Raw genomic sequence first — 57671 nt, forward strand, 5'->3', positions numbered from 1 at the left:
TGCCGGCGCAGAACACCACCGGCAACTGGGTCAAGGTCGTGCAGCGCATCCCGATGCGCGTGACGATCTATGGTATCGACGGCAAGCCGCCGCTGCGCGGCGGCATGAGCGCGGTGGTCGACGTCGAGACGGGCCATGCACGCGGCCTGCCCGACTTCGTCACCAATCTCGTCGGCCTGTTCGGACAAAAGTCATGACCAGCGCGTCCGCGACAGCTGCCACGCCGGTGGTCGCCAATCGCGGCGCCATCACTGCCTGCGTGATCCTGGCCGTCATCATGCAGGCGCTGGACACCACCATCGCCAATGTCGCGCTGCCTTACATCCAGGGCAGCGTCTCGGCCAGCGCCGACCAGATCAACTGGGTTCTGACCTCCTACATCGTGGCGGCGGCGGTCATGACGCCGCCTTCGGGCTACCTCGCCAACCGCTTCGGCCGCAAGCGCATCCTCCTGACCTCGATCACCGGCTTCGTCGTTGCCTCGGTGCTGTGCGGCTTCGCGCAATCGCTGCCGCAAATCGTCGGCTTCCGCCTGCTGCAGGGCCTGTTCGGCGCGGCTCTGGTGCCGCTCTCGCAGAGCATCCTGCTCGATATCTACAGTGTGGAAGAGCGCGGCTCCGCCATGGCGCTGTTCGGCATTTCGGTGATGGTCGGGCCGGTGCTGGGACCGGTCATCGGCGGCTGGCTGACCGAAAATGTCAGCTGGCGCTGGGTGTTCTACATTAACGTGCCGATCGGCGCGCTGGCCTTCGCCGGCGTGTCGCTGTACGTCCTGGAAACCAAGCTGGACTTCAAGGCGAGGCTGGATTGGCTGGGTTTCGGCATGCTCAGCATCACCATCGCTGCCTTGCAGATGTTTCTCGATCGCGGCGAGCAGCTCAACTGGTTCTCGTCATCCGAGATCATCGTCGAGGCGGTGATCTGCGCATCGGCCTTCTACATCTTCCTCGTCCACACCTTCACCGCCCGCAACACCTTCGTCAATCCGAGACTGTTCCTGGACCGGAATTTCGCCGTCGGCATGATCTTCATCTTCATCATCGGCATCACCTACTTGGCCTCGCTGGCGCTGATGACGCCCTATCTGCAGACGCTGATGGGCTACCCCGTGGTGACGGCCGGCATCGTCATGGGGCCGCGCGGGCTTGGCACGATGGCCTGCATGTTCCTGGTCGGCCGGCTGATCGGCAAGGTCGATACGCGCTGGCTGCTGCTCATCGGCCTGCTGATCACCGCCTGGGCGATGTACGACATGACCGGCTGGACGCCCGACGTTTCGCAATGGACCATCATCTCCACCGGGTTCATCCAGGGGGCGGGGCTCGGCTTCCTGTTCGTGCCGCTGACCACCATAACCTTCGCCACGCTGGCGCCGGAGCGGCGCGCGGAAGGAACCGGCCTCTACAATCTGTCGCGCAACATCGGCTCCAGCGTCGGCATATCGGTGGTCACCGCGCTCCTGACGCAGAATGTGCAGATCAATCACGCCAACATCGCCACTTATGTGACGCCCTTCAACCAGGCGTTCAACGATCCGGCGATCTTCCAGGCGATGAACCCCTACACCGCCGCCGGCCGCGCCGCGCTCGACGGCGTGGTGACGCTGCAGGCTACCATCATCAGCTACATGAACGACTTCAAGCTGATGATGCTCCTGTCGCTGGCCGCCATCCCGCTAGTGCTCCTGCTGCGCAAACCGGGAACGCCGGCCAAGATCGACCATAGCGCGGTCATGGAGTGAGACCGCTGGGAACGGTTGACGTTTGACCGCCGACCCCGACAATCCACGGTAGGCAAAAAGAAACCGGGGTCCTGTGAGGGACGACAGGACCCCGGCCTCGCCGATACGGCTTCCCAAGAAACATGGCACCTCGTCACGAGGCGGGGATGGCGGACCGAGAAAGCCCCAACGGCCTGCCAACGCCCCCTTTCGCCGGAAGCCGTTACTTCGGCAACAGCACCTTGTTGACGACGTGAATGACGCCGTTCGACTGGTTGACGTCTGCGATCGTCACCTTCGCCTCGCCTCCGGACTCGTCCATGATGTAGAGCTTGCCTTTCTTGATCTCGGCCGTGAGCGTGTCGCCCGACACGGTCTTCATCTCGTATTTGCCGCCCATCGCCTTGGCCTTCTTCATCATCTCTGCGCCTGAAATCTTGCCAGCCACGACATGCGCGGTCAGCACCTTGGTGAGCTTGTCCTTGTTCTCGGGCTTGAGCAGCGTATCGACGGTGCCGGCCGGCAGTGCGGCGAAAGCCTCGTTGGTCGGGGCAAACACGGTGAACGGACCCGCGCTTTGCAACGTGTCGACCAGGCCGGCGGCCTTGACGGCGGCGACCAGCGTAGTGTGATCCTTCGACTTGACCGCGTTCTGCACGATGTTCTTGGTGGCGTACATCGGCGCGCCGCCGACATTCGGGTTCTTGGCGTGGGCTGGGGCGGCAATCGCCATGCCGGCGACAAGGGCTGATACGGCGATGGTCCTGAATGTGGGCAAGCGCATGTGGTCTTCCTCCGGGTGAGGGCTGATCGGAATTGATAGCCTTTTGGAAACGCACAAGCAGTCACGCCGCGCGGGTGCCTGCAGTTTCGCTGATCACGGGAACGTGAATGGAGGCCTGCCCAAAGAAAATATCTGGACGAACCAGGCTTCTTCGACGGGCCGCGCGATTGCGGACAGGCCGACCCGTCAGGCACTGGAAGTAAGTCCCGGACATTCAGATGCCGAAGGGAAATGTATCCGGTACCTTGCCGATGCTGTCGGTCGGCTTGCTGAGCGGCGTGACCGCGGACGTTCGATCGAACCAGACAAAGGCGTCGAACTGGCGGGAGACGGACGAGTCCATGTAATGGCTGAGCCGTTCAGTCTCAGGCCTGTAGATAACGCCGATATAGCGTTCCGGCCTCGGCGCCGCCAGGTCGGCGCCGAGCTCGCCATGGCGCTCAAAATCCAGCAGGAACGACGGTTTGCCGCTCTCGTGACACAGCCGCTCGAAGCTGCCCGGCAGCGACGGATTTACGTCCTTTACCTCCATCTCACGGTCCCAATCCGAGGCACAGGCGACAGTACCGGCATCCGTCCCGAAGCCGATCAGCGCCGCCTGGGCACCGAAGCGCTCCCGGCAGAGCTGGCCGATGTTCAACTCGTCACGGACAGTGCCCATGTCGGTATGCCGCGCGTCCCCGATATGCGAGTTATGCGCCCACACCACGGCCTTCGACTTCGGCCCATGCGCTTCGAGAAGTTGATCGAGCGTTTCGAACATGTGCCGATCGCGGAGGTTCCAGGTCTCGGCGCCACCATAATACATCACGCGGTAGTAGCGCTCGGCCGATGCGACCAGACGTGCACTCTGCTTGGCGTCGAGGAGATCGCCGTCGCCCTCCATCATGGATCGCTCGAACAGATCCATGCACTGTCGCACAACGGCCTCTTCGCAGGTTCTGTAGCCCGGCCGCAGCGCCGCGCGTCCGTAGGTGCTGGGCTCGTTCTGCCAGGGCATCAGACAGCCATAGCGCTCGCGCGCGACGGCGGCCGCTTCGGGATCGACCTTGTCCAGATAGGCAAGCACCGTGGCGATCGAGCCGCTCATATTGTAGAGATCGAGCCCATAGAAACCTGCTTTCCGCGCATGACCGGGCACATCCCGGTTGTATTCACGCAGCCAGCCGATGAATTCAGACACCTCGGCGTTGCGCCACATCCAGGTCGGGAAGCGCTGGAAGAGCGGCTGCGCATCCGACCGCCGCTCCCCTCCGCGAACATATCGATTGACCTGCGCCGCATCCGGCCAGTCCGCCTCGACGGCCACGATGGTGAAGCCGTGTCGCTGGAGGAGGCGTCGGGTGACAGCCGCACGGGCACGATAAAACTCCGAAGTGCCGTGGCTCGCCTCCCCGAGCAGGACGACGCGTCGGCTGCCGAACCGATCGAACATTGCGCCGAAGGCCGGATCGTCGATCTGCGGCAAATCTTCGGCCGCCCGCGCAATTTGCTGCGGCAATGGAGGAGCGCGCGCCTCGCGCACCGATGCGTTTTCGTCGTGTCCGCCGTGCTCGCCGATCAGCGGCACGAACATGACACCACCGAGGTCTTCCTCCTCGAATTTGTTTGCAGCAATCCGCGTGACGCGAACGAGCCGCTGGGAGTAGAGGTCTTCACCGACCGGGATGATCAGCCTGCCGCCGATCTCCAACTGCTCCTGCAAGCCGAGGGGGATGGACGTTCCGGCGGCCGCGACGACGATGGCGTCAAAGGGTGCCTTTTCCTGCCAGCCTTTTGTGCCGTCGCCGATCCTGACCTCGATATTTCGGTAACCGGCGGCATTGAGCCGCCGCTCCGCCTGCTGCGCGAGCGATCGATGCCGCTCGATGGTGAAGACGTGTTCAGCAAGTTCGGCCAGCACGGCAGCCGCGTAGCCCGAGCCGGTGCCGATTTCCAGCACGCGATCGGTCGCCTCGATCTCGGCGATCTCCGCCATTTTCGCCACGATGAAGGGTTGCGAGATCGTCTGTCCGCTGCCGATCGGCAGCGGGCTGTCCTCATAGGCGAATTCCTCGAAACCCTCGTCGACGAATTGCTCTCGCGCAACCCGGCGCACCGCATTCAGAACCCGCTTGTCATGCACTCCACGGCGCGCGATGTGCGCCTCCACCATCCGATGCCTGGCGTACTCGAAATCCAGCATGAGAGCCTCCAATCAGGCGATTGATCGGATCGACGTGATGTCATCTGAAGAGCGAAGGCGTTTCGGTGGCATTCGCTCTCCCGGCTCCGGCAGACCATCCGGTCTTCCTCGGCAGCCCACGTCGATCGCGCAGGCTTATTGGTTGGTTCGCCCGGTCTGCCGGGGATTGACGCCGCCTTGCGGCGTGGTGTCGTTATCGACATCTCCCTTGAAAGTGTTCTCGCCGTCCAGTTCCTCGTCCTCGTCGAGAAGATTGCCTCCCTTGATCGTGCCCCTGGAGGCGCCGATTCCGGGATTCTGCTTCAAATCCTTGTTGGTGGGCTTGGCCGTCTTTGGGTGAATGTTGCTGCTCATCGGAATGCCTCTCTGCAAGTAGCATGTGATGAGGTCGATCTACTGCACTGCCTTGAATTTGGATGGGCGCGCCGACCTGATCCTCTCCACGCGGGAGCTTAGGGAGCCTTTTGCGCGAACTCTTGAACGCAGGATAAGTTCCATGCGGAACAATCCGGCAGCGGCGAGGGCCGGCTGATTTGCCGGCAATGACGGAGACCAGGAATTGCCGACTCGGTGCCTGTTTTATCGCGTGCCGGACCACCGCATCGCTGAAACTAAAAGGCTGGGCCCTGTAGAACACAGGACCCAGCCGTCAAATCTGTTTGCTTGCCGAGACCGTCCAACTTTATGGCTCAGTCGCTGGGGCGGGCTCTCTTGCCAAAGAGGCGCCGGCTATTCCGCCGGTGACGGTTTCTTGCGGAACAGCGCCACCAGATTGTCCCACAGCTCGATCTTGGCGCCCTGGCGCTTCATGATCACGCCCTGCTGCAGGATCGACAGCGTGTTGTTCCAGGCCCAGTAGATGACGAGACCGGCCGGGAAGCCCGCCATCATGAAGGTGAAGATGACCGGCATCCAGGTGAAGATCGCGGCTTGCGTCGGGTCCGGCGGCGTCGGGTTCATGCGCATCTGCAGGAACATGGTGACGCCCATGATCAGCGGCCACACACCGATCATCAGCATATGCGGCAGCGTGACCGGAACCAGCCCGAACAGGTTGAAGATCGAGGTCGGATCGGGCGCGGCCAGATCCTGGATCCAGCCGAAGAACGGCGCGTGCCGCATCTCGATGGTGATGTAGAGCACCTTGTAGAGGGAGAAGAAGACCGGGATCTGCAGCGCCACCGGCCAGCAGCCGGCGAGCGGATTGATCTTCTCGGTCTTGTACAGCTCCATCATCGCCTGCTGCTGCTTCATCTTGTCGTCCGCGTATTTCTCGCGGATCTCGAGCATCTTGGGCTGCACCTTCTTCATGTTCGCCATCGACGCGTAGGACTTGTTGGCGAGCGGGAAGAAAATGGCCTTCACGATGACGGTGGTGGCCAGGATCGCCAGGCCGAAATTGCCGAGGAACTTGTAGAGCGTGTCGATCAGCCAGAACATCGGCTTGGTGATGAAGTGGAACCAGCCCCAGTCGATCAAAAGGTCGAACCGCTTGATATGGCGCTCTTCGGCATAGGCGTTGATCTTGCCGACTTCCTTGGCGCCGGCGAAGATTTCGGTCTCGACGGTCGCCGACTGGCCGGCCTCGACATTGATCGGGTCGGTCAGGAAGTCGGATTGGTAACGGTGGCGGCCATCCTCGAAATACGCATAGCGCGGCTGGAACGGCTGCTTTTCGGTCGGCACCAGCGTGACGGCCCAATATTTGTCGGTGATGCCGAGCCAGCCGTCGGTCGACTTGCCGGGCTGGTACTGCTTGTCCTTCTCGACCGAGGCGTATTTGTGTTCCTGCAGGCCTTCCGTGCCGGTGAAGCCGATGAGGCCTTCATGCAGCACATAGGTGCTGGCGACGGCCGGCTTGTCGTAGCGCGTGACACGGCCATAGTTGAACAGCGAAACCGCGCTCGAGCCGGAATTCTGCACCGTGTCCGACACGGTGAACATGTAGTTTGCGTCGACGGAGAAGGTGCGCTTGAAGGTCAGGCCCTTGTCATTGGTGTAGGTGAGCGTCACCGGCGTCGACGGGGTCAGCGTCGGATTGCCGTCCACGCTCCACACCGTCTCCGCACCCGGCACCGCGCCGGTCTTGTCGTTGCCGACAAAGCCGATCTCGGCGAAATAGCCGGTGGGCAGCGCCTGCGGGTTGAGCAGCTCGATCTCGGGCGAATTCTTGTCGACCGTCTCGGTGTAGTGCTTGAGCTTGAGGTCGTCGAGCCGCGCGCCGGTCAAATTGATCGAGCCCTCGAGGCTCGGCGTGTCGATCTTGACGCGCTTGGATGCCGCCAGCGCCTGATCGCGGCCGGCCACGGTGACCACGTCACCACCGGGCGCGTTGGGAATGGCGCCCGGGGTGGTCGCGCCTGGGGCCGGTGTCGACGCGCCCGGATTGGCCGCATCGGCCGCCTTCTTCTGTTCCTCGACGCGCTGCTGCTCGATCTTGGCGGCCTCGCGCTGCGCCTCGCTGCGCGGCAGCACGTAGAAGTACTGCCATACCGCCAGGATCAGCACCGACAGGGCGATGGTGATGAAGAAGTTCCGGTTGTTTTCCATCGAGAGCCCTTGGCCTATCGTGTTCCGCGAAGTCGGCGGGAGAGTTCGGCCTTCAACTGGCCGAAAGGGGCGCGCAGCGCATCATCGCGCCCGACGATGACATAATCATTGCCGGGCACCATGTCATCTGCGGCATGGACGCGGACGGCTTCTTTCAGCCGCCGCCTGACGCGGTTGCGCACAACGGCGTTGCCGACCTTCTTGGTGACGGTGTAGCCGACGCGCGGCACCCCGCCGTCGCCGCGGTCGAGGACCTCGACGAGGAAAAACCGTCCGCGTCGCTTTTCACCACGACGGACGGCCAGGAATTCCGCGCGTTTCAGAAGCCGCTCGGGATTTTGCCCCACTGGCTTGCCGGTTGCGGGCAACGATCTCGTCTCGCTTAGGCGCTGAGCCGCTTGCGGCCGCGGTTGCGGCGAGCTGCGACGACGCCACGGCCACCCTTGGTGGCCATGCGGGCACGGAAGCCGTGCCGGCGTTTGCGGACGAGTTTGGACGGTTGGTAGGTACGCTTCATTTGTTTCAATACCGCGGGGTGCGGCCCTTCTTGATTCTGTCACTTTGTAACAGGAGCTTTGCCGGGCCGGTTTTGGCGCGATCGAAACCGCGCCGGGACGAATGGCCCGAGCGTGAGCGGGCTTATAGAAAGAAGGGTTTTGGAAGTCAATCCGGCGTCGGCGCCCTAAAGACGCACCTGTTTTGGAGCATCTATTTTTCCGACCAATGGAGAAATTGGCAAAAAAGCCGTAATCGCCTAATCTTGGCTGATCAAGTGATTGTGAAGATCGAGTCGCATGAGCGAAGCCAGCCAAGCAGGGGAAGGGACCGGACCGGCGTCAGCCGCTGTCCGCACGGTACCGCTGTCGCGTGGTCTGTCGACGAAGCTGCTGCTGCTCACCATCGTTTTCGTGCTGCTGGCCGAAGTGCTGATCTTCCTGCCCTGGATCGCCAGCTACCGGCTGAGCTGGCTCAAGGAGAGGCTGAGCACGGCCGCAGCCGTGTCGATCGTGCTGGTGCAGGGTGAGTCGACCTCGCTGTCGCGTACGGCCCAGAATGACGTGCTGATGGCGATCGGCGCCAAGGCGATCGCGGTGCGCGACGGCGGCGTGTCGCGGCTTCTGGTGGTGGCCGACATGCCGCCGCAGGTCGACGAACACATCGATCTCGCCAGCGTCGGCATGGTCAAGGGCATGACCGGCGCGCTGGATACGCTTTTTTTCGGCGGCGACAGGATGCTGCGCGTCTTCGGGCCGGTCGGCGACAGCGACAAGGAGTTCGAGCTGATCATGCCGGACTACTCGCTCCGCAAGGCCATGCTCATCTATTCGCGCAACGTCGCTTTCGTCTCGCTATTGATCTCGCTGTTCACGGCCATGCTGGTCTATGCCGCGATCGACCTGATCATGATCGGGCCGATCCGTACCATGACGCGCTCGATGCTCTCCTTCTCGGAAGCTCCCGACGACCCTGGACGGATCATCCGCCCCGCTGCTCGTTCCGACGAGATCGGAGTGGCCGAGCGCGAACTGTCGCAGATGCAGGAGCGGCTGCAAAAGATGCTGGCCGAGCAGAAGCATCTGGCCGACCTCGGTCTCGCCGTGTCGAAGATCAACCACGACATGCGCAACATCCTGGCCTCCGCCCAGCTGATGTCGGACCGCCTTCGCCTGGTCAAGGATCCGACCGTGCAGGCGTTTGCGCCGAAGCTTCTGCGCGCGCTCGACCGCGCCGTCTCCTATTCGGAGGGCGTGCTTCATTACGGCCGCACGCAGGAGCCGCCGCCGTCGCGCCGCAGGGTGAGGCTGCGCCAACTGGTCGAGGACGTGCACGGCCTGCTCGACATCGAGCAGGGCATCGAGTTCATCAACGCGGTCGAGATGGCTTTCGAGGTGGATGCCGATTCCGACCAGCTCTTCCGGGTGCTCACCAATCTTTGCCGCAACTCGGTGCAGGCGATGGCGGCCGATACCGAAAGCGCCGTGGTGCGGCGGCTGGCGGTCTCGGCCGAGCGCATGGGCAGCGTAAGCCGCATCGCCGTCACCGACACCGGCCCCGGCCTGCCGCCGAAGGCGCGAGAAAACCTGTTCGCGGCCTTCCGCGGCTCGGCGCGCAGCGGCGGCACCGGGCTTGGCCTGGCGATCGCGCATGAACTGATCAGGGCGCATGGCGGCACGGTGGAATTGGTCGAATCGATCGGCGGGCGCACCACATTCGCCGTCACCATCCCCGACCAGCCGGTGCGGCTCGACCAGGCCCGTGGCAGCCTGCGCCGCCCGGCCTGACGGCTTCCGTGCCGTTTCCCGAGATCACCACCTTTCGGACCCGTCGCTCTCTCCAACGGTTCCCGATCCCCAGGATCAGGCCGGTCCACAGCGGCTCGAAGTGCCGGGATGGGGGTCGGCATCGCCGCATGACAGGCTTGCGACAAAACTTTTGCCGGATCGGCTTGCTTTTCGCAAATTCAGTCGTTAGGGAACTGCACACATTCGCGGCCGGTCTTTCGGACCGGATCGCGGGGCCGTCGAAAACATGGCCTGATGCGCGCCCGTAGCTCAGCTGGATAGAGCACCAGACTACGAATCTGGGGGTCAGGAGTTCGAATCTCTTCGGGCGCGCCAAATCTCCTAAGCCGCGGTTTATTGTTGCACGGTCGCAGCGGCTCAGCCAAGTGCCGGCAACACTACGCTGTCTCACCCCACCGAACGTGCCGCCGCCCGGCCGGCGCTGCGGCCCGAGAAGATACAGCTGCCCAGGAACGTGCCTTCGAGCGCCGCGTAGCCATGCACGCCGCCGCCGCCGAAGCCCGCCACTTCACCGACCGCGTAGAGGCCCGGCACCGGCTGGCCGCCGGCATCGAGCACGCGGCTGTCGAGATCGGTCTGCAGGCCGCCCAGCGTCTTGCGGGTCAGGATGTTGAGGCGCACCGCGATCAGCGGTCCGTTCGCCGGGTCGAGCATCTTGTGCGGCTTTGCCGTGCGGATCAGGCGGTCGCCGAGATAGGCGCGCGCGCCGCGCAGCGCGGTCACCTGCATGTCCTTGGAGAACGGGTTGTCGAGTTGCATGTCGCGGGCGCGGATCTCGCGCTCGACCGTTGCGACGTCAAGCAGCGGTTCGCCGCCGGCCAGCGCGTTCATGCGCGCGACCAGTTTCGAAAGATCGGCCTCGACGATGAAGTCCTCGCCCTTTTCCATGAACGCCTTGACCGGGCCGGGGATGCCCGACGTGGCGCGACCGAGCACCTGGCGCCAGCTTTTTCCCGTCAGGTCGGGGTTCTGCTCCGAGCCCGACAGCGCGAATTCCTTCTGGATGATCTTTTTCGTCAGGATGAACCAGGAATAGTCGAAGCCGGTGCTCATGATGTGGCTAAGCGTGCCCAGCGTGTCGAAGCCGGGATAGAGTGGCACCGGCAGGCGTTTTCCCCGGGCATCGAGCCAGAGCGAGGATGGGGCGGGCAGGATGCGGATCGCATGGTCTGTCCAGATCGGTGCCCAGTTCTTGATGCCCTCGACATAGTGCCACATGCGGTCGCGGTTGATGACCCTGCCGCCGGCCTGTTCCGATATGGCCAGCATGCGGCCGTCGACATGGTCCGGCACGCCGGTGATCATGCGCTGCGGCGCGTTGCCCAGCCGCTTGGGCCAGTTTTCCCGCACCAGTTGATGGTTGGCGCCAATGCCGCCGGAGGCGACGATCACCGCCTGCGCTTGCAATGCGAAATCGCCTGATACTTCGCGCGGGCTCTTGTGGCCGCGCTCGACAGCACTCGGTTGCAGGATGTCGCCCTGGACGCCGGTCACGGCTGCACCCGTCCGCGTCAAGGCATTGACCCGGTGACGAAACCTGAAGTCGATCAATCCACGCTTTTGCGCCTCGCGCACGCGCAGCACGAAAGGTTCGAGCACGCCGGGACCGGTGCCCCAGGTGATGTGGAAGCGCGGCACCGAATTGCCGTGGCCGATGGCGTTGCCGCCGCCGCGCTCGGCCCAGCCGACGACAGGAAAGAATTTCAGGCCGCGCTCGATCAGCCAGGAGCGTTTCTCGCCGGCGGCGAAGCCGACATAGGCCTCGGCCCATTTGCGTGGCCAGTGGTCTTCCGGCCGGTCGAAGGCCGCGGTGCCCATCCAGTCCTCGAGCGCCAGGTCATGGGAGTCGCGGATGCGCATGCGCCGCTGCTCCTGTGAATCGACGAGGAAAAGCCCGCCGAACGACCAGAACGCCTGGCCGCCCAGCGATTGCTCCGGCTCCTGGTCGACGATGATGATTTTCTTGCCTGCTTCCGCAAGCTCGGCGGCGGCAACCAGTCCGGCAAGGCCGGCGCCGACAATGATCACATCCGCGTCGTCAGCCATTTTTCCTCCCCAGAATTAGCCGGCTATCTAATGCGGGTTTCAGACGGTCTCCCAGCCGCCTGTGTCGCCGGCGCGGAAGATGGCGTCGATGACTTTCTGGTTGAGCACGGATTCTTCCAGCGTGAAGACGCGCTCCTTGCCGCCAAGAGCTGCCCGCGCGAAGGTCTCGACCTCGAGCCTGTATTGCTGCGTGCCGGGAAAGCGGAACACTTGCGCCTCGGTGTGGTTCTGGTTGTGCAGTTCGACGCGGTGATGGTCGTAGAGCCCGGCATTGAAGGGCGAGAACAGTTCGATGAAACCCTTCTCGCCGTGGAACACCATCACCTGCCGCGCCGCCATCTGCGTCGACAGGTAGAAGGACAGTTCGAAATCGCCGAAATCGGCGCGGATCGAGGAATAGATGTCGGTGCCGAATGTCTTGTCGCGTTCGATCGTTGCTTGTACGCGCAGCGGCTCCTTGCCGGTCGAGAAGCGCGTCGACACGGTCGGGTAGACGCCGATATCGGGCAGGGCGCCGCCGCCGAGATCGAGCTTGTTGCGCATGTTGTTGGGGTCGACATTGTAGTAGGAAAAGGCGCCCTGCACATGGCGCAGCCGGCCGATGGCGCCGCTGGCGATGAGATCACGCACCTTGATCCACTGCGGGTGGTAGATGACCATGAAGGCTTCGCAGACCAGCACCTTCTTCTGGTCGCGCAGCTTGATCAGCGGCGCGATGTCCTTGGCATCGAGTGCCAGCGGCTTTTCGACCAGCACATGCTTGCCCGCTTCGATGGCTTTTGCAGTCCATTCGACATGCTGCGAGGTCGGTAACGGGATGTAGACGCCATCGACCTCGTTGGAAGCGAGCAAATCCTCATAGGAGCCAAAGGCATGGCGCGCGCCAAAGCGGTCGCCCAATGCCTTGGCCTTCGACAGGTCGCGGCTGGCGATCGCCGACAGGACGCCATTCTCCGCTTCGACGATTGCCGGCAACAGCTGCTCGCGGCCGATCTTGGCCGTCGACAACACACCCCATCGGAACATCACGCTTCTCCATATCGATTACAGGCAAGGAGGTTTGCCTGAAATCGCTGGAAAAGCCAATGCAGGTCGCTCGGTTCCTCGCCCCGTGAAAGCGGGCAGGGAACCCAGGTACCTCAGCCGCGCGCTAGCCCCTTTTCCCGGTCAGCGTCATGTCGAAATCGACGACGTTGGAATAGAGCGGCGTGCCGACATCCATGCCGTAGCGCGAGCGCAGCACCTTGCCGGTAACACGGAATTTGATCGTCCCGCCCTTCAACCCGTCCAGCTCGGCGGTGAATTTTTCCGGAAACGTCTTGCCGCGCGCCGTCAGCCTGCCGGTGATAAGGGCCGACGTGTCGCCGGTGCGGGTCACGCTGGTCGAGCGGAACTGAATTTCGGGACTGTTGGCCGCGTCGAACACCGCGTCGGAGCGCAGGAACGCATCAATGCGGCCTTGGCCGGTGCCGACGCTTTCGGGATAGATGGTGAGGTCGACTTTCGAACGGCTGACATCATTGTTGTCGATGCGGATCATGCCCTTGAAACGGGCAAAGGCGCCGTTGAACCCGCCTCCGCCGGCCTTGCCGATGGTGAAGCGGATCGCGGAGCCAGTTTGGCTGATCGTATAGCTGCCGGCGGCATCGCCGAGCACGACCGCGGCATAAACAGGCATGGCAAGGCAGGCGGCGGCAGCCGCCAATCCGAGGATTCGCGCACGCATTGGGGTGTTCCTTGTTAGGAGGCAGCGCTCTCTGGCGTCCTCACCCCACAAACGAGACCAAGGCACGTTCTATTCCCCGGCTGACGAAGGCGTGATCATACGCGTGAGCACCCCGTCGCGAAGCAGGAAATGGTGGCGCAGGGCCGCCGCGACATGCAGGGCGACAAGCGCCGCGCCGGCATAGGCGAGATACCAGTGTGCCGACGTCCAAAAGCTTTCGGCGGCATCGGATTCGGCGAGCGGCAGGTTCGGCATGACGAACAGGTTGAACGGCATGCTGGGAATCTCCAGCGTCGAGACCGATACCAGCGCCCAGCCCGACAGGGGCAGGGCGACCTGGAAGGCATAGAGCGCCAGATGCGCCAGCGGCGCCGAGCGACGCTCCAGGGCGCCGACAGAAGGCGGCAAGGGTGGTGCCGCATTGCCGAACCGCCAGGCGATACGCAGGACGATGAGCCCAAGCAGCAGAAAGCCGAGGGATTTGTGCAGCTGGATCAATTCGAAGGCCGTGCGTTGGCTCGGGGTCCTGACCATGACGAAGCCGAGCATCAACTGGCCGATGAAGATAATCCCAATCAGCCAGTGAAGGACGATGGTTGCCCATCCATAGCGGGTCGCGGTGTTGGTGATTGAAGCCTGCATGCGAGGCGAACGTTGGCGCGGTCAGCTTTCTTCCCTTGCCGACGAGGAGGAGAGTTGCCTACCCACTCACCTTGAAGAAATCGACGAAAGCCCTCAGCGCCGGCCGCATCTGGCGGCGGCTCGGATAGTAGACGAAGAATCCGTCAAAGGGTGGGCACCAGTCCTCAAGCACGCGGATCAGCCGTCCGTCGGCAAGCGGCGCGCGGACATAGTCCTCGAAAACGAAGGCGAGCCCGGCGCCGTCGACCGCGGCCTGGGCAATCAGATGGTCCTCGTCGAGGATCAGCGGCCCTTGCACCGCCATCTCGACCTCCTCGCCGTCCTTTTCGAATTCCCAGCGGTAGAGGATGCCGCTGGAGAAGCGGAAGCGGATGCAGCGATGCTCGGCAAGATCGCGCGGGTGGCGCGGCCGGGGCATGGCCTCGAAATAGGATGGCGCGCCCACCACCGCACCGCGAATGTCCGGCCCGATGCGCACCGCGATCATGTCGCGCTGCAGGCTCTCGCCGAGCCTGACACCAGCATCGAAACCGCCTGCCACCACGTCGGTGAAGCGATCCTCGATGATGATCTCCAGCACGATGTCGGGATAGGCTGATGCAAAGGCGCTGAGCCGTGGTGTCAGCACCAGATGCGCTGATGTGCGCGGCACGCTGAGCCGCAAGTTCCCGGCGGGCCGGTCGCGCGCCTCGACGGCCGTCTCCAGCGCCAGGTCGATCTCGGAAAGCGCCGGGCGCAAACGCTCCAGCAATTGCGCGCCTTCCTCGGTCGGAGCGACACTGCGCGTGCTGCGCGCCAAAAGGCGCACGCCAAGCCGTGCCTCCAGGCTGGAAACCGCGTGGCTCACCGCGGAGGGAGCTATCGCCAGTTCCTTGGCCGCGCCGCGAAAACTGCCGCATTGGGCAACGGTTGCCAGCACCGCGAGCTGTGAGAGATGTGCTCGGTTCATTGATCTATTTCATGGAACGACCCGTACGAAGAAGAGCCGATTATCGAACGTGCTGCAAGGCGTTATTTCCTGGGCATCACAACAAGGAGACGCGTGATGAAAACCCGCAAGCTAGGAACTGAACTCGAAGTCTTCCCGGTCGGCCTCGGTTGCATGGGCATGAGCTTTGCCTATGGCGGCCAGCCGGAAGCCGAGGCGATCGCCACCTTGCACCGCGCCGTCGAGATCGGGGTCAACTTCTTCGACACGGCCGAGGTCTACGGCCCCTACGAGAACGAGATCCTGCTGGGCAAGGCGCTGAAATCGGTTCGCGATAAGGTGACGATCGCGACCAAATTCGGCTTCAAGATCCTGGAGGAAGGCACCGGCATGGATCGCATGGCCGGTGTCGACAGCCGTCCCGAGCACGTCAAGGCCGTCGCCGAGGCGTCGTTGAAGCGGCTCGGCACCGATGTCATCGACCTCTACTACCAGCACCGCGTCGACCCGGACGTGCCGATCGAGGATACGGTCGGCGCCATGGCCGAGCTGGTGCGCGAGGGCAAGGTGCGGGCGCTTGGCCTGTCGGAGGCAAGTGCGGCCACCATCCGCCGGGCACACGCAGTGCACCCGATATCAGCAGTGCAGAGCGAATACTCGCTGTGGAGCCGCGACCCGGAAGACGAGACATTCGCCGTCTGCCGCGAGTTGGGCATTGGCTTCGTGCCCTACAGCCCGCTCGGCCGCGGCCTGCTCACCGGCACCATCGCGAGGCCGGAGACCCTGAGCGACGACGATTGGCGCCGCACCTTGCCGCGCTTCCAGGCCGACGCCATGGAAGCCAATGCCAAGGTGATCGCCACGCTGGAAAGGATAGCGATGGAGAAGGGCGTCACCTCGGCGCAGCTGGCGCTGGCCTGGGTGCTGCACCAGGGCGACTTCATCGTGCCGATCCCGGGTGCGCGAAAAATCCGCCACTTGGAGCAGAATACGGCCGCGGCTGACATCGTGCTCAGCGCGGCAGAGGTCGCGGCGATCGGCGATGCGTTGTCGCCCGACAAGGTTATGGGCAAGCGCTATACGGAGGAGTTGCTCGCGCTGGTGAATGGGTGAAGGTGGAAAAGGGCGCGCCCTTTTATGCAGCGAATTAAAGGGCGTTGGCGCGAGGCACCCCCCTCTGTGACAGAGGGGGGTGCCTCGCGCCAACCTGAAACTCTGTTAGCTCACCACGGCACCACCGTAATCTCCGGCCAATACGCCCGCGCTCGCGCGCCCTTCTCCTCATGCGTCTTCCGGTTATCCATCAGCCGGCTGGGCGTAATTCGAAACGAAAAAAGGTCGTCGAGCCCGAACGGCGCCACGAGGTCCAGCTGCCCGTCCCCGTCGAACCGCACCCCCACCGCATGCGTCTTCGAGGCAAAATAGCTGACGGATTGGCTGGCACTCGTATAGCGCGGGCACGGCTGCCCGAACTTTTGCGGATACCACAGATGCACGCGCGCCTGGTTGCGTACTTCCACCGGCAGCGGCAGTCCTTCGAAATGCCTGGCCGCCCGCTGGATCACCGCGTCCTCGGCTTCGTAGGACAGGTCGGAACCGTCGAAATAAAACAGGTCGACATCCCTGATGCCGTAGCCCGATGGCTTGCCGGTCAGGTGGTTCCAGACGCTATTGTAAAGCGCGCCGGAAGCCACCAGCCAATCCGGCAGCGCAAGCGCGCGCACCCTCGCCAGCATTTCGGCAAGCAGCGGGTCAGCCGCGACGATGTCGAGAAAAGCCGTACGCTGTTTCTCGAAGGAGAGCCCAGAATAGCGCAGATGGTCCATCGCCCTTTGGAAAGCGATTCGCCATCCGCTCGCAAGTCTCAGCCGCGCAGCACGCCGCCCGTCTGCTTGCCGACATTCTCGACGATGCGCTTGGCCAGCGTCTCGAAATCCTCGTCTGTCAACGTCTTCTCGACCGGCTGGATCGACACTTCGATGGCGATCGACTTCTTGCCTTCGCCCAGCGACGCACCTTCGAACACGTCGAAGACCGAGACAGCCGTGATCAGCTTCTTGTCGGCGGCAAGCGCGGCACGTACCAGCGTGCCGGCCTCGACTCCCTTGTCGACGACGAAGGCGAAGTCGCGCTTCACCGCCTGGAAAGCGGACAGGTCCAGCCTGGGCTTGGTCTTGGTCGGCTTGGCCTTCGGCTCGGGCACGGCATCGACGAACACCTCGAAGCCGCAGAGCGGCCCCGAGACATCGAGCCCTTCCAGCGTCTTCGGATGGAACTCGCCGAACGTGCCGAGCACGGTCTTCGGGCCAAGCTTGATCGTTCCGGAACGGCCGGGATGGTACCAGGCGGGTCCGCCGGCCTCGATCTGCAGCCGGTCGACCGGTGCGCCACAGGCTTCGAGTGCGGCGATCGCATCCGCCTTGGCGTCGAACACGCCGACCGGGCCCGAATTGCCGGCCCAGTTGCGGCCGGAGCCGTCGAGCTTTGCCGTGCCGCGGCGCACGCCGGCGGCGACGCGCCGCTGCTGGTCGGCGCCGTCGCCCTCATAGGTGCCCGAGACCTCGAACAGCGCCACGTCGCCGATGCCCTTGTCAGCGTTGCGCTGCGCGGCCGAAATCAGCCCCGGCAGCAGCGAGGGCCGCATGTCGGACATGTCGGCGGCGATTGGGTTGGCAAGCTTCAGCGCCGTCTGGCCGCCGCCGAACAGTTCGGCGTGTTTGGCCGGGATGAACGACCAGGTAACGGCCTCCATCATGCCGCGCACCGCAAGCGAACGCTTGGCGGCACGGGTGCGGATCTGCAGCGTCGTCAGGATCTTGCCGTTGACCACGTCATGCGCGCCGAGCGGCTGCGGCGCGATGTTGTCGACGCCATGGATGCGCATGACCTCCTCGACCAGATCGGCCTTGCCGTCGACATCGGGCCGCCAGGACGGCACGGTCACGTCGACGACGTCGCCCGATCCCTGCGCGTGGAAGCCGAGACGCGACAAGATGTCGAGGCTCTCCGACCTTGGCACCTCGATACCGGTCAGCCGTTTCACTTCCGATAGCGGGAGCGACACGATCTTCGGCTGATGCCCGGCATAGCCGGCCACCTCGGCCTCGGTCGGCGTGCCGCCGCAGAAATCGATCACCAGCTTGGTCGCCAGTTCGATGCCCGGCACCATGAATTCAGGGTCGACACCGCGCTCGAAGCGATAGCGTGCGTCGGTGATGATGCCGAGCGTGCGGCCGGTGCGGGCCGTGGTGATTGGGTCCCAAAGAGCGGATTCGATCAGTACGTCCGTCGTGTTCTCGTCACAGCCGGAGTGTTCGCCACCCATGATGCCGGCAATGGACTCGACGCCATTGTCGTCCGCGATCACGCACATCTCCGGCGTCAGCGTGTATTCGCGCCCGTCGAGCGCCTGCACCTTTTCGCCATTCTTGGCGCGGCGCACCACGAGGTTGCCGGCGACCTTGGCGGCATCGAAGACATGCAGCGGCCGTCCGCGGTCGAAGGTGACGTAATTGGTGATGTCGACCAGCGCGCTGATCGGCCTCAGCCCAATGGCGATCAGCCGCTGCTGCAGCCATTTCGGCGAGGGTCCGTTCTTGACATCCTTGACCAGCCTGAGGGCGAAGCCGGGGCAAAGCTCCGGCGCTTCGATCGTCACCTTCACCGGGCACATGCCGTTGCCGACATGCGGCATGATCGCCCCGCCGACGAGGCGGCCAAGCCCGCTCGCCGCCAGATCCCGGGCGATGCCGTAGACGCTGGTGGCGTCGGGCCGGTTCGGCGTCAGATTGATCTCGATGACCGGATCGTCGAGATGCGCATAGGACGCAAAGCTGGTGCCGACCGGCGCATCCTCGGGCAGGTCGATGATGCCATTGTGCTCGTCGGACAGTTCCAGCTCGCGCTCGGAACACATCATGCCATGGCTTTCGACGCCACGGATCTTGCCGACCGTCAGCGTCACGTCGATGCCGGGCACATAGGTGCCGGGCGCGGCGAAGGCGCCGATCAGGCCGGCGCGGGCATTCGGCGCGCCGCAGACGACCTGCACCGGCGGCTTGCCGTCGCCGGTATCGACGGTCAGCACCCGCAGCCGGTCGGCGTCGGGATGCTGCACCGCCGTCAGCACCTTGGCGATGACGAAGGGTTTCAGCCCCGCCTTGTCGTCGACATGCTCGACCTCGAGGCCGATCGAGGTCAGCCGCTCGACGATTTCGGCCAGCGTGGCGTCGGTTTCAAGGTGATCCTTGAGCCAGGAGAGGGTGAATTTCATTGGGCTGTTCCGTGGTAGCTGGCAGCAGGAGTCTTCAGGGCCGTCACGCGCTCAAGCCTCCGAACAACGTCGGCATGTCGAGCGGCCGGAAGCCGTAATGCGACAGCCAGCGCACATCCGCGTCGAAGAAGGCGCGCAGGTCGGGCATGCCGTATTTCAGCATGGCGATGCGGTCGATGCCCATGCCCCAGGCAAAGCCCTGGTACTCGTCGGGATCGAGCCCGCCGGCCCTGAGCACATTGGGGTGCACCATGCCGCAGCCCAGGATCTCCATCCAGTCGGAGCCTTCGCCGAAGCGCACTTCGCCGGGCCTGGAGCGGTCGCACTGGATATCGACCTCGAGGCTCGGCTCGGTGAACGGGAAGAAGGACGGGCGAAAGCGCATCTTGACCTGCGGCACCTCGAAGAAGGCCTTGCAGAACTCTTCCAGCACCCACTTCATGTTGGCGACGTTGGCCGATTTATCGATCACCAGCCCTTCGACCTGATGGAACATCGGCGAGTGGGTGGCGTCGGAATCCTGGCGATAGGTCTTGCCCGGAATGACAATGCGGATCGGCGGCTTTTGCTTCTCCATGGTGCGGATCTGCACCGGCGAGGTATGAGTGCGCAAAAGCTTGCGCTCGCCCTTCTCGTCCGGCTGGAAGAAGAAGGTGTCGTGCATCTCGCGTGCCGGGTGGCCCTCCGGAAAATTCAGCGCGGTGAAATTATAGTAGTCGGTCTCGATATCGGGACCTTCGGCGATGGCGAAGCCGAGATCGCCGAAGATCGCGGCGATTTCGTCGATGACCTGGCTGATCGGATGGATGCGGCCGCGCTCGGCCGGCGACTGTCGCACCGGCAGCGTCACGTCGACCTTCTCAGCCGCCAGACGGGCGGCGATCGCCACATCCCTCAGTTCAGCCTTGCGGGCCGTCAGCGCCTCGGTGACACGGTTCTTGAGGCCGTTGATGGCCGGGCCCTTCACCTGCCGGTCCTCGGCGCTCATCGCGCCAAGCGTCTTCAGCATTTCCGAGATTGAGCCCTTCTTGCCAAGCGCCGAAACGCGCACCGCCTCGATCGACGTCTCGTCGGCGGCCGAGGCGATGTCAGCCATCAGGGTATTTTCGAGTGCATCAAGGCCAATGGTTGCGTCGTTCACGATCAAACTCGCTGCGTTGGAAGTCGGCTTAAGTGAAAGTCACTTTAAAAGTGAAATTTCAGGCAGAGACAAAAGAACCCGCGCCAGCCGTGCCAGCGCGGGTTCCCAAATCAGAATTTCGAATGCCTGGGAAGCGCTGGGCTCGGAGCCCGATCCCGAAAAGTTGCAGACTTTTCGGAAAAGATCGCGCTCCCCGCTAATTTCCCTGGAGCATGATGTTGTCCAAAAAGTCAGAAACTTTTTGGCATCATGCTCTAGGCGACAGCGCTTTCAAAAGCATTCGGAGTGGTGTTCTTGAGGTACTCAAGAGCAACCTTGGCCTTGGCCACCAGGGCGGCGAAAGCCTGCGGCTCGTGGATGGCCATGTCGGACAGGATCTTGCGATCGATCTCGATGCCGGCCTTGTTCAAACCGTCGATGAAGCGGCCATAGGTCAGGCCATGCTCGTGCGTCGCGGCGTTGATGCGCTGGATCCACAGCGCGCGGAACGAGCGCTTGCGGTTCTTGCGGTCGCGGTAAGCGTACTGCAGCGACTTTTCCACCGCCTGCTTGGCGATGCGGATGGTGTTCTTGCGGCGGCCGTAGAAGCCTTTCGCGGCTTTCAGAACCTTCTTGTGCTTGGCGTGCGAGGTGACGCCTCTCTTTACGCGTGCCATGTCATGATCTCCTTAAAAGCAATCCCAGGTGCCTGGCGGCGTTCCGTTCGAAATTGCGTAAAACTGATGCGTGTCCGGACCGAATGCCTTAGAGGCCGTTCGGCAGAAAATTCTTGATGACCTTCTTGCCATCCGGTTCAGCCAGAACCATCGTGCCGCGGGCATTTCGAATGAACTTGTTGGAACGCTTGATCATGCCGTGACGCTTGCCGGCCGCAGCCGACAGGACTTTACCCGTACCTGTGATCTTGAACCGCTTCTTGGCGGCCGATTTGGTCTTCATCTTGGGCATTTTGCTACTCCGTATTGTTGGCGCACGATCGCGCTTCTTGTTCGCTCCGGGCCGACCAAAGCCCGAAAAGCAAATGAAACCGCCACGGCATGCCCTGCCGGGCGGTTTTCTTGGAACGGCGGTGCTATAGATCAAAGATGGCGCGGGCGCAACACCCTCAGCACCGTGCGACGCACTGTCCCCGGTCAGGGCAGCCTAAACCAGACCGGCAGCATGCCCGACAACTGCGCGCCGTCGATCAGTTCGAAAGCCGGCAGCGCGATCAGGAACACCAGCCCGTCGAGCAGTGTGGTCAAAAGCAGGCTCGGCCTGAAGCTGCCGGTGTCGCCTTCCTGGTAGAGCGAAAGCTTGGGGAAGAAGCGCGGCACGCGTGCCAGATAGTCGGCATAGGGTGCACCGAGCGCCTCCTTGAGGAACTTCTCCTCGCGCAGGATGACGATATGGAAGGCACCGGCGCACAGAACCGCGAAAAGGATGATGCCGGAGAACGAGCCGATCTGCGCGCCGACGCCGGCGGCGGCCACGGTCGAGAACACGTAGAGCGGGTTGCGGGTGATCGAATAGGGGCCGCCGGTCACCACCTCGGAGGATTTGCGCCCGCCTATATAGAGCGTCGCCCAGAGGCGCCCGACGATGCCGAGGAAAATCAAGAGCACGCCGAACATCTCGATCGTTTCGTGCACCGGCGTGTCCGGCGGGAAGGTCGACTGGCCGAACAGCAGCGCCAGAAACAGCACCACCACGAGCACGGCAAGCACCAGCCGGCGCATCTGCTGGTAGTTGCCCAGCCCGTGTTTGACGTCCTTGACGTCCGAAACCTTGTCGTTGGCCATGCGGGAATCCGATCGTCGAAGAGCTTTGCCGGCGATCGCAGCTTTGAGCTAAGAAATAAGGCGTCCCGCCGATCGCCGGGACGCCCTGTAGCACAATTCAGGCGGATTTAGAGCGCAATGTCCGGGCCTGACGTCATCGTGATCCAAGTGCGTTCCGCCTTAGCGCGGCGCCAGCACCATCATCATCTGGCGGCCTTCGAGCTTCGGCTCGGCTTCTACCTTGGCGATGGTCGCCACCTCCTCGCGCACCTTGTTCAGAAGCTGCATGCCGAGTTCCATATGCGCCATCTCGCGGCCGCGGAAGCGCAGCGTCAGCTTGACCTTGTCGCCTTCCTCGAAGAAGCGGCGCACCGCCTTCATCTTGGTTTCGTAGTCATGGCTGTCGATGTTCGGGCGCATCTTGATCTCCTTGATCTCGATGACCTTCTGGTTCTTGCGCGCCTCGGCCGCCTTCTTCTGGTTGGCGTATTTCAACTTGCCGAGATCGAGGATTTTTACGACGGGGGGGACCGCGTTGGGCGATATTTCGACGAGATCGAGCCCGGCCTCTTCGGCGAGCAGCAATGCGTCGTTGATGGAAATATCGCCGCGATTCTGGCCGTCGGCGTCGATAAGCTGGACCCGGGGAACCCGGATGTCACGATTGGAGCGCGGCCCATCCTTGGTCGGCGCCGCTGCTTTGAAAGGTCTGCGAATGGTCGTGGTCTCCTTGGCCGTTTCGTTCGGGATTTGTCGGTCTTGATACGTGGACGCGCCAATGTGGTGAGCGCGCGGGCGGAGTCAATAGCACAGCATTGACAGAAAATCACCCTGATCGCTGGCCTGCACCAAACAAAGAAACAGCGCGAGTACTTTTCGCCACGCCTCCGGCTGTGCCACAAGGACCGCGTGCCAAAAGACGGGCCTGAGGAAAAAACCATGATCGCCACGCCCCCATCCTCTCTGGCTCCAACTTTTCTGGATGTCGACGGATCTGATATCGCGGTGCGCCATTCAGCCGGCTCGACGCCCGGCATCGTCTGGCTCGGCGGCTACAAGTCGGACATGCTGGGCACGAAGGCCGAGACGCTGTCGGACTGGGCGGCACGGGAAGGCCGGGCCTTCCTGCGGCACGACTATTCCGGCCATGGCGAATCCGGTGGCGCCTTCGCCGACGGCACGATCTCGAAATGGCTTGCGCAAAGCCTTGCCGTCTTCCGGCATTTCGCCAAAGGCGATCAGATCCTGGTCGGTTCGTCGATGGGCGCCTGGATCGCGCTGCGCATGGTGCAGGAATTGCGCAAGGCGGGCGACGCAAACGTCGTCGGCCTGGTGCTGCTGGCCCCGGCGCCGGATTTTACCAGCGACCTGATCGAGCCGGTGCTGACCAAGCCACAGAAGCGCGATCTCGCCGAAAAGGGCTTCTTCGCGGAACCCTCGGATTATTCCCCCGAGCCTTACGTCTACACCCGCGCCCTGATCGAGGATGGGCGCGATAACCGGGTGATGACCGGGCCGATCGACACGCATTGCCCGGTTCACATCCTGCAGGGACTGGCCGACGCCGACGTGCCGTCGAGCCATGCCTTGAGGCTGGTCAGCCTGCTGCCGGCCGACGATGTCACGCTGTCGCTGATCCCTGACGGCGACCACCGCCTGTCGCGGCCGCAGGATCTCGACATGCTGGTGCGGGCGGTCGGCGATATGGCCAGGCGAGGCCAGTGACGATGCGCCTGTCCATCCCGATCTCCGCCTTCGTCGCGGCCATCGTCGGTTTCGGCGGCACGCTGGCCATCGTCATTGCCGCCGCCAAGGCGGTCGGCGCGACGCAGGTCGAGACGGCAAGCGGTGTGACGGCGATCTGCCTGGCCATGACCGTCGAGTGCCTGTGGCTGTCATGGCGCACGAAAATGCCTGTCATCACCGCCTGGTCGACGCCAGGCCTTGCACTGGTCGCCGCCTCGAGCGGCTTCTCGATGGGCGAGGCCGTCGGCGCCTATATCGTCACGGGCGTGCTGCTGGTCGCTACCGGCCTGTTTGGGCCGCTGACCCGGCTGATATCGAGAATACCGGCTTCGGTCGCCTCCGGCATGCTGGCCGGCATCGTCGTCACCTTCGCCATCAATGCCATGAAGGCCATCCCGGCGGACCCTTGGCTCATCCTGCCGCTGATCACGGCATTCTTCGTCATCCGGCTGTTCAATCCGGCGCTGTCGGTGCTGGCGGTGCTGGTTGGCGGTGGCCTTGCCGCCTTCCTTACGGGCCGTGTCGGCGGCCTGCCCGCGCCCGAACTGTCGACACTGACGTTTATCGCTCCCCATTTCACCGCCAAGGCGATCATCGGCCTGGCGCTGCCGCTCTACCTCGTCACCATGGCTTCGCAGAACCTGTCGGGGCTGGCGGTACTGCGGGCGGCCGGCTACCACCCTGAACCTGGCCCGCTGATCGGCGTCACCGGCCTGTTTTCGCTCCTGTCGGCACCATTCGGTGCCGGAACCACCAATCTGGCCGCGATCTCGGCGGCCATCTGCACCGGCCCTGACGTCCATCCCGATCCCGCCGAGCGCTGGAAGACCGGGCCGTTCTACGCGCTTGCCTATCTCGTCTTCGCAATTTTCGGCGCTTCGCTGGTGGCGATCTTCGCCGTCCTGCCGCAGAGCCTGATCGTGCTGGTGGCGGGACTTGCGCTGATGGGGTCGCTCGCCAACGCGCTGGCGATCGCGCTGAAGGACGAGGGCGAGCGCATGGCCGCAACCGTCACCTTCGTCGTGACCGCCTCCGGGCTGACGCTGTTCGGTGTCGGCGCCGCATTCTGGGGCCTGATCGCCGGGTTGGTCGTGCTTTTCCTCGATATGCTCAAAAAGCGATAATCATTTCAGGCCCTTGTTCGGTTTTGGCGGACATTGTCTTGAATCGCCGTTTTCGCCTTCCCATTTCGATTCCACGCAGCCGGTTCTGGCTGTCTCCAACCGAAGGAATGGGAGAAAATGAACACATCTGCATTGATCCGCCCGGCCTGGACGCCGGCGACCATCGCGTTGATGGTGATCGGTTTCATGGTGTTCTGGCCGCTCGGCTTCGCCATGCTCGCCTACATCATCTGGGGCGACCGGCTCGAGGGCTTCAAGCGTGACGTCAACCGCGCGACCGACGGCATCTTCGCCGGCTGCCGCCGTGGCTCCGACAAGGCCGCGCGCTGGGGCAACGGCTCCGCCCGCACCGGCAACGTCGCATTCGACGACTGGCGCGAAAAGGAGCTTGAGCGTCTGAACGAAGAGCGCCGCAAGCTCGACGAGATGCTGACGCAGTTCGACGAGTATGCCCGCGAATTGCGCCGCGCCAAGGATCAGGACGAGTTCGACCGGTTCATGGCCAACCGCAACAAGTCGACCGCGCCGGCCAAGACCGATCCGAGCACCGGAACGACCCCCACCAAGCGTGGCAAAGGCTCGAACCTGCTCGACGACTGAAGCCCGGCGACAGGGCCAAGGTATGATGACGGCGTCGCGCGAGCGGCGCCGTTTCTTTTTTGTTCTATTCGTTCTCCTCGAATCGCGTATCGTCCCGCCATGACCATCGGGTTCTTCCGCAATCTGACGAAGCCCAAACCCACGCCTGTGGTGGAGCGGGAATATTGCGTCGCCGGCCGCACGCTGCCGCTCAAGATCGTCGAGAGCGCCAGGGCAAAGCGTCTGACGCTGCGCATCGATTCCGGCGGACAGGGCCTGCGCATAACCGTGCCGCCGGGCCTGCGCCGCGGTGAAGTGGACAGGTTCCTCGACCGCCACCAGGACTGGCTGGAACAGCGGCTGGCCAAGGTGCCGACGCGGCCGCAGGTGCGTCCGGGCATAAAGATTCCGGTGCGCGGCGTGGCCCACCGTATCGTGCATGAGCCGTCAAAGCGCGGCACTGTCACCATATCGCGCGATGACCGTGGCCCGCTGCTGATCGTGCATGGCGACCGCATCCATCTGCCGCGCCGCATCGCCGATTTTTTGAAGCGCGAGGCCAAGAAGGAAATCGAGAAGCTGGTCGTCAAGCATACGGAGGCGCTTGGCAAGCGCGCCAAGGCGATCCGCTACAAGGACACCTCCAGCCGCTGGGGCTCCTGCACTTCGGAAGGCAATCTGTCCTTTTCCTGGCGCATCATGATGGCGCCGCAGCCTGTCATAAACTACCTCGTCGCGCATGAGGTGGCGCATCTCAAGGAGATGAACCACGGGCCGAAATTCTGGAAATTGTGCGAAAAGCTCTGCCCCGACACCGATCGCTGCAAGGATTGGCTGAAGCGCAATGGCGGCGCCCTGCAGGCGATTGTGTTCGAGTAGGGCGCCTCAATCATCATTCGCCGCATTGAGCTCATCCGGCCGCAAGCCTTCGTCGCCATGGTGCGGCCAGGGTAGAAAGTTCCGGTCGAAAGCTTCGCCGCCGAAATAATCCAGCGCTCGATGCGCCTCGGCGCCATTGAAGGCGGCCCTGTCCATGAGGTGCGCTATGACCTCGCGCGCCTGCGCGATCTTCTGCTTCAGTTCGGCAACGGTCTGGTCGGCCATGGCTGTGCTCCCGCCTTGCATGCTGTCCAATCCATAGGTAGCGCCTTTGGCCCTGCCGGCAAACAGCATGCTTTTTCTCGACTCTTGGCGCTTTTCGTGCCAATTCCCGCGCCATGGCGCTCGACATCAAGATCTGCGGCTTGAAGACCGACCAGGCAATGGCCGCGGCCCTGGCCGGCGGCGCCAGCCATGTCGGGTTCATTTTCTTTCCAAAAAGCCCGCGTTATGTTGAGCCGGCCGAAGCCGGCCGTCTGCGCGAAGCGGCTCGTGGCAAGGCCTTGGCGATTGCCGTCACCGTCGATGCCAGAGACGCCTTCTTCGACGAAATCGTCGAAAAGCTGCAGCCCGACATGCTGCAACTGCACGGCTCCGAAACCCCCGAGCGAGTGGCTGAACTGAAAGCCCGCCATGGGCTGCCGGTGATGAAGGCGTTGCCGCTCAGCGAGGCCGCCGATCTCGAACGGATAAAGCCGTTTGTCGGCATCGCCGACCGGTTCCTGTTCGACGCCAAGCCGCCAAAGGGCTCGGAGCTGCCGGGCGGCAATGGCGTCGCCTTCGACTGGCGCATTCTCGCCGGCCTTGACGCCGGGATCGATTACATGCTTTCCGGTGGGCTCAACGCCGCCAACATCGGCGATGCCCTTAGGCTTGCCAATCCGCCCGCGATCGACATTTCGTCAGGCGTGGAAAGCGCCTCGGGCGTCAAGGATCCGGCGCTGATCGAACAGTTTTTCCGGGCCGTCAGGGCCGCGCGGGACGACCGCGCTGCCTGAACAAAATTTCGAACCCTGAGCATGTCCCGGAAAAGTGGGAACCGGTTTTCCGACAGGACATGCTCAAAGTACAGATCCAGGAGATCGGCGATGAACAAGCCGGCGACACCCAATTCCTTCCGCACCGGACCCGACGAACAGGGCATGTTCGGCATTTTCGGCGGTCGTTTCGTTGCCGAAACGCTGATGCCGCTGATCCTCGACCTGGAGAAAAACTGGAACGAGGTCAAGAACGATCCGGATTTCAGGGCCGAATTGACCGGTCTTTCGACCCACTATGCCGGACGGCCGTCGAAGCTCTACTTCGCCGAGGGCCTGACCAGGCATCTTCGTGAGGTTTCCTCGGCGAAGGGTCTCGGGGGCGGCGCGAAAGTTTATTTCAAGCGCGAGGATTTGAACCATACCGGTTCGCACAAGATCAACAACTGCCTGGGCCAGATCCTGTTGGCCAAGCGGATGGGCAAGAAGCGCATCATCGCGGAGACCGGTGCTGGCCAGCATGGCGTGGCGTCGGCGACCGTCGCGGCCCGCTTCGGTTTTCCCTGCGTCGTCTATATGGGCGCGACCGACGTTGCCCGGCAGAGCCCCAACGTCTTCCGCATGAAGCTGCTCGGCGCCGAAGTGCGGCCCGTCACCGCCGGCCACGGCACGCTGAAGGACGCCATGAACGAAGCCCTTCGTGATTGGGTGACCAATGTCGAGGACACCTATTATTTGATCGGCACCGCGGCTGGCCCGCACCCCTATCCGGAATTGGTGCGCGATTTCCAGTCGGTGATCGGAACCGAGGCGCGCGCGCAGATCCTCGAACAGGAGGGGCGGCTGCCCGACACCATCATCGCCGCCGTCGGCGGCGGGTCCAACGCCATCGGCATGTTCCATCCCTTCCTCGATGACAAGGAAGTTCGTATCATCGGCATCGAAGCCGGCGGGCGTGGCCTCGATGGCATTGAGCATTGCGCCTCGATGAATGCCGGCTCCCCCGGTGTGCTGCACGGCAACCGCACCTATCTCCTGCAGAATGCCGACGGCCAGATCATGGACGGCCATTCGATCTCGGCCGGCCTCGATTATCCTGGCGTCGGCCCGGAGCATTCCTGGCTGCGCGACTCCGGCCGTGTCGACTATGTGCCGATCCTTGACGACGAGGCGCTCGAGGCCTTCAAGCTGACGACCCGCGTCGAAGGCATCATCCCGGCGCTGGAATCCGCGCACGCCATCGCCCATGCGGTCAAGATCGTGCCCGCCATGGACAAGGACCAGATCGTCATCGTCAACCTGTCCGGCCGTGGCGACAAGGACGTCCACACGGTGGCCTCGATGCTGGGCATGGAGATCTAGGCCCTTTGGACCGTTCGACCTGGGAGTTGATTATGAGCAAAATTCGTCCAAAGGGCCTGACATGACAACCCGCATCGACCGCCGCATGACGAAGCTGAAGGCCGAAGGCCGCCCGGCCCTCGTCACCTATTTCATGGGTGGCGACCCCGACTATGCAACCTCGCTGTCGATCATGAAGGCGCTGCCCGGCGCCGGCTCCGACGTCATCGAGCTCGGCATGCCGTTTTCCGACCCGATGGCCGACGGCCCGGCGATCCAGGCGGCGGGCCTCAGGGCGCTCAAAGGCGGCCAGACGCTGGTCAAGACGCTGAAGATGGCGTCGGACTTCCGCGCCGGCGACGATGAAACGCCGATCGTGCTGATGGGCTACTACAATCCGATCTACATCTACGGCGTCGACCGTTTCCTGAAGGACGCGATCGCCAGCGGCATCGACGGGCTGATCGTCGTCGACCTGCCGCCGGAGATGGATGAGGAACTCTGCATCCCGGCGCTGAAGGCTGGCATCAATTTCATCCGGCTGGCGACGCCGACCACCGACGACAAGCGCCTGCCCAAGGTGCTGCAGAACACATCCGGCTTCGTCTACTACGTGTCCATGACCGGCATCACCGGCTCGGCGCTTGCCGACACCGGCAAGGTCGCCACAGCGGTCCAGCGCATCAAGGGTCACACCAACCTGCCGGTCTGCGTCGGGTTCGGCGTCAAGACCGCCGAACAGGCGCGCGTGATCGGGGCCAACGCCGACGGCGTGGTCGTCGGCACGGCGATCGTCAACGCGGTCGCGAACGTGCTGGGGCCGAACGGTGAAAAGACCGCCGATCCGGCGGAGGCAGTCGCCACGCTGGTCAGCGGCCTTGCGCAAGGCGTGCGTTCGGCCCGCCTTGCTGCCGCCGAATAGTTTCCCTACGTCTTTACCCAACTCTTCGTCAGGACAGGAGCCGAAGCGATGAACTGGATCACCAATTACGTTCGCCCGAAGATCAATTCGATGCTCGGCCGGCGCACCGACATGCCCGAGAATCTCTGGATCAAGGATCCCGAGACTGGCGAGATGGTGTTCCACAAGGACCTGGAATCCAACCAGTTCGTCATCCCGTCTTCCGGCCATCACATGAAGATCTCGGCCAAGGAGCGGCTGAAATTCTTCTTCGATGACGGCAAGTACGAGACCCTGGACAATCCCAAGGTCATGCAGGATCCGCTGAAGTTCCGCGACGAGAAACGCTATGTCGACCGGCTGAAGGACGCCAAGGCCAAGACCGGCCTGGAAGACGCCATCATCAATGCGCTGGGGACCGTCGAGGGCTTGCCGGTGGTGGTGACGGTGCAGGATTTCGCTTTCATGGGCGGTTCGCTCGGCATGGCTGCGGGTGATGCCATCGTGCATGGCTTCGAGGTCGCCTTGCAGCGCAAGCGGCCGTTGATCCTGTTCGCCGCCTCCGGCGGCGCGCGCATGCAGGAAGGTATTTTGTCCCTCATGCAATTGCCGCGCACCACGGTTGGTGTCGATAGGCTGAAGGAAGCCGGCCTGCCCTACATCGTCGTGCTGACCAACCCGACCACCGGCGGCGTCACCGCCTCCTATGCCATGCTGGGCGACGTGCACATCGCCGAGCCCGGCGCGCTGATCGGTTTTGCCGGGCCGCGTGTCATCGAACAGACCATCCGCGAGAAGTTGCCGGACGGCTTCCAGCGCTCCGAATATCTGATGGAGCATGGCATGGTCGACATGGTGGTGTCGCGGCTGGAGCTGCGCGAGACCATCGCCCGCCTGTTGAAGATGCTGCTCAAGATGCCGGAAGAGCAGAAGCCTCTGGAACCAGAAATCTTGCCGCCGGCCGTGGTTGCCGCCGAAGTCCGGCCGCAAGCTTGACGCTACATCGACATGACGCGAGACTGGCCTGACGTGAGACTGGCCTGACGTGAGACTGGCCTGACGCGACATTGGCCGCCGCGAACAGCGATTGCGCGGCATCCGTTGCGCGCTGTAGCCTTTCGATAGCCATGGTCTTTGCGGGAGCGCTTCTGGCTCCAGGCCATGCACGGGATTTGCCATGACGACGCTTGCCGCGGACCGCGAAATCGAAGCCCTGATGGCGCTTCACCCGAAGGGCTTCGACCTTTCGCTCGACCGCATCACGCGGCTGTTGGAACGGTTGGGCAATCCGCAGGACCTGCTGCCGCCGGTCATCCACATCGCTGGCACCAACGGCAAGGGTTCCTGCGCCGCCTTCTCGCGGGCGCTGCTGGAAGCCTCCGGCCGGCTCGTCCATGTCCACACCTCGCCACATCTGGTCAGCTGGCACGAGCGCTACAGGCTGGCCGCCGAAGGCGGCGGCAGGCTGGTCGACGACGATATCTTCGCGGAGGCCATTGCCCGCGTTGCCAAGGCCAATGCAGGCCAGAAGATCACCGTCTTCGAAATTCTCACCGCCGTCACCTTCATCCTGTTTTCGGAACATCCGGCCGATGTCGCGATCATCGAGGTCGGTCTTGGCGGCCGTTTCGACGCCACCAATGTCGTCGCGCGGCCGGCCGTGTCGGTGATCATGCCGGTGTCGATGGACCATGAGGCCTATCTCGGCGATCGCGTCGAACTGATCGCCGCCGAAAAGGCCGGGATCATGAAGCGTGGCTGCCCGGTGGTCATCGGCGCGCAGGAAAGCGAGACGGCGCTGCAGGTGCTGATCGACGCCGCCGAGCGGTTGGAATGCCCGACCCTGGTCTACGGGCAGGATTTTCTCGCCTTCGAGGAAAACGGCCGCATGGTCTACCAGGACGATGATGGGTTGATGGATCTGCCGCCGCCGCGGCTGCCCGGTCGCCACCAGTTCGCCAATGCGGCTGCTGCGATCGCCGCGGTCAAGGCGGCCGGCTTCGAGATCAGCCACCGCGCCGCCGAGAAGGCAATGACCAACGTCGCCTGGCCGGGCCGCATGCAGAAGCTGGCGCAGGGCCGGCTGGCAGAACTGGCGCCGAAGGGCGCCGACATCTGGCTCGACGGCGGCCATAATCCCGGCGCTGGCGTCGTCGTCGCCGAAGCGCTGGCCGAGCAGGAAGAAAAGAACCCGCGTCCGCTCTTCCTCATTTCGGGCATGATCAACACCAAGGACCAGGCCGGCTATTTCCGCGCCTTCAAGGGCCTCGTCCGGCATGTCTACACCGTGCCCGTGAGCATGAGCGATGCCGGTGTGCCGAATGACGAACTGGCGATCCGTGCCACGGAAGCCGGGCTGACGGCCGAGCCGGTAAGCTCCGTCGCCAGCGCCCTGATGCTGCTGCGCGACACCTGGGACGGCCCCACGCCGCGCATCCTGATCGGCGGGTCACTTTACCTGGCCGGCGCGGTTCTCGCCGAGAACGGCACGCCCCCAACCTGAGGCCGTCCATCGCCTCGTTATCCCAGGGCGTAGCGAGGAGCGAAGCGAAGCAGCGGTGCGGAATTTCCTTCAGCTGCATTCGTCGAGGGCCGTCACGGCACGGATACCAAGGTCTTCGCGACGGAGCTTCGCTCCTGCTTCGCCCTGGTATGACGAAGTTAAGGAGGCTTCGGTCAACGTCAGGATTGCCGCTTACTTCAGCTCAATCTCGATAAAAGCGTACTCGCCCTCATTGGCGCTGACGACGTCGTGTTCCACTCCCTCCTTGCGGAAATACGGCGCGCCTTTCTTCATCTCGGCGAAGGTTTCGCCGTCCTTGGTCACCAGCTTCAGCTTGCCGTCCATCAGTGGCACCACGACATAGTCGTGGCCGTGGCGATGCCAGCCGGTGTTGTCGCCCGGCTGGAAGCGGTACTCGGTGACGATGACGCGTTCGTTGTCGATGAAGACGGTGGCCTTGGCGGATCCGGTCATTTCTCTCTCCCTGCTTCTGCTGCCAACAGAGGACATGGAGTGGCCCGATGTGAGGGCCAGAGCGGCGCACCGATGACGCCAACAAAAAGCCCGGCGCGATGGCCGGGCTCAATGCTTCGAATTCAGATGGCATCAGGCGAGATTGCCGTTGACCCAGTGCGACAGCGCGGTCTTGGGCGCGGCGCCAACCTTGATGTCGGCCACTTCGCCGCCCTTGAAGATCATCAGCGTCGGGATCGAGCGCACGCCAAACTGGGCGGCAAGCTCGGGATTCTCGTCGATATTCAGCTTGGCGATCTTGACCTTGGCGCCGAGCTCGGTGGCGATGTCCTCAAGCGCCGGTGCGATCATCTTGCAAGGGCCACACCATTCCGCCCAGAAATCAACCACAACCGGTACCTGGGCATTAAGCACGTCAGCCTGGAAATTGTTCTTGTCGACCTTGACGGTGGTCATGCTGAAATCCTTTCGAAATTTTTCGTCCCACCAAATGTGGTGGTTGTCGCGCCCTTCTTCAAGCAGTTCTTGTGTCACGCTCCCGTGAGTCGGGCAAGGGCGTCGTCCATGGCCCGGGACGGCAGTTCGATCAGCCTTGGCGCTTCGGTGAACAGCAGGGCTGCCTTGACCTCCCGCCCGGGATAAAGCGGCTGCAGCAGGGCGCGATAGAGCGCGAGCTGAAGCAGATAGGCCGGCGGGACTTCCGCCAGGGAGGCGGGTGCGGGCCGGTTGGTCTTGTAGTCGACGATCGAGACCGCATTCGGGGTCACCGCCAGCCGATCGATCTTGCCCGAAATGGAGCGGATTTTGCCCTTGACCTCCAGGCTGCCCATGATCGCGACCTCGGCGCGCGAGGAGGGCGCGAACAGCTGACCGAGGCCAGGGTCGGCAAGGATGGCGATGACCGATGCCAGGGCCTTTTCACGCTCGTCCTCGGACCACGCCGCACCCGTTCGGGAGAGATAACGCTTCGCAGCGTCCACCCGTGCGTCCTCGGCGATGCCGGGCAGCATCTGCAGCAGTTTGTGCAGTGCGAGCCCGCGCAGCACGGCAAAACCTGGCTCGGCAGCGGCGTCCAGCACCGGCGACGCCTTGTCGACCACCGCTTCCTTGCCTTCCTCGATCAGCGCCGAGGCGCCCGACGGCGACAGGGGACGCGGCAGGTCCTCGAAAGGCGGCAAGGGCCTGAACAGGGTCGTCGGCAAGGGTCCGAAAGCATCGGCCTGCCGTGCCTGTTCGCCCGGACTTGGCGCAACCGGCGGCAGTTTGGTGATGTGGAAACGGTAGACAGGCTCCCCGCCGGCAGGATGCGGACGCTGTTCGCTTTCGGGCGCGCCGCTCAGCGCGCGGCTGACGATCGAATGCCATGTGCCGGCGTTCGGCGCCCGCTTGCCGTGATAGCCGCAGACGATAAGCCGGTCCTCGGCGCGCGTCATGCCGACATAGAGCAGCCGGCGGTACTCGTCGTCGGCGAGTTCGCGGGCGCGAGCGGCGGCCGTCTTCGAGAAGCCGTTGGCGACGTCGCTGGCCGAACGCCAGAGATAGCCCCTGCCGTCCCAATGTCGGCCAGAGCCGTCGAAAGGCATCAGGCGCGGTAAATGCTGGTCGCTGAACGGGGCGGAACCGCCGTCGACCAGGAACACCACGGGCGCCTCAAGGCCCTTGGCCGCGTGCACGGTCATGACCCGGACCTCGTCACGGGTCTGATCCATCTCGCGCTTGATCTCGGGGCCGGCGTTTTCCAGTGTCGACAGGAAGGCTTCCAGCCCGGGCAGGCCAGTCCGCTCTTCGGCAAGGCAGAAGCTCAGGAACTCATCGAGAATATCGCCGGCTTCCGGCCCGAGCCGCGCGATCATCTTGCGGCGTACGCCATCGCGCGCCAGCAGGGCGGCATAGAATTCGAACACCGGCTTGAAGGCGGCCTCGTCAGCCCAGCCGTCGAGTTGCGCGACCACCGCCGCGAGCGTTTCGCTTCCGCCGGCATGCTGGCGTAGCGATGCCGCCAGCGACACGCCGGACGGCCGTTGCGCGGCGAGCGTGAACAGTGTCTCTTCCGGCAGGTCGAAGACCGGACTGCGCAGCAGAGCGGCGAGCGACAAATCGTCCTGCGGCTGGATCAAAAGGTGGCCGAGCGCGATCAGGTCCTTGACGGCAATATGGCCCGACAGGCTCAGCCGGTCGGCGCCGGCAACCGGGATGTCGCGGCGCTTGAGCGCGCGGGTCAGCGCGTGGACGAAGCTGTCGCGCTTGCGCACCAGCACCAGCACGTCGCCCGGCCGCAGCCGCTTGCCACGCCCCTCGATGATTTCCCCCTTGCCGATCCAGCCGGCAATGGTGGCCGCGACATTCTCGGCGACGCGTACCGCCGGCGCATGGGCATGATCGATCGCTTGCGCCCAGTCGTCGGGCTCGTCGACGGCCTCGGCGCCGATCGACGGCCAGACCTCGACATAGCCTGGCGCATCGGTGCGGATCGCCTTGTGGTTCAGCGGATCGGGATCGTGGCTGATGCCGCGCCGCACGATGGGGTCGGCAAAGACCCGGTCGACGGCGGCCAGCACATCGTCAGTGGAGCGGAACGACCAGGTCAGCTTGAGGTCGGCGAAGGACGCTTCGGCATCGCGCACACGCCCGGCGAACAACAACCGGCTGTCGGCGAAGGAGTCGGGTGCCGCACCCTGGAAGGAGTAGATCGACTGCTTCTCGTCGCCGACGGCAAAGACCGTGCGGTGGACCCGCTCGCGGGCGCCGAAGCCGGCAAAGAATTCTTCCGCCAGCCGCTTCACCACCTCCCATTGATCCGGGCTGGTGTCCTGCGCCTCGTCGAGCAGGATGTGATCTATGCCCTGGTCGAGCTTGTATTGCACCCATGGGCCGGCATCGGGCCGCGCCAAAAGGTTCACCGTGCGGGTGATCAGGTCGTTGAAATCGAGAAAGCCGCGGCCGCGCTTCAGCACTTCGTAGCGTGCGATCAGCCAGTCGGCGATGGTCAGGGCCGCGCGTGTGCCCTCCAGCATCCGGAATAGCGCCAGCCGGTCGACAGTCTCCATGATGGCGCTGGCGGCCGACACATAGCGCTCGGCCAGCTCAGGCAGCCGGTCGGTGAGCGCCTTTTTGAACGCCTTTGCCGGATCATAAGGATCGCCGTCGGTCTTGAGGAAGGCTCTTGCAAGCAACTGCAGCCGGCGGAGAGGGTCGCTCTCGGCGAAGGCCAGGCGCGCATAGGGCAGGATGTTGTTCAACACCGACCTGGCGTCGGTGGCTTCGGCTACCTGGGCAAAGCCGGCAAAATAGTCCGGCAGGAAACCAGGCAGCGGCGATACAGATGCCGCTATGCCTCCGGCGGTCTGGCCGGGCTGGAAATGGAATTCATCGAACAGCGGCTGGAAGCCGTCACGCCCGACAGCATCGAGGAAATGACGCAACCCGTCACGCTTGCGCACGATCTCGCCAAGCAAGGCGTCGAGACCGGCTTCACCGCCGCGTTCCAGGATAGTGGCGAAGGCCTCCGCCAAAGTCCTGTCGCCGGCGGCGGAGATCATCTCGCGGCGCGCAGCGGCAAAAAGCGCGGCCTCCATCTGGCTGTCGAGCATTTCGAAATGGGCGGGGATGTTGGCTTCCAGGGGGAACTGATGCAGAACGGATTCGCAGAAGGCGTGAATGGTCTGGATTTTCAACCCGCCAGGCGTCTCCAGCGCCTCGGCGAACAGGCGACGGGCACGGCGCATGGTGTCGCGATCGGTCCGGCGCCCTTCCAGCTCCTCTATTCTGGCGGCCAGCTCCAGATCACCCAGCGATGTCCATTCCGACAGCGTGGAGAAAACCCGGTTCGACATGTTGGCGGCCGCGGCGCGCGTATAGGTCAGGCACAATATCTTCGAGGGATCGGTGCCGTTGAGCAGCAGCCGGATGACGCGCTGGGCCAGCACGTGCGTCTTGCCCGATCCCGCATTGGCCGACACCCAGGCCGAATTGCCGGGATCGGCGGCCCGCGCTTGGCTCGAAGCCGTATCGCTCGGGATCGGATAGGCTTTCTTCATGCCTCCCCTCCCTCATCCCCGGCGTCGCCGCCGGCGGACCATTCGAGCACGCGGGCGAGGTGGTCGTAATCGCCATCGGTTTCGCCTTCGCGAAACGGCAGCGCGCGCGACAGATAGCCGGTCGCCGGGTCGGCATAATGGATCAGCAGTTTTTCCAGCCGCGCCCAGGCCTCTTCGGCAAGATCGGCGGCGGTGCGTGGTTGGCGGTGGTGTTCGAGTATGGACTCCTCGAACACCTCGCCATTCGGCTTCAACCTGATGAAGGCCAGTTGCGACGGTTCGCGCGTGCCCAAATCCTTGAATGCGCCACGCCTGAGCAGCGCCCCTTCCAACGCCAGTTGCGGCGCCAATAGCGTATGGGCCTGTGCCTTGGAAGGCGAGGAACCCGTCTTGTAGTCCAGAATGTCCGCCATGCCGCCGGCCAGCAGGTCGACACGGTCGGCATAGCCAGACAGCGTTACGCCGGACTGTCCGACGACAGTCTTGCCGGCGCGCTCCTCGGCATGCCGCTGGACCACCGCGTCGGCGCGCGTTCGCTCCCATTCGATGATGTTGGTGGCGAGCTTTTCGAACCGCGGCCACCACACCGCCTCGACATCGGCGGGAAGCGTCGCCTCGGCAAAACAGGCGCGGCCGGCGGCGATGAGCCCGGCCAGTGCGTCCGGCGCGCGCGGGTCGGCCACCTCGGACGAAAAGAGATGCAGGATGGCGTGAAACAGCGTGCCGCGCTCCGCCGCACCCGGATCGCGGACGAGCGGATCGAGCGGCGTCAGGCCAAGGATCCTCCGGGCATATACAGCGTAGGGGTCGCGGCGCAGCGTCTCGATCTCGGTGACGGAGAAATGCGTCGGGCGGACCGAGAGCGGCGGCTTCGGCTGCGGCCGTGGCGCGAAATCCCGCTTCGGTCCCGTGTCGAGCGCGCGCGCCCAGGCAAGCAGCTCATCGCCGCGCCGGCGCAGTGCCGCCGCCTGATCGTTGCCGATGAAGGTGAGCAGCCGCTGCAACCAGCGCGACGGCACGGCGGGCGCGTCGCCGGCACGCGCCGAGCGGGCCAGCACCACATGTCTCGCGCCCATGGCCATCTGGAAATCATGCGCGGCAAGCCCGATGCGCCGCTCCGGCGGTTCTAGGTCGATGCCGGTCTTCATCAGCCGCGACATGAAGCGGTCGCTCTCCGGCTTGCGCGGCCAGACCCCTTCGTTGAGCCCGCCGATGACCAGCGTGTCGACATCCTGCAGCCGCGCCTCCAGGGCGCCCCAGATGGCGATGTTCCTGTCGGTGCCTTGCGCTGGCTTGACGGTCTCGGGCGCGATCAGCGCCTCCATCACATCGGGCCATTCGATTGCCGCGAACGACAGCGGCGCCGAAGCCGCGACCAGCCCGCGCAGCAGTTCGGCGAGTTTTTCGCCGGCATCGCCGGCGTAGAGTTCGCCAAGACCACCGTCGGCGGAACGGCCGAGATTTTCCAGGGCAACGACGCTGGCTTCGACCAGCTCGGCAAGGCCGGCCTCCGCCTGGCCGCGAAAGGCCGAAAGCGGCGCCAGCGCGTCAGCCAGGCGTGCGAGAAGGGTCCGCGCAACCTCAATGGAGCGCACGGTCAGGCGGGCAAACCAGAACGGCGGCCGGCTGCCGTCGCCTAGCCCGGTGAGGCGGGCCTCGAAAAGATCCGGCAGCGAAGCGATGTCGGGGCGGCCGGTGCCGCCGCGCAGCGTCACCAGTTCGACCAATTCCGCCGCGTGGCGCACGGTGACCCGTTCCAGACCCAGGCCAAGCAGGGGATGCTTGAGCAGCGACAGCAGGCCGACCGGATCGCCCGGCCGGAACACCGCTTCGAGCGCCAGCCTGAGCAGGCTGGCCGCCGGCGTGTTGGACAGCGGCGTGCCGCCGGAATCGTCGGCAACGACACCGAAGCGCTTGAGCTCGACCGAGACGCGGCGTGCCAGCGCGCGGTCGCCGGTCACGAGAGCGGCCCTTTGGCCGGGTTCTTCCACTGCCTGCTTGAGCGCGACGGCGATCGCGACGGCTTCGTCGCGCTCGCTTGCCGCCTCCAGCAGCGTCACGTCGGCGAAAGCGCCGGCGATATCGGACGCTGAAAACCCGTTTCGTGTTTCCGCCCACAATTCCGTGGTCTCGGCCGGCCGCAGCGCCTCGCCGACAAGGGCGGCGCGGCGCGCGAGCTTCGGCTCGGCCGCACCGATCTCCTCGACATCGCCGCGCAGCACGCCGATCTTGCCGATCAGCTTTGCCAGGCCGTATTGCGGATGGCCCAGCACGGCTGGACGCGCGCCGGGAGCGACGAGAGCCTGGAAGGAGGCTTCGTCGAGCATCTGGTCCAGGCCGGGCAGCACGATGGCACCGCCGGACAGGCCGGCGATGGTCGCAAGCAGTTCCGCCGTGGCGGGTATGGAGCCGGTGGACCCCGCGGCTATGACCGGCCCGGCGGGTGGATTGCGCCGTAGCCGCGCCGCCTCGGCACGGATCAGGGCGCTGCGATGCGCGGCTGGGTTGGAGCGGTCGCTCTCTGCGAGGAATTTCGGCCAGGCATCGGTGACGATGCCGAGGAATTCGAGCGTGACCTGCCACCATCCGGCAAGGTTGCCACTGACTAGGCCGGCAAGTTTGGCCCAGTCGGTGCCTTCCGTCTCGATCTCGTCCATCAGCCCGGCCAGATCGCGCGCCAGCCAGATCGCGTCGGCGGTGGAGGCTGGGACGACGATCTCCTCGGCGAAGAGGGCCGCGACATGGGCGGGCAACCGGCGTTTCCACGCCCGCACCAGCGGCGTCAGCAGCAACAGTCGCTCGGTGGCGGCGATCGGGGGCGCGAGATCGATTGCCGCCGTTGGATCGGCCTCGAATGCGGCCTCATCCTCGTCGAATTCGCCGAGCGGCCGGATCACCGGCAGGATCGCCGAACCGCCGCCGCCACGCGCCTTCAGACTGTCGACGAAGCCGCCGCGCAAGGCACGTGCGGCCCGGCGCGTCGGCACATAGATGGTAACATCGGCCAAAGCGAGGGGGTCACCGTCGAACCGAAAGCCGGGGATAAGGCGGCCGTCAAGCAGCGCCTCGGCCAGCGTCGGCAGAAACGGCGCTCCGGAGGGAATGGAGAAAACGCGGCTTGAGCCGCTCATTGCGATCCGATGAGTGCGCCGGCCACTGCGTCTTCGGCGAGCGGAATGGCATCGGGCGTGCCGACGGTTATCCAGTGGCCATGCATCGGCATGCCGAACAGGCGGCCGCCGGCAATCGCCTTGTCGAAATAGGCATTGAGCGAATGCGGTTCGGCGGGTGCGTTTTTGAACAGGCGCGGATGGATGATCGCGGCGCCGGCATAGATCAGGCCAGCGGGATCGCCTTTCGAACGCCGCAGGGCACCATCCGGCTCCACCAGGAAATCGGTGCTGCCACAGTGCCCTGTCGCCTGATGGAGATCCGCCAGCATCAGCAGAATATCCATTTTCGCGGCGTCCCATGCAAGGGCAAGCCGCCCGAGATTGAGCGGGCCGTGGTCGATCCAGAACGTATCGGCGTTGAGGATGTAGAACGGCTCCTGGCCGAGCTCCGGCAGCGCCTTGACGATGCCGCCGGCGGAATCGAGCAGCCGGCCGCTCTCATCGGAAATGACGACGCGCGGCGCGCGGCGGGCGGCCACATGAGCGACGATCTGTTCGGGAAGGTAATGGACATTGACCACCGCCTTGCCGACGCCGGCCGCCGCCAGGCTGTCGAGGCCCCAGTCGAGCAGCGTCTTGCCGGCGATGCGGACCAGCGGCTTGGGGATAGCGTCGGTGATCGGCCTCATGCGCTTGCCGAGCCCGGCGGCAAGGACGATGGCGGTGTCCGGTTTCATTGTCACAGCGCTCGTTCCTCCAGCAGCCCGTGCGCGCTATAGAAATCCCGCAGGTCGGCGAGCGTGGGATGCGACAGCGCCCGCCTGAGATAATCGCGGATGCGCGGCAGGTGCCTGAGATAATAGGGTTTGCCGTCACGTTTTTCGAGGCGCACGAAAATACCCAGAATCTTGGAATTGCGCTGCGCGGCCATGATTGCATAGGCTTCGAGGAAGCTTTCTTCGTCGAAGCCGCCCGCTGCATGACGTGCGGCGACATAGGCGTCGAGCGTCCGCTTCTCGATCTCGGGTGCCATTGTGACGCGAGCGTCCATGGCGAGCGAGGCGACGTCATAGGCGCAAGGCCCGATCAGCGCGTCCTGGACGTCGACGATGCCGAGCCGGTCGAGGCCGGACCGCTCGCCGCGCCAGATGATGTTAGGCGAGTGGAAGTCGCGCAGCATCAGCGTGTATTCGCTGCCTTGCAGCCGGTCGAGAAGCGCATTCCATATCTTGTGGTAGCCGGAACGCAGCGCCTCGCTTGCCGGCTCGCCCGATATCGCCGGCACGTACCAGTCGATCAGCAGGTCGGCCTCGATCAGCATGGCGTCGCGATCGAAGGGCGGCACGTCATGAACGACGCCGGGAGCCGCCTCCATGCGGTGAGGCCAGGCCTTGCCGTGCATCATGGCAAGCAGTTCGGCCGCCGCCTCGTACCGTTCGGCGACCGGCTCGCCATTGCCGTCGAGGAAACCTTCCGAGCCCAGATGCTCGAGCAGCAGGAAACCCTGGTCGAGATCCTGCGCGTCGATCCTGGGCACCGCGACCCCGGCGGCCAGCAGCGCACGGTCGATGGCGACGAAGGCGGACACCGACTGCGCCGTATGGGCGATCACGGCATAGGGTTTGCCGTCGCGCACGGGCGGGCCGAGTACCAGCCGCGGCGAGTTCATCAGCACGCGCGGCGCCTCGCCGGCAAGCGTTACGATCTCGTAGGAGCGGGCCGAGGCATCGCCGATGAAGTGCCGGCGCCGCGCTCGCCCCCAGCCGGTGCTCCCCAGAAAGCCGCGCATGGCCAGCGAGCGCGCCATACGGTCGAAGGTAGCGCCTTGCCCCGACAATCGGGCCAGCCGGCCCTCGCCATGCTGGACGAGTTCGATCAGCACCGTCGCCTTGGGCAGATAGCCCTCAGCCCGTTCCGGCCATTCGATCAGGGCGGCACCTTGCGCCAGCGCCTCCTCGAAGCCGAGTTCGTCGAGCTCGGCCGCCGAGGACAGGCGGTAGAGATCGAAATGGTGAACCGGCACGCGGGTATCGTAGCTCTGTACCAGCGTGAAGGTCGGGCTCGGCACTTCGAGACCGGCATCGTCGGCCAGCGCCCGGATCAGTGCCCTTGCCAGCGTCGACTTGCCGGCGCCGAGATCGCCCTTGAGCGCCAGCACGTCGCCCACGCGCAGCGCCAACGCCAGATCCTCGCCCAGCCGGGCTGTCTGGGTCTCGTCGGCGAGCAAACGCTCCAGCACCGGTTCCGTCATCGAGCGCGCTACTCGGCCGCTGCGCGGATACCCGGCATGTCGGGAAAGGTGCAGATGACGGTCGTGCCCTTGTCCTTGCCGGTTTCGATGCGAACGGCGCCGCCATGCAGTTCGACAAAGCTCTTGACGATCGACAGGCCCAGGCCGGCGCCGCGCCGGCGGCCCCCATTGGCGCGCGGTTCGAAGCGGCGGAACACCGAATCGAGCACATCGGGCGGCATGCCAGGCCCGTCGTCGTGAACCGAGAACTCGACCCCGTCCGCCAACTGACGGCAGGCCAGCCGGATGGTGCTGGCCTCCGGCGCGTAGTTGGCGGCGTTGCTGAGCAGATTGTAGAGGATCTGGCGGATGCGCGTTTCGTCGCCATGGAACGTCTTCGGCGCGGCGGCGGCATCGACCGCGAGCCGGATCGAATGCTCCTCCAGCCGGTCGGCGACAAGCTCGGCGGCAGCCGCGATGGTGCGGTCCACATGCACCTCGGAAATGTCGAGCTGCATGATGCCGGCATCGACGGTCGCCAGGTCGAGTATGTCGTTGACGATGGTCAGCAGCACCGAGGAGGACGAGCCGACATGTTCGACATATTCGCGCTGCTTCTGCGTCAGCGGGCCAGTCGCCGGCAGCGACAGCAGCTCGGTGAAACCGATGATGTTGGTCAGCGGCGAACGCAGTTCGTAGGACACATGCTGGACGAAGTCGTTCTTGAGCTGGTCCGATTTCTCCAGCGCCTCGTTCCTGTCCTTGAGCGCGCGTTCGACATGGACGCTGTCCGTGACGTCGACGAAGGTCATCATCACTTGCCCGTTGGGCAGCGGAATCACGGCGTAGCGCAGCACGGTGCCATTGTTGAGCTCGGTCTGGCCGTGGCGCTCGCGGCGCTCGTCGTCGAAGCCGGTGATGGCGGCGACAAAGCCGGGCCAGGGGCTCTCGACCGCCTGCCGATCTGAGAGCTCGCGTATGGTCGATACGTGCACATTGGGCTTGGCGACTTCCGTGCCCAACCCCCACAGCGTGGCAAAGGCCGGGTTCGACAGCCGCAGCCGGCCGTCGGGGCCGAACACCGCCACGCCTTCGGCCAGATTGTCGAGCGTTTCGCCCTGGACCCGGACCGCGGTGCGGTAGCGGCTTTCGAGATCCATCTTCTCGGTCAGGTTCTCGAACACCCAGGTGACGCCGCCCTTGGGTTGCGGGTTGGCGACGACGCGGATGGTCTTGCCGTCCGGCAGGTGCCACCAGTGTTCCTGCGATTCGACCGCACGATAAGCGCCGAGCAGGCCTTCCTTCCAGCGGCGCCATTCCGGCTGTTCGGCGATCTTGCCCTCGCTGCGCAGCCGGTCGAGCAAAAGGGCGTTGTCGGGCGCGCTGTGCAGGAAGCCGCTGTCGAGCCCCCACAGTTTCTGGAAAGCCTGGTTGAAGAAGCGCAGCTTCTCGTTCGTGTCGAAGATGGCCACTGCCGTGTTGAGCTGGTCGAGCGTATCGGCATGGCTGCGCACGGTCCGCTCATATTCGCCGCGGATGGCCTCGATGGCGCTGGTGTCGCAGGCAAGGCCGGCCGAACCGTCGGCGCCGGCAAAGTCGGTCACGGCAAACACGCGGCGGTCGCCTTCGATAACCGTCGAAAGCGATTGCTCGAACACCGGATGCGATTTGTGCTGGGTGGCGATGGCCTCGCGGGCCTGGCCGCCGAGGAATTCCTGGGCGTCACGCACGGCGGCTTCAGCGTTCTCGGCTTCGACCGCGTCGGCATAGGCCCGGTTGACCCATTTCAGCCGGCCATGCTCGTCACGCAGCCATGCCGGCATCTTCAGCGCCTCGAGCAGGCCGATCATCGTGTCATGGTCGGCGGCCAGCCGCTGGTTTTCGATCTTGAGCCGGGCCTGGCTGCGCTGTGTCTCGGACAGCGAGACAAACCGCACCAGCACATGGGCCGCGCTCTTTCGGCCATGCACTTCCAACGGAGCGCCGGCCTGCGATTCCACCACCAGGTCGAACGGTCTGCCTTTTTCCCGCAAACCCGTCACGGCATGTTCGAGTGCCGCCGCCGAGCGCGGCATCAGCCAGCGCCCAAAGGCGAGGAATGCGGCCCGTTCCTCCGGCGCTCCGCTTTCAGTCGGCAATGTGCCGATGAGCTCGGGTTTCTTGTTTTCCGAGGCCCAGACGACCACACGCTGGTCGCGCAGATTGAGCAGCGCTTCCGAACGTCGCAACGCCGCACTGATATCGGCGACGCGGCTTCTCAGCTCGACATTTTCCGCCGAGGTGCGCGCGCGTTCGCGAATGAGAACGATGGCCGAAAGGAATGCCGCTCCCATCACCCCGGCAAAGACGGCTAGCTGCATGACCTCGATCGTGCTGACCGAAAGGCCGGCCGCCACTTCGGCGCCCTGGGCGCATGCAACCCCGCCAAGCAGCGGGCCGGCAAGTGTGGAGCCGGCAAGCAACAGCCCCGCGCGGCCACGCCACGAAAGGCGCCGCGAGCCAGTGGTCTCCGAATCCTGATGGCCGCCGGAAACGGCCTGTCCCGCGTGAAGCGGGTTTTCCCCCGGCATGTCTTGGTCCTCTTCGCCGCCTGAATGCAAGACCGCCCTGACGCGTGCGCCGGTCCTCGCCCCTGGACCCGCGAATCACAACAATAGCGCCTGCTGGAATCGGCGTGAAGAATCATTCGGCGCAAAAATAATGCCGGGCGAAAAGTCAATCGCCCGGCATCAATATCTTGTGGCAAATTCGGCTTTGGTTAATAGCGGTAGTGTTCCGGCTTGAACGGCCCCTGCGGCGTGACGCCAATATAGGCGGCCTGCTCGCCCGACAGCTCGGTCAGGCGGGCGCCGAGCCTGTCGAGATGCAGGCGTGCGACCTTCTCGTCGAGATGCTTGGGCAGCACATAGACCTGGTTCTGGTACTGCGCGCCCTTGGTGAACAACTCAATCTGCGCCAGCACCTGGTTGGTGAAGGAGGCCGACATGACGAAGCTCGGGTGGCCGGTGGCGTTGCCGAGATTGAGCAGGCGGCCTTCCGACAGGAGGATCATGCGCTTGCCGTCCGGGAAGGTGATCATGTCGACCTGCGGCTTGACGTTGGTCCATTTCAGATTGCGCAGCGACGCAACCTGGATCTCGTTGTCGAAATGGCCGATGTTGCCAACGATCACCATGTCCTTCATCGAGCGCATGTGGTCGAGGGTAACCACATCCTTGTTGCCGGTGGTGGTGATGACGATGTCGGCGGTCGGTGCCGCATCTTCCAGCGTGACCACTTCAAAGCCGTCCATCGCCGCCTGCAGCGCGCAGATCGGATCGACCTCGGTGACCTTGACGCGGGCGCCCGCGCCCTTGAGCGAGGCCGACGAGCCCTTGCCGACGTCGCCATAACCGCAGACGACCGCGACCTTGCCGGCCATCATCGTGTCGGTGCCGCGGCGGATACCGTCGACCAGCGATTCCTTGCAGCCGTATTTGTTGTCGAATTTCGACTTGGTGACCGAATCGTTGACGTTGATGGCCGGGAAGGGCAGCAGGCCCTTCTTCTGCAACTGGTAGAGCCGGTTGACGCCGGTCGTCGTCTCTTCGGTGACGCCGCGGATCGCTTCCTTCTGCTTGGTGAAGAAGCCCGGCGAAGCCTTCAGCCGCTTCTTCACCTGGGCGTAGAAATATTCCTCTTCCTCGCTCTGCGGATTGGACAGCACGTCCTCGCCGGCTTCGGCACGGGCGCCGATCAAGATGTACATGGTGGCGTCGCCGCCATCATCGAGGATCATGTTGGAGAGGCCGCCATCGGCCCACTGGAAGATCCTGTCGGTGTAATCCCAGTACTGTTCGAGGCTCTCGCCCTTGACGGCGAAGACCGGAATGCCAGTCTCGGCGATGGCCGCGGCGGCGTGGTCCTGGGTCGAGAAGATGTTGCAGGAAGCCCAGCGGATGTCGGCGCCGAGCGCCTTCAGCGTCTCGATCAGTACCGCCGTCTGGATCGTCATGTGCAGCGAGCCGGTGATGCGCGCGCCCTTGAGCGGCTTCTTGGCGCCGAATTCCTCGCGGCAGGCCATCAGGCCCGGCATTTCGGTTTCGGCGATATCGAGTTCCTTGCGGCCCCAGCCGGCAAGAGAGATGTCGGCGACCACATAGTCCTTGCTACCCGTCATGGCAGTGCTCCGATGCGAATTGTCTTGCTGTGAATTGATCGTTTGGCTTGCGAATTGGTTGCGGATGCGCCCGCGCCGGTCGGCGCGTCGAAGGGCGCGAATTGCCGGCCTGACTAGCAGATCGGGCTTCGCACGACAATGGGATATAAAGAAATCTTTATTCGTGCATGTCCCGGAGGGCTGACTTCCGGGTCAGCACTCCTCGCCGAAACGGGAGGCGACGAGCTGCTCCAGCGCGTCCATGACCTCGAGCGCCTCCGGGCCGCTGGCGGTGACGCGGATCGAGTATCCAGGGCTGGCCGCCAGCATCATCAGGCCCATGATCGAGGTGCCGCCGACCTTGACGCCGTCCTTCTCGACATGGACCGAAGCGTTGAAACCGCTGGCAAGCTGGACGAATTTCGCCGAGGCGCGCGCATGCAGGCCGCGCTGGTTGACGATCGGAAACTCCCTGACGATCTGGTCCTTGTCAGGCGACAGCGTACTCATTTGCTGCTCAAAAGCTGGCTGGCGACGTTGATATATTTGCGCCCCGCGGCTTGCGCTTCATCGAGCGCGGCCGCCATGTTGTCGCCCTTGCGGATCGACGACAGCTTGATCAGCATCGGCAGGTTCATGCCGGCGATCACCTCGGTGCGGCCGGACTCCATTACCGAGATGGCAAGGTTGGACGGCGTGCCGCCGAACATGTCGGTCAGCACGATTACACCCGCCCCTGTATCGACACGGGCGACGGCGTCGACGATGTCGCGGCGACGCTGTTCCATATCGTCGTCGGCACCGATCGCCACGGTTTCGAAATTGTCTTGTGGCCCGACGACATGTTCGACGGCATGTCTGAACTCGGTGGCCAGTTGACCGTGCGTTACAAGCACGAGTCCGATCATTCTTTGGTGGCTCCCGTCATCGCCGCTTCACAGGCGCATTTTATGCTCGCCAGCCAATCCAGGCGGCGGGAGCGCTATCTTGTCGACGCGCGGCCCGTTGACAAGCCCAAAATTGCGCCGGCCCACGCCATTTTGACGCATTGCAGCAAAAAACCCAGCGCGGATCATAGAAAAGGCGGGATCGACAGCCGCGCCATCACGGCGAGCAAGGCGGCCGCGACATTGCGCTCGGCCAGATCGATGCGCGCCACCGCGCAGCCGGCGATGTCGTCGCTTGCATCCTCCTGGAAGCGTGCGATTTCGCCGGCCGGCAACAGGCGCACATGCAGATCGACGACGCAGGCCGGTTCGAACGGCAGGGACCGTGGCCCATGTCCCGGCACCTCGGCAAGGCCTTCGATGGTGCCGGGCGCACGGCACACCAGCCGCCCGGCATGGGCTTCGACGAAGAGCTGATCGTCGCCGACGAGCCGTGAGAACAATCCGCGTTGCAGGCAATGGCTGATCAGCGTCAGAGCCAGCGTTGTCTTGCCCGACCCGGACGAGCCGCTGATGAGAATGCCGCTCTCGCCGATCAGCAGCGCCGTGGCGTGTATGTTGTCAGGCCGCACGTCGCGATTCCTGGCAATTGGCGGTCATCCCTCGGCCGGGAGCGTCACGACGAAGCGTGCGCCCTTGATCTCGCCGGGCTTGGTGCCTGGTATGTTTTCGGCGGTCAACGTACCGCCATGGGCCTCGACGATCTGCCTGGAGATGGACAGGCCAAGGCCGGAATTCTGGCCGAACGCCTCGCCGGCGGGCCGGTCGGTGTAAAAACGTTCGAAGATGCGGTCGATGGCGTCGGCGCGGATGCCGGGACCGTTGTCGTCGACGGTCAGGATGTTGAACTTGCCGGCGCGCGCCAGCGACAGGCTGATATGGCCATGGTCCTCGGGGACGAAGGAACGGGCGTTCTCGATCAGATTGGTGATGACCTGGCCGATGCGCAGATCGTGACCGACGACGACATAGCCCTTGGCGCCCTGCGGCAGCTTGGCGACCTTGAGCTCGATCTCGACCGCCTTCTTGTTGCGCGTGGTTTCACGCGAAACAGCGACGAGGTCGGTGACGAATTTCTTCAGGTCGACGGTGCCGGCATCTTCGCGCGCCAATTCCGCATCGAGGCGCGAGGCGTCGGAAATGTCGGTGATGAGGCGGTCCAGCCGTTTCACGTCATGCTGGATGATCTCCATCAGGCGCGCACGGGAGGTGTCATTCTTCGCCAGCGGCAATGTTTCGACAGCACTGCGCAACGACGTCAGCGGGTTCTTCAACTCATGCGAGACATCGGCCGCGAAGCTTTCGATCGCCTCGATGCGCGCATAGAGTGCGTTGGTCATGTCGCGCACGGCAATCGACAGATTGCCGATCTCGTCCTGGCGGTCGGAAAAGTCTGGGATTTCCTCGCGGCTCTTGACGCCGCGACGCACCCGTACGGCCGCCGCCGACAGCCGGCGCAGCGGGTTGGCGATGGTGGACGCCAAAAGCATCGACAGGATGGCTGTGACGAGCGCCGCGATGCCGAAGACGCGCAGGATCGCCTTGCGTTCGGCGGCGACGATCTTGTCGATATCACCGCCTTCGGTCGACAGCATCAGCACGCCGAGCACGGCGCGAAAACGCTGGATCGGCACCGCCACCGAGACGATCTGCTCGCCCTGTTCCGAGACGCGCACGATGGTCGACGGACTGCCCGTCAATGCCTTGACCACTTCCGGGAAGGCGGCGCCGTTGCCGCCGGGCTGTTCGTGATAGACCGGCAGGTCGGTGTTGCGGAAGAAGTCGAAGATGAATTTCTGGACGCGCTCGACAAGGTCGGGCTCCTCCTCCTCGACCGGCGGCAGGTCGTAGCGCAGGATCTGACCGCGCGAATAGAGATGGCGCGAATCGAGCAGCAAATTGGCGTCGCGGTCATAGATGCGGGCTCGGGTGCGGGTCGGCGAGATCAGCCGCCGCAGGACCGGCGCCACGCGCTCGGGATTGATCGGAAAATCCAGATTGTCGAGTTGGTCCGAGCCAGGCCCCAGGCTTTCGCCGGCCTGCAGCTCAAGCAGTTTTTCCGGGTCGATGCTGATCGAATCCGTCTCGACCGTCGCCGACGCCGCAATCGCGCCGGCGATGATTTCGCCCTGCGTCATCAGGCTTTCGACGCGCGCGTCGATCAGCCCGTCGCGGAAGGTGTTGAGATAGAGGATGCCGGTGACGAGCACCGCCAGCCCGGCGAGATTGAGGAAAAGAATACGCCGCGTCAGGCTGGAAAAGATATGGTGGCCGAGGAAGCGGCGCATCGGCACCGTGATTTTCGACACGAAGGAAGGCATGATGCGCGACGGCCGCCTGGCGGCGCCCGCCGGTCTTGTTCGCTGTGCTTCCACTGCCATCGAATAGCAGCTCCCGCTAGTCCCAGGTTTGATGTATGTCGCAGCCCCACACTGGGGACCGCTTTTGCTCGACATACATCAAATTACGCTTCGCGGAACCGATATCCGACTCCGTAAAGGGTTTCGATCATCTCGAAGTCGTCGTCGACAGCCTTGAACTTCTTGCGCAGCCGCTTGATGTGGCTGTCGATCGTGCGGTCATCGACATAGACCTGCTCATCATAGGCCGAATCCATCAGCGCATCACGGCTTTTTACCACGCCGGGACGCTGCGCCAGCGAATGCAGGATCAGGAACTCCGTGACGGTAAGCGTCACCGGCTCACCCTTCCAGGTGCAGGTATGGCGTTCCTGGTCCATGACGAGCTGGCCACGTTCGAGCGAGCGGGCCTGCTGACTCGGCGCTTTTGCCGCGGCCTCGCGGGCACTGGCACGGCGCAGCACGGCGCGCACCCGCTCCACCAGCAGGCGCTGCGAGAACGGTTTGCGGATAAAGTCGTCGGCGCCCATCTTGAGACCGAACAATTCATCGATCTCGTCGTCCTTGGAGGTCAGGAAGATCACCGGCAGGTCGGATTTCTGGCGCATCCGGCGCAGCAGCTCCATGCCGTCCATGCGCGGCATCTTGATGTCGAGGATGGCGAGATTAGGTGGCCTGGCCGCCAGGCCTTCCAGCGCGGACGCACCATCCGTGTAGGTCTCGACACGATACCCCTCGGATTCGAGGGCGATCGACACCGACGTCAGAATGTTGCGGTCGTCATCGACAAGCGCGATTGTTGCCATTTCAAGCGGCTCCCTCATGAGCTGTCCCTTCTGTCGTAGAGAAGGGGCTTTTGCAGGACAAATTAGGTACAAAATGTGGCATAGGCCTTAACCGCTGTCACGCGCGGGGTGCCGCCGGCCACAATCCGACCTCGACATGGATTGGACGAACGAACCTCGCCAATCCTTTGGGCAACCGTGAAACTTTTCGCATATATAAACGATTTAAACAACTTTCAAAATATTTAAATCGATTAATGATTTGATATCATTTGGCTTTTCTGGTTCTGACCATCCTAGCCTGCTTAGTGGGTGTGCCGGAAATGCGCCGGCAAAGATGCGGCAAATCTTGAAAAGGGTCACCAATGTCGGAAGTCGGCAAACGCAATCCTGCCTGCGCGATCGATCGTATCGGTCTGAAAACCTCTGGCACGGTGCGTTACAATTTCGGTGCGGCCGCGCTCTACGAGGAAGCGATCCGGCGCGGTGAAGCCCGGCTGACCGCGCATGGCGCGCTGCTCGCCGAGACCGGCCAGCACACCGGTCGCTCGGCCAAGGACAAGTTCATCGTCCGCGACGCCGCCACCGAGCCGCAAGTCTGGTGGGACAACAACAAGGCGATCTCGCCGGCACAGTTCGACGCCTTGCTCGCCGATTTCCAGACCCATGCCGGGGACAAGGACCTTTATGTGCAGGATCTGGTCGGCGGTGCCGACGCGGAGCTCAAGCTGCCCACCAGGGTGATCACCGAACTTGCCTGGCACTCGTTGTTCATCCGTAACCTGCTCATCCGTCCCGAGGCGGCCGAACTCGAACACTTCGTGCCCGGGATGACGATCATCGACCTGCCGTCCTTCCGCGCCGATCCCGGCCGCCACGGCAGCCGCACCGAGACGGTGATCGCCGTCGACCTGACGCGCAAGATCGTGCTGATCGGGGGCACCTCCTACGCCGGCGAGATGAAGAAGTCGGTGTTCACCATGCTCAACTACCTCCTGCCGGAGAAAGGCGTGATGCCGATGCACTGTTCGGCCAATGAGGGACCGGCCGGCGATGCCGCTATTTTCTTCGGCCTGTCGGGAACCGGCAAGACCACGCTGTCGGCCGATCCGTCGCGCACCTTGATCGGCGATGACGAGCACGGCTGGGGTCCGCACGGCATCTTCAATTTCGAAGGCGGCTGCTACGCCAAGACGATCAAGCTGTCGGCGGAAGCCGAGCCGGAGATCTTCGCCACCACGCAGCGCTTCGGCACCGTGCTGGAAAACGTCGTACTCGACGCCGATGGCATGCCGGATTTCAATGACGGCAGGCTCACCGAAAACACACGCTGCGCTTATCCGCTCGACTTCATCCCCAATGCCTCGAAGACCGGGCGCGCCAGTCACCCGAAGAACATCATCATGCTGACCGCCGACGCTTTCGGCGTGATGCCGCCGATCGCCCGGCTGACGCCGGCGCAGGCGATGTATCATTTCCTTTCCGGCTACACGGCCAAGGTGGCCGGAACGGAAAGGGGCGTGACCGAGCCGGAAGCGACTTTCTCGACCTGTTTCGGCGCGCCGTTCATGCCGCGCCATCCGTCGGAATACGGCAATCTTCTGCGCGAGCTCATCGCTCGCCACGGCGCCGATTGCTGGCTGGTCAACACCGGCTGGACCGGCGGTGCCCATGGCACCGGCAAGCGCATGCCGATCAAGGCGACGCGCGCCTTGCTCGCCGCTGCCCTCGACGGCTCGCTGAAGGCAGGCGCTTTCCGCACCGACGCCAATTTCGGCTTCGAGGTGCCGCTGGCGGCGCCTGGTGTCGACAGCGCCATCCTCGATCCGCGATCGACCTGGGCCGACAAATCGGCCTATGACCGGCAAGCGGCAAGGCTGGTCGGCATGTTCGCCGTCAATTTCGAGAAGTTCGAAAGCCATGTCGACGCCTCCGTCCTCGGCGCGGCGCCGCACATGCAGGAAGCGGCGGAATAGGCGCAGGCAGGACGTCGGTGCCGTCAGCCGTCGGTCGAGACAGTGACAGACTTCCACACCTCGATTTCCTGCCGGAGACGTTCGATTCTGTCCGACACGAGCTTGAGAGCATCGCTGCCAAGCAGAAGCTGCGGCGGCGGATCACTGGCGTCGACCAAGCCTAAAACGGCGGCTGCCAGTTTATCGGGATCACCGAGCTGCTTGCCGCTCTTTACCTGTCGCGCCTCACGTATCGGATCAAAAAGCGCGTCGTAGTCAGTGATTGATCTCTCTGTGCGGACCATTGATCGTCCAGCCCAATCCGTCCGGAACGAGCCGGGGCAGACCGCGGTCACGCGGACACCGAACGGGGCCATTTCCGAACGCATCACCTCCGATATGCCCTGGAGCGCAAACTTGCTGCCGCAATAGTAAGCAATGCCGGGCATGGTGATCATGCCGCCCATCGACGTGACATTGACGATGAATCCACGACGTCGCTCCCGGAACCGGGGAAGAAAAGCTTTAGCGACGGCGACAGCGCCGAAGACATTCACGTCGAACTGACGCCGCATCTCTTCGATCGGCGACTCTTCAAGCACTCCCTCATGCCCATAGCCGGCATTGTTGATCAGCACGTCAACCGGTCCATGTTCGTTCTCCGCCTGCCTGACCACGTCGGGTATGGCGTCGAATTCCGTTACGTCGCACAGTACCGGTCGAACTGCGGGAAGAACGTCGGCGAGCGCTGCGCGTGATGTCTGCGAGCGAACTGCGCCAATCACCTTATGGCCGATCTGGATAGCCGCGGAAGCTATCGCCAAGCCGAAGCCGGAATTCGCGCCGGTGATAAAGAAGGTCTTCTGTGACATGACTCGCAAGCTTTCCTTGATTGGTGATGAGTTGACAAATATAATGAGGAACCGAGCGTTTCGATCGCGGATTCTCTGAATTTGTTGCCAAATCCTATTCCTCCCAAGCACGGACGATCCAAGCTGGTCGAGTTGGCCGGAGCTCTCGCCCCTCGTTGCGGCTACAATCCGACCGCGTTCAGCCGCGTCCGCATACTCCGGACGGAAGCCGTGCTTCACGACATCCCGGTCCTCTATAAGCCAGGCGCGGTGTTCGTATTACAGGGAAGCAAGCAGGGTATCCTCGAAAGGGAGATCTACCTCTACGACGAGGAGCACTATCTGGCGGTTTCGGTGCCCGTTCCATTCCGCATGAAATCGATGGCCAGTTCGGAGCGACCATTGCTTGCGGTCTATGTTGAGTTCGATATGCAGATGGCAGCCGAGCTCGCCATGCAAGCTCAGATGCATGCCGAACCGGCGAGCGGCAAGCCGCGAGGTCTCGTGTCAAGCAAGATGGCCCCCGAAATAGAGGATGTCCTGCTGCGCCTCCTTGTGGCACTTCGCAGCCCCGTTGAAGCTCTCGTCCTTGGTGACGGCATTCTGCGCGAACTGCATTACCGGGTGCTGGTCGGCCCGCAGGGCGGTGCAATGCTCGCGGCGCTGCAGCAGAAAGGCACGTCTGGAAGGATTGTCCAGAGCCTGGCCTGGTTGCGAGAGAACTACGGTTCTGAAATTTCGATCGGCGACCTGGCAAAAGACGTGGGCATGAGCGTTCCTTCCTACCATGTCCATTTCAAGAGCCTGACCGGCAACAGTCCAATGCAGTACGTGAAGGCGATACGGCTCCACGAAGCACGATTGATGATAGCACGCCAGAACAGGACGATCGCAGAGGTCGCGGCTTTGGTAGGCTATGCGAGCCCCTCCCAATTCAGCCGCGATTTCAAACGGCATTTCGGGCGCACGGCATCGGAAGAGACGAAATGGCTCCGTCGCCATCTTGGCGAACTCGCCTGGGCGTCGTGATCAGGATCGTATATGTCAGTTAGGGGCTGCGCTTTCGATCGGGCCTTTTCTTTTTCGGTCCGCCGCGCCATGACTGCGGCATGCCGATCGACGACGACATCATCATATCGGGCGAAGCCGTGATTCACCCGGGCGACCTGCACGAGGATTTCATCCGCTCGTCCGGTCCCGGCGGCCAGAACGTCAACAAGGTGGCGACGGCGGTGCAGCTTCGCTTCGACGCGCGGAACGCCGAGGGCCTATCGGACCGCGTACGCGAGCGGACCATAAAACTTGCCGGCCAGCGCGCCACCAAGGATGGTGTCATCGTCATCGAGGCCGGACGCTTTCGCACTCAGGAGCAAAACCGCGCCGACGCACGGACCAGGCTGGCGGCACTGGTGGCCAAGGCCGCAGAACCGCCGCCGCCGCCGCGCAAGAAGACACGGCCGTCGAAAGGCGCGGTCGAGCGTCGGCTGAAGAGCAAGGCCGGGCGCGGTACGATCAAGAAGCTGCGCGGTCGCGTGGAGAGCGATTAAGCAACACGCAAATCGTGCCCGCAAAACCACTTTCAATTTTGCGTTGCGGATGCGAGGTTTCCCTTATTGCCACAGCAAGGGAGACCTAGAGATGGGTATGTTCGATTTCGTCAAGAACGTCGGCAAGAAGCTCGGCATCGGCGGCGACGAGGAAGCCGCACCCACCGCCGACACGCTCAAGAAAGAGCTCGATTCACACAAGCTCGGTACCGATGGCGTGCAGGTCGTTGTCCAGGGCGATACGGCGGTGCTGAAGGGCGTCGTCAAGGACCAGTCGATCTTCGAAAAGGCGGTCATCGCCGTCGGCAACACGCTGGGCGTCTCCAAGGTGCAGGCTGACGAGTTGCAGGTCGCGCCGGCTTCCGGCACGGCGGCCGCAGCCAAGGAGCCGACTTTCTATACGGTCCAGAAGGGCGACAATCTCTGGAAGATCGCCGAAAAGAGCTATGGCAAGGGCCAGGGCGCCAAGAACACGGTCATCTTCGAGGCGAACAAGCCGATGCTGACCCATCCCGACAAGATCTATCCGGGCCAGGTTCTGCGTATTCCAGAACTTGGCTAATCGCCGGGCATGGTTGTATCAAAACGCTGAAATCAGTGCGCCGCGCGTCCGAAAGGCGCGCGGCGTTGCCTTACCAGCGGCGCTTCAGCGAAGCCGTGATGTTGCGGCCCTGGCCGATGTAGCAATAACCGGAATTGCACACCGTCGCGCGGTCATCGGCAATGTTGCGGACGGCGAAAGCGGCCGAGACACCTTCATACCTCTTGTCGATGGCGCCGAAATCGTAGGACGCCGAGGCATCGAGATAGACGGCGGCATCGTTCTTGGCGGTGTTTGACGTGTCGGTATAGGTCGCGCTCTGCAGCCGCACGCCGGCTCCCACCGAAAGGCCGGGTGCCGCACTGCCCTCGTCGAATTTGTAGTTCGCCCAGAGGCTCGCGACATGTTCGGGGGTGACGGCGGGGACCTTGTCCAACTCCGTCGAGTCAGGGCCGGCGCCCGTGATCTCGGCATGGTTGTAGTTATAGGCCGCGATCACGTCGAGCCCGTCCATGACGGCCGCGCGGGCTTCCAGTTCAAAACCATTGCTGGTGACCTCGCCCAGTGAACGATAGGTGCCCGCATTGGGATCGACGACTACCGGCTTGTTCTTCTCGACCAGATGGTAGGCGACCGCGGACAGCAGGATATCCGTTCCCGGTGGCTGGTACTTGACCCCCAGTTCGAACTGTTCGCCCTTCGTAGGCTGAAGAATGCCGCCGCCATCGGCCGAGCGGTTCGAGATCGGTTCGAATGACGTCGCGTAGCTGGCGAAGGGCGCGACGCCGCTATCGAACAGATAGAGGGCGCCGGCCTGCATGCTGAAGGCGTTCTTGTCCACCGCTTCGGAACCGCCCCCAAAATAGTCGCGCGTCTGCTCGACCCAGGTCTGGCGGCCACCGAGCGTGAAACGCCATTTGTCCAGTTCGACCTGATCCAGCGCATAGACGCCGGTCTGGCTCAGATCCGCGTCGGACGCAGAGAACGTGGTGTCCGGGGTCGGGCCGGAGAAACCGTAGGTCGGGTTGGCAATGTCGAAATCGTAGGCCGGATCGGGCGGATCGAACCCATAGCCGAAGGACGAGGTCAGGTTCGTGTAGTCGAGGCCGAGAAGCAGCGTGTGGGCGAGCGCCTCGGTGTCGAACCTGGCCTCGACCTGATTGTCGGCCTGGAAGACGTTCATTTCGTCGCGAATTGCGGTCGCATAACGATGCGCGACCGTACCTGTCCAACCGGAGACCGCGAGATAGCGCGACCTCAGGTCGAGATGGGAGTATCGTACATTCTGGCGCACCGTGATGCCGCCGCCGAAGTCGTGCTCGAACTTGTAGCCGACCTGCTGCTGCCGGATCTTCTGATGGTCATAGTCGGGGTCGCTCTCGCGCAGGGTGTGGACCTTTCCCGACGGATCGGTGATAACGCCGACATTGGAATCGGTCTCGTCCGCCTGCACCAGCCCATAGATGGTGAAGGACGTCGCGGCGTCCGGATTCCAGGTGAACGACGGCTGCAGCAAATAGCGGTCGTCGGCGATGTCGAAATTGGTGTCGCCGTTTCGCGCCAGGCCGACGATCCTGTAGAGGAAATCGTCACTGCCCTTGGTGACCGGACCGCCGAAATCGAAGGCGGCCTGCGCCCTGTCCTTCGTGCCATAAAGCAGTTCGACTTCCCTGATCCTGTCCTCGGTCGGCAGCTTGGGCACCTTGTTGACGATGCCTGCCGGCGTTCCCGCGCCGTAAAGCACCGATACCGGTCCCTTGATCACCTCGACGCGTTCGAGCGAGTAGGGGTCGGTGCGGAACGTGCCGTAGTTGATATAGGGCTGGCGCAGGCCGTCCTTGTAGTCGCCGAGCGTGGTTGCGTCGTAGCCCCTGATATAGATCTGGTCGAATCGCGGGTCGAATCCGTAAGCGCCGGTGCTGACGCCTGAGGAATAACGCACCGCCTCGATAATGTCCTGCGCGCCGCGCTCATCGAGTTCCTTGCGTGTCACCACCGAGACCGAGCGGGGCGTTTCGATGAGCGGCGTGTCCGTCTTGGTCGCACCGGAGCTGCGCTTGGCGGCCACCGTCTTGTCGTCCTCGGGGGACGTGTCGCCGCCGGCCTCGCCGCTGACCGTAATGGGCTCGAGCACGGTGGCGCCGCCCGATGCCTGGGTGCCTGCCTGCTGGGCGGAGGCTTGGTAGGTACCAGCCAGCGTCGCCAGGCATGTCGTGGCAAGCAGCCCTCGCCGCGACCAGATGCAGCCCCGTTCGATCGCGTTGAAGCCTTGAAGAAATGTCACTTCCATATCCCTCGCTCTCGTTGGCTGCCCGCGGCTTCTCTGGACGCGGAAGCTGAAAATTCTAGCGTCAACCGGTCCGGTTCTAAATCTTGACTATGTTAGTCATCTTTGTTCGTCAACCGCCATTTGGCCAAGACGAATTCGCTGCGGCCATCGCTCGTAAAAACCACGACCGCTTTCGGGTCGCCGTTTTCGTCTGGCGGTGGCATGCTGAGGCTCCGAACCATTCACATGAGCCAACCCATGCTCGTTCTGCCCAAAGGCATCCGTCACATGCCGGCCCATCTGTCCCGCGCCGTCC

The 57671-nt window shown here is 63.8% G+C and carries 52 protein-coding genes and 1 tRNA gene (2 of these 53 running past the window's edge); 19 read left to right on the forward strand and 34 right to left on the reverse strand.

Annotation, left to right across the window (positions count from 1 at the left end; genetic code table 11):
- Positions 1–197, forward strand: the 3' portion of a protein-coding gene (locus LB524_RS08855) for an HlyD family secretion protein (RefSeq protein WP_224525340.1). 1096 nt of this gene lie to the left of the window's left edge; 197 of the gene's 1293 nt are visible here — the last part of the coding sequence; the start codon falls outside the window, past its left edge; the stop codon is at positions 195–197.
- Complete coding sequence (locus tag LB524_RS08860; RefSeq protein ID WP_140789886.1) at positions 194–1741, forward strand: DHA2 family efflux MFS transporter permease subunit; 1548 nt, start codon at positions 194–196, stop codon at positions 1739–1741. Before LB524_RS08855 ends, LB524_RS08860 begins: the two co-directional genes overlap by 4 nt.
- A gap of 202 nt (positions 1742–1943) precedes the next feature.
- Here the strand turns inward: LB524_RS08860 and LB524_RS08865 are convergent, their stop codons facing one another.
- The 6 genes from LB524_RS08865 to rpmH form a co-directional block, all read right to left on the reverse strand.
- The gene (locus tag LB524_RS08865; RefSeq protein WP_140789884.1) at positions 1944–2504 is read right to left on the reverse strand and encodes a fasciclin domain-containing protein; all 561 of its coding nucleotides are present in this window, start codon (positions 2502–2504) and stop codon (positions 1944–1946) included.
- A gap of 214 nt (positions 2505–2718) precedes the next feature.
- Positions 2719–4689 carry a protein-L-isoaspartate(D-aspartate) O-methyltransferase gene (locus LB524_RS08870; protein WP_224525344.1) on the reverse strand — a complete coding sequence of 657 codons (1971 nt, stop codon included), beginning with the start codon at positions 4687–4689 and terminating at the stop codon, positions 2719–2721.
- 135 nt (positions 4690–4824) lie between these two features.
- Entirely contained in the window at positions 4825–5043 is a 219-nt protein-coding gene (locus LB524_RS08875) for a hypothetical protein (RefSeq protein ID WP_015314392.1), read from the reverse strand.
- Positions 5044–5418: 375 nt separating this feature from the next.
- Entirely contained in the window at positions 5419–7239 is a 1821-nt protein-coding gene (gene yidC / locus LB524_RS08880; protein WP_015314391.1) for a membrane protein insertase YidC, read from the reverse strand.
- A gap of 14 nt (positions 7240–7253) precedes the next feature.
- Positions 7254–7607 carry a ribonuclease P protein component gene (gene rnpA, locus LB524_RS08885; RefSeq protein WP_015314390.1) on the reverse strand — a complete coding sequence of 118 codons (354 nt, stop codon included), beginning with the start codon at positions 7605–7607 and terminating at the stop codon, positions 7254–7256.
- Positions 7608–7621: 14 nt separating this feature from the next.
- Positions 7622–7756, reverse strand: coding sequence for a 50S ribosomal protein L34 (gene rpmH, locus LB524_RS08890; RefSeq protein WP_008833937.1), 135 nt, complete (start codon positions 7754–7756; stop codon positions 7622–7624).
- A gap of 277 nt (positions 7757–8033) precedes the next feature.
- Here rpmH and LB524_RS08895 point away from each other — a divergent pair, with 277 nt between their 5' ends.
- The gene (locus tag LB524_RS08895; RefSeq protein WP_015314389.1) at positions 8034–9521 is read left to right on the forward strand and encodes an ATP-binding protein; all 1488 of its coding nucleotides are present in this window, start codon (positions 8034–8036) and stop codon (positions 9519–9521) included.
- Positions 9522–9780: 259 nt separating this feature from the next.
- Positions 9781–9857 (forward strand) — tRNA-Arg (locus tag LB524_RS08900).
- Between the two features lie 72 nt (positions 9858–9929).
- Here LB524_RS08900 and LB524_RS08905 read toward each other — a convergent pair.
- The 5 genes from LB524_RS08905 to LB524_RS08925 all read right to left on the reverse strand — a co-directional run bounded on the left by LB524_RS08905 (position 9930) and on the right by LB524_RS08925 (position 14905).
- Entirely contained in the window at positions 9930–11588 is a 1659-nt protein-coding gene (locus tag LB524_RS08905; protein WP_224525347.1) for an FAD-binding dehydrogenase, read from the reverse strand.
- Positions 11589–11627: 39 nt separating this feature from the next.
- The gene (locus LB524_RS08910) at positions 11628–12614 is read right to left on the reverse strand and encodes a Gfo/Idh/MocA family protein (protein WP_140615168.1); all 987 of its coding nucleotides are present in this window, start codon (positions 12612–12614) and stop codon (positions 11628–11630) included.
- Between the two features lie 124 nt (positions 12615–12738).
- Positions 12739–13314: a YceI family protein gene (locus LB524_RS08915; RefSeq protein ID WP_224525349.1), complete on the reverse strand. Its 576-nt coding sequence runs from the start codon at positions 13312–13314 to the stop codon at positions 12739–12741.
- Positions 13315–13383: 69 nt separating this feature from the next.
- Positions 13384–13956 carry a cytochrome b gene (locus LB524_RS08920; protein ID WP_224525352.1) on the reverse strand — a complete coding sequence of 191 codons (573 nt, stop codon included), beginning with the start codon at positions 13954–13956 and terminating at the stop codon, positions 13384–13386.
- Between the two features lie 58 nt (positions 13957–14014).
- Positions 14015–14905, reverse strand: coding sequence for a LysR family transcriptional regulator (locus tag LB524_RS08925; RefSeq protein ID WP_224525355.1), 891 nt, complete (start codon positions 14903–14905; stop codon positions 14015–14017).
- 96 nt (positions 14906–15001) lie between these two features.
- Here LB524_RS08925 and LB524_RS08930 point away from each other — a divergent pair, with 96 nt between their 5' ends.
- Complete coding sequence (locus tag LB524_RS08930; RefSeq protein WP_224525358.1) at positions 15002–15997, forward strand: aldo/keto reductase; 996 nt, start codon at positions 15002–15004, stop codon at positions 15995–15997.
- 110 nt (positions 15998–16107) lie between these two features.
- On the opposite strand, the gene LB524_RS08935 is transcribed toward LB524_RS08930, so the two are convergent.
- The 7 genes from LB524_RS08935 to infC form a co-directional block, all read right to left on the reverse strand.
- Positions 16108–16710, reverse strand: a complete 603-nt coding sequence (locus LB524_RS08935; protein WP_224525360.1) for a nucleotidyltransferase family protein — start codon at positions 16708–16710, stop codon at positions 16108–16110.
- Between the two features lie 38 nt (positions 16711–16748).
- Positions 16749–19157 carry a phenylalanine--tRNA ligase subunit beta gene (pheT, locus tag LB524_RS08940; RefSeq protein WP_140719150.1) on the reverse strand — a complete coding sequence of 803 codons (2409 nt, stop codon included), beginning with the start codon at positions 19155–19157 and terminating at the stop codon, positions 16749–16751.
- 43 nt (positions 19158–19200) lie between these two features.
- A complete protein-coding gene (gene pheS, locus LB524_RS08945; RefSeq protein ID WP_224525363.1) occupies positions 19201–20253 on the reverse strand; it encodes a phenylalanine--tRNA ligase subunit alpha in 1053 nt (350 codons plus the stop codon).
- Between the two features lie 299 nt (positions 20254–20552).
- Positions 20553–20954: a 50S ribosomal protein L20 gene (rplT, locus tag LB524_RS08950; protein WP_006201247.1), complete on the reverse strand. Its 402-nt coding sequence runs from the start codon at positions 20952–20954 to the stop codon at positions 20553–20555.
- Positions 20955–21042: 88 nt separating this feature from the next.
- Positions 21043–21246, reverse strand: a complete 204-nt coding sequence (gene rpmI, locus LB524_RS08955) for a 50S ribosomal protein L35 (RefSeq protein WP_006201248.1) — start codon at positions 21244–21246, stop codon at positions 21043–21045.
- 185 nt (positions 21247–21431) lie between these two features.
- The gene (locus LB524_RS08960; RefSeq protein ID WP_140660118.1) at positions 21432–22079 is read right to left on the reverse strand and encodes a methyltransferase family protein; all 648 of its coding nucleotides are present in this window, start codon (positions 22077–22079) and stop codon (positions 21432–21434) included.
- A 159-nt stretch (positions 22080–22238) separates the two neighbouring features.
- Positions 22239–22775 (reverse strand): translation initiation factor IF-3, encoded by a 537-nt coding sequence (gene infC, locus LB524_RS08965; RefSeq protein WP_023772325.1) that lies wholly within the window; start codon positions 22773–22775, stop codon positions 22239–22241.
- A 222-nt stretch (positions 22776–22997) separates the two neighbouring features.
- Here infC and LB524_RS08970 point away from each other — a divergent pair, with 222 nt between their 5' ends.
- The 4 genes from LB524_RS08970 to LB524_RS08985 all read left to right on the forward strand — a co-directional run bounded on the left by LB524_RS08970 (position 22998) and on the right by LB524_RS08985 (position 26386).
- Positions 22998–23783 carry an alpha/beta hydrolase gene (locus LB524_RS08970; RefSeq protein ID WP_140719148.1) on the forward strand — a complete coding sequence of 262 codons (786 nt, stop codon included), beginning with the start codon at positions 22998–23000 and terminating at the stop codon, positions 23781–23783.
- Positions 23784–23785: 2 nt separating this feature from the next.
- Complete coding sequence (locus tag LB524_RS08975; RefSeq protein ID WP_224525476.1) at positions 23786–24928, forward strand: benzoate/H(+) symporter BenE family transporter; 1143 nt, start codon at positions 23786–23788, stop codon at positions 24926–24928.
- Positions 24929–25045: 117 nt separating this feature from the next.
- Positions 25046–25528, forward strand: coding sequence for a DUF2852 domain-containing protein (locus tag LB524_RS08980; protein ID WP_127873324.1), 483 nt, complete (start codon positions 25046–25048; stop codon positions 25526–25528).
- A 99-nt stretch (positions 25529–25627) separates the two neighbouring features.
- The gene (locus LB524_RS08985) at positions 25628–26386 is read left to right on the forward strand and encodes a M48 family metallopeptidase (protein ID WP_015314374.1); all 759 of its coding nucleotides are present in this window, start codon (positions 25628–25630) and stop codon (positions 26384–26386) included.
- 6 nt (positions 26387–26392) lie between these two features.
- Here LB524_RS08985 and LB524_RS08990 read toward each other — a convergent pair whose 3' ends face one another.
- Complete coding sequence (locus LB524_RS08990) at positions 26393–26611, reverse strand: hypothetical protein (RefSeq protein WP_041163587.1); 219 nt, start codon at positions 26609–26611, stop codon at positions 26393–26395.
- A 113-nt stretch (positions 26612–26724) separates the two neighbouring features.
- Between LB524_RS08990 and LB524_RS08995 the strand changes: the two genes are divergently transcribed.
- The 5 genes from LB524_RS08995 to LB524_RS09015 all read left to right on the forward strand — a co-directional run bounded on the left by LB524_RS08995 (position 26725) and on the right by LB524_RS09015 (position 32108).
- Positions 26725–27384: a phosphoribosylanthranilate isomerase gene (locus LB524_RS08995; protein WP_224525366.1), complete on the forward strand. Its 660-nt coding sequence runs from the start codon at positions 26725–26727 to the stop codon at positions 27382–27384.
- Positions 27385–27474: 90 nt separating this feature from the next.
- Positions 27475–28725 (forward strand): tryptophan synthase subunit beta, encoded by a 1251-nt coding sequence (gene trpB, locus LB524_RS09000; protein WP_015314371.1) that lies wholly within the window; start codon positions 27475–27477, stop codon positions 28723–28725.
- Positions 28726–28786: 61 nt separating this feature from the next.
- Positions 28787–29626, forward strand: a complete 840-nt coding sequence (gene trpA, locus LB524_RS09005; RefSeq protein WP_140660114.1) for a tryptophan synthase subunit alpha — start codon at positions 28787–28789, stop codon at positions 29624–29626.
- A 48-nt stretch (positions 29627–29674) separates the two neighbouring features.
- On the forward strand, positions 29675–30601 hold the full coding sequence (accD, locus tag LB524_RS09010) for an acetyl-CoA carboxylase, carboxyltransferase subunit beta (RefSeq protein ID WP_015314369.1): 927 nt from the start codon (positions 29675–29677) through the stop codon (positions 30599–30601).
- 181 nt (positions 30602–30782) lie between these two features.
- Positions 30783–32108 (forward strand): bifunctional folylpolyglutamate synthase/dihydrofolate synthase, encoded by a 1326-nt coding sequence (locus tag LB524_RS09015; RefSeq protein ID WP_224525368.1) that lies wholly within the window; start codon positions 30783–30785, stop codon positions 32106–32108.
- A gap of 192 nt (positions 32109–32300) precedes the next feature.
- Here the strand turns inward: LB524_RS09015 and LB524_RS09020 are convergent, their stop codons facing one another.
- The 13 genes from LB524_RS09020 to LB524_RS09080 all read right to left on the reverse strand — a co-directional run bounded on the left by LB524_RS09020 (position 32301) and on the right by LB524_RS09080 (position 50213).
- On the reverse strand, positions 32301–32582 hold the full coding sequence (locus tag LB524_RS09020) for a cupin domain-containing protein (RefSeq protein ID WP_015314367.1): 282 nt from the start codon (positions 32580–32582) through the stop codon (positions 32301–32303).
- 132 nt (positions 32583–32714) lie between these two features.
- A complete protein-coding gene (gene trxA, locus LB524_RS09025) occupies positions 32715–33038 on the reverse strand; it encodes a thioredoxin (RefSeq protein ID WP_015314366.1) in 324 nt (107 codons plus the stop codon).
- Positions 33039–33112: 74 nt separating this feature from the next.
- On the reverse strand, positions 33113–36619 hold the full coding sequence (addA, locus tag LB524_RS09030; RefSeq protein WP_224525370.1) for a double-strand break repair helicase AddA: 3507 nt from the start codon (positions 36617–36619) through the stop codon (positions 33113–33115).
- Positions 36616–39750, reverse strand: coding sequence for a double-strand break repair protein AddB (addB, locus tag LB524_RS09035; RefSeq protein ID WP_224525382.1), 3135 nt, complete (start codon positions 39748–39750; stop codon positions 36616–36618). The genes addA and addB overlap by 4 nt, the downstream gene beginning before the upstream one ends.
- Complete coding sequence (locus LB524_RS09040) at positions 39747–40469, reverse strand: nucleotidyltransferase family protein (RefSeq protein ID WP_224525385.1); 723 nt, start codon at positions 40467–40469, stop codon at positions 39747–39749. Before LB524_RS09040 ends, addB begins: the two co-directional genes overlap by 4 nt.
- Positions 40470–40471: 2 nt before the next feature.
- The gene (tsaE, locus tag LB524_RS09045) at positions 40472–41983 is read right to left on the reverse strand and encodes a tRNA (adenosine(37)-N6)-threonylcarbamoyltransferase complex ATPase subunit type 1 TsaE (RefSeq protein ID WP_224525401.1); all 1512 of its coding nucleotides are present in this window, start codon (positions 41981–41983) and stop codon (positions 40472–40474) included.
- An 8-nt stretch (positions 41984–41991) separates the two neighbouring features.
- Positions 41992–44532 (reverse strand): ATP-binding protein, encoded by a 2541-nt coding sequence (locus tag LB524_RS09050; protein ID WP_224525405.1) that lies wholly within the window; start codon positions 44530–44532, stop codon positions 41992–41994.
- Positions 44533–44720: 188 nt separating this feature from the next.
- Entirely contained in the window at positions 44721–46121 is a 1401-nt protein-coding gene (gene ahcY / locus LB524_RS09055) for an adenosylhomocysteinase (protein WP_224525408.1), read from the reverse strand.
- A 192-nt stretch (positions 46122–46313) separates the two neighbouring features.
- On the reverse strand, positions 46314–46610 hold the full coding sequence (locus tag LB524_RS09060; protein WP_015314359.1) for an HPr family phosphocarrier protein: 297 nt from the start codon (positions 46608–46610) through the stop codon (positions 46314–46316).
- Complete coding sequence (locus LB524_RS09065) at positions 46607–47008, reverse strand: PTS sugar transporter subunit IIA (RefSeq protein ID WP_010912939.1); 402 nt, start codon at positions 47006–47008, stop codon at positions 46607–46609. The genes LB524_RS09060 and LB524_RS09065 overlap by 4 nt, the downstream gene beginning before the upstream one ends.
- Positions 47009–47172: 164 nt before the next feature.
- On the reverse strand, positions 47173–47619 hold the full coding sequence (locus LB524_RS09070; RefSeq protein WP_141906021.1) for an HPr kinase/phosphorylase: 447 nt from the start codon (positions 47617–47619) through the stop codon (positions 47173–47175).
- A gap of 24 nt (positions 47620–47643) precedes the next feature.
- Positions 47644–49428, reverse strand: coding sequence for a sensor histidine kinase (locus tag LB524_RS09075; RefSeq protein ID WP_015314357.1), 1785 nt, complete (start codon positions 49426–49428; stop codon positions 47644–47646).
- Positions 49429–49511: 83 nt separating this feature from the next.
- Complete coding sequence (locus LB524_RS09080; protein WP_010912942.1) at positions 49512–50213, reverse strand: response regulator transcription factor; 702 nt, start codon at positions 50211–50213, stop codon at positions 49512–49514.
- A 344-nt stretch (positions 50214–50557) separates the two neighbouring features.
- Between LB524_RS09080 and LB524_RS09085 the strand changes: the two genes are divergently transcribed.
- Positions 50558–52168 (forward strand): phosphoenolpyruvate carboxykinase, encoded by a 1611-nt coding sequence (locus LB524_RS09085; RefSeq protein WP_224525411.1) that lies wholly within the window; start codon positions 50558–50560, stop codon positions 52166–52168.
- A gap of 23 nt (positions 52169–52191) precedes the next feature.
- On the opposite strand, the gene LB524_RS09090 is transcribed toward LB524_RS09085, so the two are convergent.
- Positions 52192–53019, reverse strand: coding sequence for an oxidoreductase (locus LB524_RS09090; protein ID WP_224525429.1), 828 nt, complete (start codon positions 53017–53019; stop codon positions 52192–52194).
- A gap of 81 nt (positions 53020–53100) precedes the next feature.
- On the opposite strand from LB524_RS09090, the gene LB524_RS09095 reads away from it, so the two are divergent.
- The 3 genes from LB524_RS09095 to lysM all read left to right on the forward strand — a co-directional run bounded on the left by LB524_RS09095 (position 53101) and on the right by lysM (position 55107).
- A complete protein-coding gene (locus LB524_RS09095; protein ID WP_224525432.1) occupies positions 53101–54027 on the forward strand; it encodes an AraC family transcriptional regulator in 927 nt (308 codons plus the stop codon).
- An 80-nt stretch (positions 54028–54107) separates the two neighbouring features.
- Positions 54108–54545, forward strand: a complete 438-nt coding sequence (gene arfB, locus LB524_RS09100) for an alternative ribosome rescue aminoacyl-tRNA hydrolase ArfB (protein WP_140615117.1) — start codon at positions 54108–54110, stop codon at positions 54543–54545.
- 91 nt (positions 54546–54636) lie between these two features.
- Complete coding sequence (gene lysM, locus LB524_RS09105; protein WP_015314352.1) at positions 54637–55107, forward strand: peptidoglycan-binding protein LysM; 471 nt, start codon at positions 54637–54639, stop codon at positions 55105–55107.
- A 70-nt stretch (positions 55108–55177) separates the two neighbouring features.
- Here the strand turns inward: lysM and LB524_RS09110 are convergent, their stop codons facing one another.
- The gene (locus LB524_RS09110) at positions 55178–57376 is read right to left on the reverse strand and encodes a TonB-dependent siderophore receptor (protein WP_224525435.1); all 2199 of its coding nucleotides are present in this window, start codon (positions 57374–57376) and stop codon (positions 55178–55180) included.
- Between the two features lie 237 nt (positions 57377–57613).
- Between LB524_RS09110 and LB524_RS09115 the strand changes: the two genes are divergently transcribed.
- On the forward strand, positions 57614–57671 hold the beginning of the coding sequence (locus LB524_RS09115) for an alpha-ketoglutarate-dependent dioxygenase AlkB family protein (protein ID WP_015314350.1). The gene runs 572 nt beyond the window's last position; the window shows 58 of its 630 coding nt (coding positions 1–58); the start codon lies at positions 57614–57616; its stop codon lies off the right edge, out of view.

Origin of the sequence: Mesorhizobium sp. ESP6-5 (genome assembly GCF_020164695.1) — a bacterium.
Taxonomy (GTDB): Bacteria; Pseudomonadota; Alphaproteobacteria; order Rhizobiales; family Rhizobiaceae; genus Mesorhizobium; species Mesorhizobium australicum.

Coding starts and splice junctions, on each gene's coding strand:
- LB524_RS08860 (WP_140789886.1), top strand. CDS start 194: ATGACCAGCGCGTCCGCGACAGCTGCCACGCCGGTGGTCGCCAATCGC.
- LB524_RS08865 (WP_140789884.1), bottom strand. CDS start 2,504: ATGCGCTTGCCCACATTCAGGACCATCGCCGTATCAGCCCTTGTCGCC.
- LB524_RS08870 (WP_224525344.1), bottom strand. CDS start 4,689: ATGCTGGATTTCGAGTACGCCAGGCATCGGATGGTGGAGGCGCACATC.
- LB524_RS08875 (WP_015314392.1), bottom strand. CDS start 5,043: ATGAGCAGCAACATTCACCCAAAGACGGCCAAGCCCACCAACAAGGAT.
- yidC (WP_015314391.1), bottom strand. CDS start 7,239: ATGGAAAACAACCGGAACTTCTTCATCACCATCGCCCTGTCGGTGCTG.
- rpmH (WP_008833937.1), bottom strand. CDS start 7,756: ATGAAGCGTACCTACCAACCGTCCAAACTCGTCCGCAAACGCCGGCAC.
- LB524_RS08895 (WP_015314389.1), top strand. CDS start 8,034: ATGAGCGAAGCCAGCCAAGCAGGGGAAGGGACCGGACCGGCGTCAGCC.
- LB524_RS08905 (WP_224525347.1), bottom strand. CDS start 11,588: ATGGCTGACGACGCGGATGTGATCATTGTCGGCGCCGGCCTTGCCGGA.
- LB524_RS08910 (WP_140615168.1), bottom strand. CDS start 12,614: ATGTTCCGATGGGGTGTGTTGTCGACGGCCAAGATCGGCCGCGAGCAG.
- LB524_RS08915 (WP_224525349.1), bottom strand. CDS start 13,314: ATGCGTGCGCGAATCCTCGGATTGGCGGCTGCCGCCGCCTGCCTTGCC.
- LB524_RS08920 (WP_224525352.1), bottom strand. CDS start 13,956: ATGCAGGCTTCAATCACCAACACCGCGACCCGCTATGGATGGGCAACC.
- LB524_RS08925 (WP_224525355.1), bottom strand. CDS start 14,905: ATGAACCGAGCACATCTCTCACAGCTCGCGGTGCTGGCAACCGTTGCC.
- LB524_RS08930 (WP_224525358.1), top strand. CDS start 15,002: ATGAAAACCCGCAAGCTAGGAACTGAACTCGAAGTCTTCCCGGTCGGC.
- LB524_RS08935 (WP_224525360.1), bottom strand. CDS start 16,710: ATGGACCATCTGCGCTATTCTGGGCTCTCCTTCGAGAAACAGCGTACG.
- pheT (WP_140719150.1), bottom strand. CDS start 19,157: ATGAAATTCACCCTCTCCTGGCTCAAGGATCACCTTGAAACCGACGCC.
- pheS (WP_224525363.1), bottom strand. CDS start 20,253: ATGGCTGACATCGCCTCGGCCGCCGACGAGACGTCGATCGAGGCGGTG.
- rplT (WP_006201247.1), bottom strand. CDS start 20,954: ATGGCACGCGTAAAGAGAGGCGTCACCTCGCACGCCAAGCACAAGAAG.
- rpmI (WP_006201248.1), bottom strand. CDS start 21,246: ATGCCCAAGATGAAGACCAAATCGGCCGCCAAGAAGCGGTTCAAGATC.
- LB524_RS08960 (WP_140660118.1), bottom strand. CDS start 22,079: ATGGCCAACGACAAGGTTTCGGACGTCAAGGACGTCAAACACGGGCTG.
- LB524_RS08970 (WP_140719148.1), top strand. CDS start 22,998: ATGATCGCCACGCCCCCATCCTCTCTGGCTCCAACTTTTCTGGATGTC.
- LB524_RS08975 (WP_224525476.1), top strand. CDS start 23,786: ATGCGCCTGTCCATCCCGATCTCCGCCTTCGTCGCGGCCATCGTCGGT.
- LB524_RS08980 (WP_127873324.1), top strand. CDS start 25,046: ATGAACACATCTGCATTGATCCGCCCGGCCTGGACGCCGGCGACCATC.
- LB524_RS08985 (WP_015314374.1), top strand. CDS start 25,628: ATGACCATCGGGTTCTTCCGCAATCTGACGAAGCCCAAACCCACGCCT.
- LB524_RS08990 (WP_041163587.1), bottom strand. CDS start 26,611: ATGGCCGACCAGACCGTTGCCGAACTGAAGCAGAAGATCGCGCAGGCG.
- LB524_RS08995 (WP_224525366.1), top strand. CDS start 26,725: ATGGCGCTCGACATCAAGATCTGCGGCTTGAAGACCGACCAGGCAATG.
- trpB (WP_015314371.1), top strand. CDS start 27,475: ATGAACAAGCCGGCGACACCCAATTCCTTCCGCACCGGACCCGACGAA.
- trpA (WP_140660114.1), top strand. CDS start 28,787: ATGACAACCCGCATCGACCGCCGCATGACGAAGCTGAAGGCCGAAGGC.
- accD (WP_015314369.1), top strand. CDS start 29,675: ATGAACTGGATCACCAATTACGTTCGCCCGAAGATCAATTCGATGCTC.
- LB524_RS09015 (WP_224525368.1), top strand. CDS start 30,783: ATGACGACGCTTGCCGCGGACCGCGAAATCGAAGCCCTGATGGCGCTT.
- LB524_RS09020 (WP_015314367.1), bottom strand. CDS start 32,582: ATGACCGGATCCGCCAAGGCCACCGTCTTCATCGACAACGAACGCGTC.
- trxA (WP_015314366.1), bottom strand. CDS start 33,038: ATGACCACCGTCAAGGTCGACAAGAACAATTTCCAGGCTGACGTGCTT.
- addA (WP_224525370.1), bottom strand. CDS start 36,619: ATGAAGAAAGCCTATCCGATCCCGAGCGATACGGCTTCGAGCCAAGCG.
- addB (WP_224525382.1), bottom strand. CDS start 39,750: ATGAGCGGCTCAAGCCGCGTTTTCTCCATTCCCTCCGGAGCGCCGTTT.
- LB524_RS09040 (WP_224525385.1), bottom strand. CDS start 40,469: ATGAAACCGGACACCGCCATCGTCCTTGCCGCCGGGCTCGGCAAGCGC.
- tsaE (WP_224525401.1), bottom strand. CDS start 41,983: ATGACGGAACCGGTGCTGGAGCGTTTGCTCGCCGACGAGACCCAGACA.
- LB524_RS09050 (WP_224525405.1), bottom strand. CDS start 44,532: ATGCCGGGGGAAAACCCGCTTCACGCGGGACAGGCCGTTTCCGGCGGC.
- ahcY (WP_224525408.1), bottom strand. CDS start 46,121: ATGACGGGTAGCAAGGACTATGTGGTCGCCGACATCTCTCTTGCCGGC.
- LB524_RS09060 (WP_015314359.1), bottom strand. CDS start 46,610: ATGAGTACGCTGTCGCCTGACAAGGACCAGATCGTCAGGGAGTTTCCG.
- LB524_RS09065 (WP_010912939.1), bottom strand. CDS start 47,008: ATGATCGGACTCGTGCTTGTAACGCACGGTCAACTGGCCACCGAGTTC.
- LB524_RS09075 (WP_015314357.1), bottom strand. CDS start 49,428: ATGGCAGTGGAAGCACAGCGAACAAGACCGGCGGGCGCCGCCAGGCGG.
- LB524_RS09080 (WP_010912942.1), bottom strand. CDS start 50,213: ATGGCAACAATCGCGCTTGTCGATGACGACCGCAACATTCTGACGTCG.
- LB524_RS09085 (WP_224525411.1), top strand. CDS start 50,558: ATGTCGGAAGTCGGCAAACGCAATCCTGCCTGCGCGATCGATCGTATC.
- LB524_RS09090 (WP_224525429.1), bottom strand. CDS start 53,019: ATGTCACAGAAGACCTTCTTTATCACCGGCGCGAATTCCGGCTTCGGC.
- arfB (WP_140615117.1), top strand. CDS start 54,108: ATGCCGATCGACGACGACATCATCATATCGGGCGAAGCCGTGATTCAC.
- lysM (WP_015314352.1), top strand. CDS start 54,637: ATGGGTATGTTCGATTTCGTCAAGAACGTCGGCAAGAAGCTCGGCATC.
- LB524_RS09110 (WP_224525435.1), bottom strand. CDS start 57,376: ATGGAAGTGACATTTCTTCAAGGCTTCAACGCGATCGAACGGGGCTGC.